We start from the raw sequence: 56450 nt of genomic DNA on the forward strand, positions 1-56450 counted from the left end.
ACTTTTGAGCATCTCCAAAAGCTTCATTCCACTGATCAGCTAATTCATTATTAACTAAATTCCATTCAATTTTTTCCTTTAAAGCAATTGCATCTAAAACTTCTAACTCAGATTCAGCAAGTCTTAAATAAGATATTGCTTGGTTTGCCTTTCTCGTCGCTTGTGTTGGTGTCATTTTTATATTTATTAAATTAGTTCTTTTCAGCTGCTCTATTTAACTCAACCCTGTATTCGTAATATTGTTCTGCATATTCTATAAGTAATAAGCTAAACCAATCGTTAATATCTCCGTTTTCTAATAGTAACTTCAAATCATTAGGATCCATGTCACCAAAAACTTCTTTTTTAAGAGCAAAATGTTTTTCAAAGTTTGCTTTATTCTTATGTGCTTTTTTAATAAAAGCTTCGCGCTTTTCCTGAGACTTAAAATCTTCTTCGGCTTTTGGGTTTTCAATTTCTCTTGGATCCATTATTCCTTTTTGTTATCAGTTGATTAAAATTTCAACCTAAGACCGGTAAACTATTTTTCCGGTTCTGTGCATATATTCATTATTCCAGTTTAAATGCAAGTAAAAAATATTAGCTTCTCGGTAACGCTTTTTAAATTGTATAGGTTTATACCAGTATTTATGCCAAGTAATTCTAATAGACATACCAAATTTGTAAGGTATTCTTTCGGCAATTACGTCACCATTTCTGCAATATCTTTTACAAGTTTCGAAATCACCTTCAAAAGAGAAAGCGTCAAGATCTTTATTCATTACTGCATAACCTCTATGTCTACTATCTAACATAACTCTATCTTTCTTTTAGTTTAACTTAGTCTTAAAATTTACGCTTTTTGAATCCTTAAAATCAAGGTATCTGTATGCGTTACTTCTACCCTTTTCAATTTCTTTTTTAGTAAGAACTTTGGCTTTGATGTTATCTCCACCCCTTTGGCTAATTGTGTGGCTTTCGTTGCTGCTAATCTTGATTACAGATTTTTTATTCTCTGTTTCTATCCTAAAAATTCATAAACTCTACTTAATTCATCGTCAATTTTAAACCGTGCTTCTTCAAACATTCCTAATTCATCCCAAGCGATAATAACCGTGTTTCCAAAAACACCTTCTGTAGTTGTCATTATTCCGTGAGCTTTAAGTATTTTTTCGATAGTTGTCATAATTTCCGTGTTTGTTATAGTACAAATATACAACAAAAAACAATACAAAGTGCAATATATTATACTTTTATTAAACTTTAACATATTTAAACCTTTGTATAATAGCATTTAATACGGTTTAAGCGCCTTTTTTAAACACCCTGTTAACTACTTCTTTGTAACCCGGTAAATTCTTAGATGATTCTATAAACCTAGTTACGTGCTTAATCTCAGTAAATGTGAATTTACCTGCTATCGTTTCTTGATTGTAGATTTTTCCGTTTACTAGAATCTCCCCGTTGTCGTTAATCTTAATTGTTGTACTCATGGCTTAAAAATTTTTGTTGCGTTGTTAACTGTGTGATCTTCGTATTTTCCTAAAAACATTATTACTTTGTTTTGCTCTGGATCAAAGTAACCCAGTCTACCGTCCTTTTTTCTTACTAAGTACTCTTTACCTTCGATCTCTATTTTATCAGAATCGAAAATGTATTTTCCTTTACTGTCTTTCCACTTGCCTTTTATCATGCTATAAATATTAATTTACCGTGAATCCCTTCTCTAATTTTAATTTCTTTATTCTTGTAAAGCTCATTTAAGGCTTTTTTAAGCTCTTTTAGCTCTATACTGGTACTATGTGACAGATTTACTAAATAAGTTCCGCAGTGACCGCCTGAAGTGTCTGATTTAGCTTTTAAGGCTTGTAGTATTAATTTAGTTGAATCAATATCCATTATATCCCCCCAACAGATTCGCTGTAATCTGCTTTGTATGGCAGCCAGTTACTATCTACACCTACGTAGAATGTTTCAAACTTCCTGCTACCTCTTACACTTTTACACACTACCTCTGAAACGTCACCAATGTTTTTAACCATTATAACCTGTTCAGCTTTTTGTTGTAGAATAGTTCCTAAATGCCCCCTTGACTTTTCAGATCCCGGATTTAAGTGAAGGACACCCGATATATGGCATTTAGTAATTGCTGCGTATCTCAAAAGATCAACTACGTATTCTTCACTTGTTTCTAAATCGTTGAAGTTTTTACAGAAGTCTACAAAACCATCCATGTTAACTAAGCCTAAATTGTTTCTGAATTCACTTTCCATGAATAACCAATCCAAATACTGAACACGCTCTTTCTTTTTCATTCCTCTAAGTTGAACGTAATGATAGTTTTGTGGCATCCCCCCGCACATCTTAGGTATTCTATCGTGATTTAAGAAACAATCGTACTCACTCTGTTCACCGTCTAAATCGATTATCCACTTGTCATGTAACCCATACCCCTTTATATCTTCGTTGTATTCATTAGCTTTACCACCAATAGCGCAACCAGTTATCATACTTTTTACAAAAGATTTTCTACTTTTCTCTTCACCGACAATCATGCTTATATCTCCAAAAGAAAACAATTTCAGGGGGTAGTTAGTTCCCTTGTAAGGAACAGGATCTAAACCTACAGAAACTGCTAAAGGGGGCTTTTTGTAAACCTTGTTTGGATCTATTTTATTAGCGTAATGAAACTCGCTAAAATCCCTTTTTACAACTTCTTCAGAAGCTGATAAATCTAATCCATCTAAAATACTAGTGTCTATCCCCATAGTTGTTTATTAAGTCGCTTATAAGATCGTTAAGCCTTGTGTTTGTGTTTTCCTCGTTCCAATGCTCGCTTATTATTTCTTTTTTTAATTCAATCTCGTTGTCTTTTATGCATTTCAAAACTTCTTTTGCGTGGCTTTTTCTTTCATCAACCGTAATTCCTTTCTTGAAGTCTAAATCCGCAGGAACGCCAACCATTTGACAAGCCATATCGAAATTAAACATCATCATTTCGTTTCTAAAAGATTTGTAGTGAGATTCTAAACTAACAGATAATTCACTTTGAATTTTTTCTAGTGCCATTTCATAGCTTGATGTTCTCCATATCTCGAATTCTAGTTTTTTGATAAATATTTTAGCAAACATTCTTTGTTGACTGATTGATTCTTTTTTTTGATCATTCACCCACTTAACAATATTTTTTAAAGCATCTAAATCGTTTTGGTCAACATAGATCGGCTTAACGTTCTTGCGCTTTGTTCCATCATCGTTTTTAATTGCTTTGGAAAATTTATAAATCAAACGGCTTATTGACTGAGATACATTCATCACGATATTTTTTTAAGATTTCCGAAAACTTTTTCTTTGCTAAGCCAACATTCCCGCATTTCTTCAAAATTGCTTAACTCTAAAAGCCAAGTAGGTCTTAATCGAACTTTGGGATATGAGTCTTGGAAAAACAAACCGTTCATAGCTTCCCTGAATTCTTTTTCAGAATACACCCTGACCAGTTGATTAAAATTGTTAGTCTCCTGAGTGTTTAGTTTTGAAATGTTGGTTGGTTTTTTATCCCAATGCATTCTAGCTTCAGCCCAAGTGTCTAAAAAATTTTTCTCAGTGTATTTTTCATCATCTGAAACCTCTTTTTTATATGTTACTTGTTTATTGTTATATTGTTTATCTATACTATCAATGCTTTGTACTGTGCTTTGTACTGTGCTTTGTACTGTGCTTTGTACTGTGCTTTGACTAGTGCTTTGACTAGTGCTTTCGCATTGCTTTGATACGTGCTTTATGAATGCTTTGTCAAGTGCTTTGTCATTTGCTTTGTCAGGTGCTTTGTAATTTTCTTTCAAAGCAATTATGTTTGCGCTGTACTGGTTTTTTGAGTATTCTATCATTTCTATAAATCCAAAATCAACTAATTGATTAAGTGTTTTTTTATAGACTGAGTAGCTTTTTATACCTATAGCGTCCATAACCATTGTGGTAGGAAAACCAAACTTTTTTTTCCATCCTAATCTATTACAATGTTCGATTGCAAATGAATATAAAGCGATATGATTGGGTTTTATTAATTCAGGGTTTTCAAAAGACCAATCCCAAAAAACTCTGTATAATTTAAAGATGTCCATAATGAATGTTATTATACCCTTCTGGGTAGAAGCTTTTAGCTACAGTTATAAATATGTGTTCAATTATTGTTTCTAGCTTTCTATTAAAAAAATTTATACCAATATCTTTGTAGTTAGCTAATAAGTAAAATTTGAATGCTTTAGGATCTTCATTTAAAGATTTATCTATTTTTGTTTTTGAACTAGATTTATATATATGCTGCTTTAATCGAGACATATAATCTTTTGATTTACCTACATAACATTTTCCATTTTTAGTATTTTTTATTAAATAAAACCCCCCTTTTAAATAATTTCTTTGTTGTCTTATCTTATGACTAAGTATGTCTTGCAATGTTATTTCTTCTGGATTTTCAAAACAGAAATCAAACCATCTTCTTGATAATTCATAACTATTAAATAGTTGGTCGCTCATTCTATGCTGATTTAAGTTCTAGTTTAATATTAATTATCTCTTCTTCAAGGGCTATTAATCTATCCATAAGCCCTAACTTTTTGTCCTTTATCTTTTCTTCATTTACCTTTGATTGTATTATTTTTTCTATTTTTAATATTCTCTTTTTTCGTTCTGGATCTGTATCTAAGTAGTTTCTTATAGTCTTAATAGAGTAGTCTACTGTTAATCGGTTTCTATTGATTACTTCGCAAACATCCTTTTTCCTTATTTTACCGTAAAGTGAAAGGAGATAAGCTATAAGCTGCCTAGAAAACACAAGTTCTTCATCTCTTTTACTAGACTTTATTTCATACATTGAAACATTGTGTTCATAGCACACTGTACTTGTTATAAATTCTCTCATAGCTTCTTAATTTTTAAATTCACAATATTCATCTTCATAAATCCCTAGTTCTTTATTTATTAAATTCCTTTGATAAATCCTTTCTTTAAGGTTGTAGTTGTTTCCCTCTTTTTTTAACCTGTTGGCTATCTTGCAAGCTTTTCTATAAAACTCTTCATATTCAACATTTGTAAATTTTAGAGCTTCTGTACGTCTTAAAGAACTAATGAAATCAAAGTACTTTTCTCCGTACTCATTTTTTAAACCCTCCCTTAATAAACCATCCTCATTTTGATAATGATTTGATTGAGCAGATTGTCTATGTATGTTATGAAGATTGAACCTCATTGTTTTGTTAGACCCCCTAGAGAACACGTGTCCTGCGTGCATTTGATTGGCGTGGTAATTTCTAGCTAAACATGGCAAACCTATGTCTAAGAGCCTTACAATTTTGTTTATTGCAGTTTGTAGTTTTGTAGAAAAGTCGGTAATCTTCTTTTTCTCTTCAATCCGCTTTTTCTTTTCCTTTTTTTCTACGTCCTTTTTTGCCTTCAGATTTAACTTAGCGAAGTATATTTTTCCAACCTCCGTTTCAAACCAATCAGATAAACATTTAGGGCATAATCCATGTGTTCTGTAATAGGTTTCAGTTAAGCATCCTTCGAAACCATAAGCCTTTCCGATTCCTTTGCATTTTTTCTTTTTATTATTCATTTAGAAAGGCTGTTTTAGTTTCTAGTCTACGCATTGGCGTCTACGGTTTCAGGGTCAATAACTTCGATATTTTTAAAACTTAGGATGGCATCCAGTTTCCCAATCTGGCGGTTAATTTTTCTCACCTTTCTTGTGATGTCTATTTTTGAATAAACACTAAGATCCAAGGTGATGTCATTGATAAGACTGTCTTTTTTACTGGTTAAGAAATCCCGCTTTTTAATACACAAATCAATTCGTTCAATTTTAGTAGTAGGCCTGTACATAGCATTGTTAAATCCAGTAGTAAGATTTTTTTTGCTTCCATGAACTGTAAGCAAGCATAACTCATTCAATTCAGTTGCGCGTCCTACAATCTGGTTAATTGGAATTCCGTATTTTTCAGATAGCTCACAAGAAGTCGCATTACCTTCTTTAATAAATAGATTGAAAACTTGATTTCTTTTTCTTCCTAGAATCCCTATTAAAGAGTTATAGGAAGCGTTTCTGTTTTGAATTGTTGTGCTCATTTTTTTTATATTTTTTGAAGTTCTGTATCGTAATAATCTAACATCTTATTCCAGTAATTAATGCAGTCTTTGATTATCCCCGGATGTCGTGTTTTGGTTCGTGCAAGTAGCCTTATGTTAGCTTTTATATCATCCTTTCTTTTGTGGATGGAGCTTACTCTGGCTCTCTGTATCTTCGTTAATGAAAAAGGGGTTATTTTCATATCAGAAGGGCAAGTCGTCCGATTCTTCAGCTGTCAAATCCTGAGCAGCTTGATTAGCTTGAACTGGTGTAGGTACAGAAGCTCCACTATCATCGATTCTCCAACCTTGAATAGAGTTGAAATACTTTTCTTCGCCTTGTGGATTAGTCCAGATTCTACCTCTTAAATTTATGCCGACTTTAACCCCGTCACCTACTTTGTAATTATCAAGTAAATCACATTTATCTTGTACGAATTCGGTTAAAATATGCTGAGGATATTGCTCTTCGGTCGTTACTACTAATTCCCTTTTCCTAAAACCATTGTCTCCAAAAGTTTGGGTTTCCCCGATCATTTTAATTGTTCCCTCTAATTCCATTGTTTATACACTTAATGTTTGACTAATTGACTCTTTTAATGACTTGTACCTTCCTAAAAACTCGTTTAAGCTCACTATATCATCATTGCTATTTACTTTTAGTTTTACGATCTTTTCAACAGCAGATTCTATAGATGTAAAATAGCCGTGGTTTTTAGTTAGTTCATTGCCTTTTTTATCTGTGTTGCCTGTAAACTCTTCCACATTATAGCTGTTGTTATTAATGTGTATCTCGTAAGGTTTAATTGCTTTATCTATTATTTTCATTTCTTACTTTTTATTTATAATTATTTTTGTTGTGGTATTTTGGTTTTCTTGGATTGGCTTCACACTCCGTGCAAGTATTACTTAATCCGTTTTGGTTTCTTTTGTCAGGGCTAAAACATTCCCTATCTTTTTTAAGTTTGCATTGATTACATATTTTCATTTAGTAATTATTTATGTCGTCTATAGAATCAACTACGCCCATCTTATTTTTATACCAATATGGAAATGAAACCGTTTTAACTCCGTAGTCTATATCTGGTTGGTAGGATAGAAACACACCTTTATCAATAGCTCTTTTTAATTCACTTAATTTAAAATCAACTGATTCAGTAAAAGCTTTTATATCTGTGCTATCAAATTCGTATACCTCTGTATTGAATGGTGAAGATTTACTGCAAACTATCCAGAAGAATCTAAATGATTCACCTATTAGTTTAGCGTGCTGCAATCCTTTGATTTGAATTACCGATTGTAAAGGGTAGTTAAGATTGACTATTGTTTTAAGATGGCTGCTTGGATCACTATCTTTGTCGGTTTTAAGATCCGAGATAACCGCCCCTCTATCTTTAGTTTCTGGCTTCCAAAAATCAGGACGCGTTTTAAGCTTCATTCCTGTTTCAGGACACGTCCAAAAAATGGAAGTTTGATATTCGCAATTTGTAAGTATTTTAGGCGCAGCACTATGACTGTATAAGCTCTTTTTTAATACCGTTAGAACATCTAAAGAATCGTTTCCAGATTCCTGAATTATTAATTTTTCTGCATTCTTTAAATAAAAAGACTGCTTCCATTTTTGATATTCCTTTGTAGAGGTAATACTCTTAATCTCTGGTCGTTCTTCTCTGATTTGTTCTATTATTTCAGTATCACTATAAATAGCTACACTAGAATCAAATTCTTTATGGTCTGTAATTGATAGTTCAAATGCGTGACCAAAGTCGAAATGTGATTTTCTTTCGTTTTCTCTTTCTAAGTAAGCTTTAAAATGCGCGTTTGATTTATAAGCTTCTTTAATCGATGAAGAACTGTAGTGAGTTCGGTTTTCATGGTACACCTCATTTGGCATATCCGTATAAACTCCATCTTCTATATTTTGAGGATCGTATTTCATTATACAAGGTCTTTTTTGGTGATACTTTCTTTTATAAGATTGTTGTAGTTTATGTTTGTTTTTCTACCGCTATCCTTTCCGAATATTTTACCGAACTTATCTGCTGCATCTTTAATAGCATAAGTCTCCGCTGAAGGCATAGCTTTAGTAACACCGTCGCTTTTAACTTTATTGAAGTCTGTAGCTCCTGCGCCTTTGTCTGTTTGTATAGGCGCGCACCCTATACCGTCGTTATGCCATTCTGTTCCATCTAAAGGGTTAATAACAAATAGCCTTACCGTTACAACCGCGCTGTTAGCAACTATTTTACTATCAAGTATTTCTACCCACCACTTTTTAAATATTCTGCTTAAAAGCCATTCTACGCGTTCTATCGGGATATATCTGTATCCATTAATCATAGGATGAGATACCAACCACTCATTAGGTGGGTTTTGATTTAATAACACCATTAAGTTATTCATCTTAACCGTGCTTTCCGTTTCATTTACCAGATCGGTAATTGTTGGGATAGTTATTTCATTTGCCATAATTTTTGATTTTATTAGGTTTTGTTTTTATGCGTTTTCTATTTCTCTTAAAAATCTTACATGATGATCGAACTTGTTCTTTTCATCGTAATTGCAATCCCACATTTGGGTTTCGTTATAGTGCCACTTTCCGTTAATGATTCTAAAACCTGACAGAAATTCGAAATCCTTTTTACCATTACTTTGAATCTCTTTAATTCCTTCTTTTAATATTTCTAAGAATTGTTTCATGACTTTGTTATTGGTTAATAAAAATACCCTACTATTATTCCGGCTGCTATTGCTATTAAGCAAACGATTACTAAGGCTTTCTCTATTTCTTTATCCCTTGGTGTGTCTGGTTTATTCATGGTTTATGATTTTTAATATGTTCTGTTTTTCCTATCTGTGTTAGGTATAAGCTTATAAAAACTGCTATGCCAGATGCAAGAAATATTGCATAACCGAATAAGAATTTTTGAGTTAGTAAATGATCTTCAATTGCTCCCATATTGTTTAGTTTATCGGCCTCTTCTAACTCCCCCGTGGTGGATTGCGTTACTTGCTGCCTTTGCTTCTAAGATTCCGTTAAGTAGTTCTTTAAGCCCTTTAAAAATTCGTGTGATAGTTTTCATGTTTGTTTATTTAAGTGATTAATTGTTTTCTCTAATTGCCTTTATTTTGCTTAGTATGTAAGTGCCTTGAACACTCCCTCTTACACCTCTTGTCTTGTTTATTATTTTGTAAAAGGTTTTATCACTTTTACATCCTAAAATTTCCATTGCGGTAGACTTTGAACAGGTGTTTGTTTTGTCGTCTTTTCTGGATAATCGGTTAATCTCTAACATCAAAGCTTTTAGATCAGCATTACTAAGAATTGTAAAACCTTCTTTTTCTAACCGTTGTAATTGATCTGATACTTTCATTAGATTGATTGTATTTTTTTATCGTTTCCCTTAACTTCTTCTTTATATTCTTTTGAAGCTTTTTTCACATTAATTAGAAGTCTTTCAAAAAACATATCGTCATGATCCGTTTTCTCTCTTAGAATAAAGTTGACTTGCTGAGTGCTTATTCTTTGTAATTCAGCTACTCGTTTTTTAATTCCTTTAGGTAGCATCGAATAAGCCTTCTTTGTTTTGTTCTTCAATGTCATTTCTATGCTGTTAATTCGATTACTTTATCTTCTCTCCCGATTGCAATAAGAATGTCTTTTATTTCTTCCTGCTCCTCATATTGCCAATATTGTTTAGTTGATTCTATCTCTTGAAACTTGGTTACTAGCAAGTGTGTAATTAGTTCTATTTGGCTGTTTTTTTCTATTGTAATTGTCTGGCTCATGATTATGCGTATATTAAGTTAGTAGCGTTTTGTTTGTCTGATTCATCAAATACAGGTGTAGTGTTGTTTCTGATGTTTAAAGCGTATTCGTAGATAAATAGATCGATAGCCTTTATCACCTCTTCGTCCGTAATCTGAACATCGTCTTTAGTGATTTCTATTTCGTAGTTACCGTCTATATCTGTAGTTTCTAAAAGGATATTAAAACCGTCCTGCGTAGCTTCTACAAAAACAGTATTCATATCGATGTCTACATCTATTCGAGAATTGTTTTTTAAGATTTCTGTTGTTTTGTTCGTTATAGTTTCCATACCTTTGTTCTTTCTTTTTGTTGAAACAAATATAGTGAACAAAATTGAAAAAACGAACACATAATGAAACAAAAGTGAAAACTTTAACTTTTCGTTATGTAAAAAACCTTAATAAAACGAACATTATGACACCTTATGAAAAACTAAAAAAAATTATGGTAGATAATCGGTTGGGAGTCCGTGAATTCATTGAAAAAACAAGCATTCCCACTGGAACATTCTATAAAATAAAGAATGGTGAAACCGATAAAGTAACGCATAGAACCGCACAGAAAATTAATAAAGCTTTTCCAGATTATTCGTATGAATGGTTAATATCTATGAACGCTAATAATACAGAAGTGAAACAAAGTGAAGTGAATTCTACTTTAGATGAAATGGATAGCCTAGCTCAAAAAGTTATGGATAATTGGGAAGAACTCAGTAAAAAGGAAAAGTTTAAAGGCTTCTTTTATTACAAAGTCGCTCAGGTATTGAATATGGATATTGACAAGATTTTTGCCGATGCGGTGAGTAAAGGACAATAAAAAAGCCCATCGAATGACAGGCTTTTAATTGTGTGTGCGATAGTTATTAGAAACTATCAGTGTAATTATTTATGTAATCTTCGTAACTGGCAATGAGTGTATTTATATCGTTCATTGCATCTGCTCTTAAATACGGATTCGGCACGTACATTGACTTTATCTCGCTAAAGTCGTAAGGGTCAATACTAATTCTTGTTTGACCATCTTTTACCTGTAATTTGATTACTGCGTAAACATCAAACGTATCAACCGTTTTCATCATTGTATTATTGACAACCGTAGTATTAAGTAAGTACTTTCCCATAACTACGCCCTGATCCTTGTCAGTGAACTGTACCACTGATTTAGCGTCTTTAAATGTTTGAACCATCCAACTATTCGCTATAACAAATAATTTGTCTTTTTCTTTTTGTGCGTTGATTGTTTTTTCAACTGCATCAATTGCAACCGGGGTTGTTTGTAACGGTGCGCACGATACAAATAATAAACTAAGGGTAAAAAAGGATAATAAGAATTTCATTTTATAAAAGGTTTTGATTAAGTAATTGTGTGTCATATCATCGTTATATTAACGCGTGCATTAATGTGACTAAGCAGCACGTTCTTCACATCTTCCAAATCCAATCCAGATTTTTTAAGTGAATTAATTTTCTCGTGTACTTCGTCTATTTCTTCGTCGGCTAGCCTATCGTAGTCCTTGTCGTAGGTCGCGATATGCTTCTCAGGGAAAAAGTCTGAGTTTTTAAGTTGGTCTAATCTTCTTTGTTTATTGCTCATTCTGATCTAAAATTGAGTTTGTGATTTTAAGCTTGTTTATGTCGAATTCTTTGATTTTAAGAGGGTTTACAAGATCATTGCTTGGCATATCATACACGAATCCAAACATTGATTTAAGGCTTGCTTTTAGGTTCTTGATAGTCTTGTTCACATTGAATACGTAGTTTGAAAAGTATACTAAAGAGATACTTATTAAAACAGAAACTAGAACAAGTGATCTATAATAGACGGAAGGATCAAAATCTTTTACGTTCGGACTAAAAGACCAAACTAGAAATAAAGCTCCCAAGAAAAAGGATTTAACCCCTAACACCTTAAAAACAATAGCCATTATTTTAAACTTCTTTTTTTCAACCGTTGAGAAAAGTGTTGACGCTAGGTTCATGAAAAAACCCATGCAAAGCGAATAAATAGGGAATCCAATAGCGAATAAAAAAGAACTCATCCATGTGAAACCAAAAACCCCTTCTTCATCGTTTTCAAGATAGTAAACATGAGAAAGGGGCGATAAAAATCCAATAACAGCTATAACCGTTATAAATACTAGTAGACCGACGAGATTAGTTTCCACTTCCCGGTGGCTGTACCTTTTCTTTGTCAATTGCTTCTTCAGATTTAACTTCACTTTCAATAATAGTTTCTTGAATGACTGTCTTGTCTCTTCCCCCCGGTGGTTGTACTTTTCCTTTGTCGATTGTAAAGGTTTCGAAGTCTTGTAGTTCTTGTCCTGATTCTTCATTTAAATTAGGTGTTGCGCATGACGCTATAGTCAATGCTAAGATTGATAATACTGCTAAAAATTTCATAATTCCGTATAGTTTAGATTAAAAGTCTAAATTACAAAATTATACCATAAGTATTGTGTTTTTTCTGTTGGGGCAGAAGTTCTACAAACATAATACATTTATACACTAAGTTGTATACGGCTTTTCCGTATATTTTTATAGAACAAAATGGTACAATGTTAAAATTTATATCATTTCTTTGTCAAATATTAAGTTTAGTACCTTTTTATGTTCTTTATCTATAATCTCATTCGGTAGCGTTCTTTGATACACGAATGTAGTCTCTCTTGACTTGTGAGCTAGTATTTGATACGTAACTCCAATGTCTATTAATAACTCCCCTGCGTTAGTCCTAAAAAAGTAACGTGGTGTTTTAGTGCTGATGCTTACAGATAGGTTAAGTGTTTCAGATACTCTTTTTAAACTCCTGCCTACCGTCCTTCTAAAAGCGTCATTCTTATAGGTGTTTTTAGGATTCTCTATCCAAGAAAAAACCCTTTCATCTTCAGGCGTTCCGTATTTCTCAATAACTTCAAGGGCAAATTTTGATAAGAAATTATTAACCGTTCTCCCCCCTTGCGGTTTTCTTCTGTTTTTATGCCTTTTAAACTTGATCCTATCGGTAACACTTTCCCATCTTAACATTCCAATATCTATATAATCATGCCCGCCAATAGCAAACTGAAATAACCATATATCAATATTACGCTGCATCTTAAATTTACTTAAATCCGTAGTGCCTAGCCTTGGTTTAAAATCAAATAACTTTTTTACATCCTCTATAGTAGGCACTTCTAATTCCTTACTATTTTTACGGTTTACCCTGTGTCCTGCAAACGGATTCCCGTTCTTTATATTTAGCGACTCCCTTTTTTGAGATTCTTTAAATATGCTTCGTAGCGTTCTTAGATAATAACTTATCCCCCCGTCATTTGCTCCTGCTGCTCTTTTGTGGACTATATAATTATTAACCCATTCGAAAGTTATTTCGTTAATTCCTATATCGTCTTTCGGATAAACAAAATTTCTAACTTCCCGTATTCCATCCTTTAAATCTCTGGTTGAAAAATTAGAAGCTTCACGTTCCTTGATTAATCTTTCAGAAAATTCTATCATTCCAATACTCGATGATTTTTCCAGTTCCGCTATCTTTTGCTTCAATAAGAATATTTCAAGTTCCTTATTTTTATCAATTCCATGTTTTAAGATCTGTAAAGAGTGCTTAAAATCAAAATTATTCTCGTTACAGTAATTAACTTCATCTTCTAATTGCAAAGCCCTTTTATTTAAAAAAGGTGTGAACTTTAGATTTTTAGTATTTGAATAAACCTTTAAAGAAATATACTTATGACCCTCACCACTTTTAAAAACTCTTATTTTAATCGGATAACCTTGCTTCGTTTTTCTTCTGGTATCAACGATAATTTCTGCACTTACCATAATTTGCAATAAATTTGCAATAAAAGTAACCAAAAACTACCTAAATCTACCTATAAATACCGTTTAAAATTGAAAGATTGTTGTTTAGGAATTAAGCCTTTTGAAGTAAAACCCCTGTGTTTACAGGGGTTGTTAGCTTGTCGGGATGATAGGATTCGAACCTACGACCACACGACCCCCAGCCGTGTACGCTAACCGGACTGCGCCACATCCCGATTTGTGAGGTGCAAATATAACATTCCTGATTAAATTTTAAACTTTTTTTGAAATTTGCTGTTAGTTATGCTATTCTATTTGGAGTGTTTAGTACTTGTACTACTTTTTATTTATGGTAAAATTTAATTGGCATCCTAGAGAATTCCTTAGTTATTCGCAAATTCAAACTGGCCAAAAAAATTAATAAAGTTATAAGATAACAAATATTTTGAAAAAACTATATAAAATTTAGTTTTAAAGAAAACACAATTGTTGTTTAAATCCAATAATCTCACTAAAATCCAAGTGACAAAAGTTTCTTACATTGCAGATTCGATCCAAAATAATGAACTATTATTGTTGATTATTTAAATAAAAATTTGGTAGGATGAGCGTAAACAATTTGAAAAGCTTTGTTATTTATATTATTTTAATAAGTAGTTACACACTTATTATTTCTTGTAGCCAGGAAAGAGACGACATTCAGAATGACATAATAGATCCCACCATTTCAATTATAAGTCCGATTGACGAATCTTCACACACAACCTTATTAAATGTTGATATTGAAGCCAACGATGATCAATTTATTGACAAGGTAGAGCTATATTTAAATAATATTTTAATTGGTTTTGACAGTGACTTTCCCTATAAGTTTTCAGTAGACGTTACATCATATCCTTCTGGAAAATATTCTTTAAAGGGGGTTGCATGGGACTCTTCAAACAATTCTGATGAGACAGAAATTTTAATTACAATTATAACACCAAGCTTCAATCCACCTACAAATCTGATTGCAAGCCAAGGGGACTTTAATAATAAAATATCCCTGAGTTGGGCTTCTGTTCCCGACGCCAAAAAATATCAAGTATATAAAATATCAAACTTAACTGGTGAATACGAAGTAATTGGAGAAACATCAAAAAACACCTTTGAAGATACTAATATAACTAATTCTCTGACACAGTACTTCTACAAAGTAAGGGTGTACAATTCAGAAACTGAATTTAGTGAATTTAGCGAAGAAATATATGGGTATACGCATTCTCAACCCTACAATATTCTGTATTCTTTTGGAGAAGGGGGTAGAGAAGATTATCAATTTGGTTTTGTTGCTTTAATTTCAATCAATAACAACGATGAATTATTTCTAAGTGATGGAGACAATAGAAATATCAAAAAATATAGTGTGAATGGTAATTATCTTGGACTATTTAAATCAAATATAGATTCCCGTGCCCCAAACTTCGTATATAATAAAACTTTATTATCAAACGAGTATAATCTTATAATTGAGGAAAATAATATTGAGGTTTTCAACAACAATACCTCAATGAATTTGGTAGGGCAATTTGCTGTGGATTCAGAGAATAATTTTTATGTACCAGTAAATTATAATCCAACAGAAGGTTTTAATCATCATAAGATATATAAATATGACCTAAATGGAAATTATATGACAAGTTTTGGTAGTAAAGGTGAAGGTCAAGAGGAAATTAACGAACCCTGGGGCTTATCAGTATTTAATAATTTAGTTGTGGTTACCGATCAAATTAATGCAAAAGCTACTTTCTTTGATACCAATGGAAATTTTGTCAAAGCTTGGGATTTTTCACATATAACTAACAGCCTTTATGGCAATTTTGTAAAAGATAATTATATCTATATTGCGGCTGGTGACTTCGTAATTAAAACCGATTTCTCTGGTGCAGTTATTGAAAAAATTGGCGTTAATCAACTGGATTTTGTAACTAGCGTAGTTGTAGATTCGAATAATAATATTATAGTTGCAGAGCCATCTAATCGTAAAATAAAAGTATTAGCAAAACAATAACCTATTATTGATAAAGTCATTGAATATCTTTCATACTATAAAATTTATTTTGACAATATATTACTACAAAAATTTACAAGGATAACGTAGTAATATTTACGTATTTCACTATAAAGCATTTAATTAAATACACACATCAAATTTTAGAATAATTCATAGATAATGCGTTTAATAAAAGTTCATTGTAAATAACTTTTTACATTGACTGTCTTGTTTTTCTATATTTAACCTAAGTATTTCAGAATAGTAGTTATGAACGAGGAAACTATACTCTTTTATGGATGGTGGCAATTTGCTGCCTGTTTGTTTGCGTTTATAGCATTAATGGCAATTTGGTGGCACATAGGTAAAAAACAGAACGATTTTGGGCAGGTATGGCTGGCCTTATCCATTCTATGTTGGTCACTTTCCGGACTTGCTGAAATATATTTTACGCTAAGCAATATACAAAGTAACTTTCTTGTTGAAGGTGTTAGAAGTATTTTGTCATAACTCAACTGCCTATTTATACTCTTAGTACTCCCCCGGTTCCGATACCTTCCCAAATCAATTGCAAATATCATCAAATCATCCTATTGGTACTACCTTATCGGTATTTCATTATTATTCTCTTTGCTACCAACTCCAAATAAAAAATCCAACCACTTTAGAGATTGTATTGTCTTAGTCAGGGTGGTAGGATTTTCTTAGTCGATCCTGACTTTGAGTTTGTTGTTTAATATTTTTTATAGCCAATTATATTTAACGTAGATCCTTGAAACAGTTAGTCTGGATTCATTTTGACCTTACAGAATAAAAAATGAAAATTTACATACTAATTCTTCTAAAACAAACAGAGACGCAAGTTCTGACCTCTCCAAAAGATTGATGAATCAAAAAACCCGAGGAAGAACCATTAAAGAAGTATTTAGTTGAAGTTATGAATTTAGCATTGTCGTTTTAATTTGCTTTACAATCTCCATATGATCCAAACCATAATCTTTCCACGCGAGATTAAGCTCTTTCATGTCAATATGTTTCACAATAGTGCCATAGTCTGTCTTTTTACCATCGATCGTTGGGTATCCTATCACATAAATACTATCTGCCAGCTCCACTGCTAGCTCAATATCATGAGTAGAATAAATGATCGTGTTAAACTCATGCAATGATGTAATGAGATTAAAGGCATTTTTTACGTCTTCTATATTTCCCACATCCAATCCCGAAAAAGGTTCATCCAAAACCATATAATGTCCTGAACAAAATATTTGCTCAATAATAGCTGTTCGTTGTCGCTGCCCTCCAGATAGCTCACAAGGATATTGATCTTTTACTTTTTCAAGACCCCATACTTCTATATAACTCATTATTTTTTCGTGCTTCTCTTCTTGAGTCATTTCTTTCTTTCGTAACGCGAATTCTAATGCCTTATACACTGTTTTATTTCTGAAAAGCGTATACTTTTGATCTACAAAACCTATGTCTCCTTCGTGTACTTCTTTTGCATCATTCTCAGTTTCAGTAGTAGTGTCAGCTATCAAAACTTTCCCTGAGGTAGGTTTTACTAGTCCGGTTAGTGCTTTAAACAGCGTAGATTTTCCACGTCCAGAACGTCCTACAAATGCAATCACCTGCCCGGTTACGCTCCCATTACGAATTACATCTTTTTCTAAAAAATTAATATCTTTTATAACTGTTTTGTCTCCATAAGAAACACTTAGGTTATCGACGTATAATAATGTATTCTCTGTACTATAACTCATACTATTAAATTTTAGAATACCTAAAAAATGCTTTTCTTAAGAAGCTTAAAACGAAATCGATAGATAGTCCTACCACAAGAATCACTATTTGCAACGCGATGATCCTGCCGTGATTCATAAACTTATCTGAATTTTTAATTAAAAAACCCAATCCTCCTGCCGCTACCAGAATTGATTCTACCGTAACTAGCATCATCCAAACGATTGCTAGATTTTGTCTAATTACTTCAATCACGTGATCAATTCTTCCCTTAATTACAACTTCCCATAAAACTTCCCATCGATTACATTGTAGTGATCTTGCGTGGTCAAATTCTTCTTGCGATATTGAACTGATCATACTCAATAAGGATGTGGTGAGATAGGTACTCATAAACACTACTAATACCCACACTTGCATAGTTCTGGCATCGCTTATAATTATAGCCAAATAAAAGGTTATTCCTGTAAGCGGAAGATATCTAAGTTTACTCAGTGCTTTTGCAAATGATAACATCACTGGGATAGTAGAGAGATATGAAAAAAACAGTGAGATCACTACAGCAATAAGTATTGCTTGTAAACAGAGGAGTAAAGAGCTTGCTATATGGACCACCAAGCCTTCGTTGTAAAGCTCTGCAAATCCAGTTGCCACCTGCTGGGGTGAAGGAAATAAATGTCGCTCACCCATACTAGATATAATCCAGAATACAATTACCAATATTATCCACCCAAACATAATGGCATATTGCAATTTGTTACTGATTTTTTCGAAGGGTTTAAGTACGTGCTTCATATACGAACTGGTATGTCATAAAGAAAGCCATCTCAAAAACACTTAGCTATATACTTTTGCTTTATGAGATGGCTCTTCCTTTATTTAATTTTTCACTATTTCAATAATGTAATAACTACACGTCTATTTTTTGCTTTACCACTTGCTGTGGCATTGCTTTCTATCGGCTCGTCTTCTCCCTTTCCGATAACAGATTGAAAACGTGTTTGTGGTATCCCCTTACTTCTTAAAAAGTTCACCACGGCTTGTGCACGTTGTTGGGATAAATTATAATTAGCTGCTGCTGAACCGGTATCATCGGTATGACCCTCTAGTCTAAGCTTAGTATCTTCTGCCTGAATAAGCAGATTGTAGATAGTCTCTAAGGTATTTGCCGATGATGACGAAATATTTGCACTTCCCGTATTGAAGTTAATGTTCCATTCTCCGGACGCCATAACCTCATCCGCCTTTTTTGTATAGTCTGACTTATACGCCGAACCTGCGTCTATGTCGTTAATATTTTTAACAAAATAAAGGTTCACAGCTTCGTCATAAGGCACTATTCTCTTGACTGACTCATTAAACCCAAAAGGATTTAATTCACTTAGATATGATGACACCTGATTATATACTGCCTTGTAACGGTTGGTTCCATCCGAAATTCCATAATATTGCATAACATCTGCGTAATTAAACACTCTGGATCCTCCCATATTATATTCTATACCATTTTTACTTCCTTTTTGCCCCTTGAACATATCATACCAGTATTTTGGTGTTTCCAAATCATAGGTTTCAGCTACAGCTTCGGATGCTCTTACACTCCACGCATCATACTGCTTCATTTGATTAGAGGCTGTTAGTGCTGATTTCAAAATATTGCTTACGATGTCAGGGTGTTTTACAGACCATTCTTTTACAGCAATTACCGTAGTTGCCATCTGATTATTAAACTCTTTGGTAGATATAATATCGGTAAATCCACTTAATTGATCAAAAACCATTTTGTCTCCTGGTGTCCAAGTGGCGCATCCGTCGATTTTTTTGTTAATTGTATTACCAGTAAGCTTTCCGTTCTTTACTTCTTTTAACGGTACGGTCCACCCTGCTTTCTGAGATTTAATCAATTCTTCTGCTGATTTTATATAATCATCATCTTGCGAAGGATAAAAATTCACCGCATCAGGGTCATATGTGGTTACATCTGGGTTAACTTTTAATCCATTCGCAAAAGCGTAGTTAAGAGCTGTTACCCAATCTCCATCTCCTAATACAGTAGAAATTAAAGCTCCTTTCATGCTCTTAGGATCTACTTTCCAACTTGGTGGCCCTATAAGTTTATCTTCTCCATAACTAAGTCCTACTGCTCCTACCACTTGAACGTGATACTTGTCTTTTCCGAATTTATCATCTAATGCCTGCTGCATAGTACTAATATAAAATGGAGCCCCATCTCCCATCATTATAATTGCAAATGCACTTTTATCTGCATCTGGAAATTCTTCTCCTCTATCAAATTCTTCGATGAACTTCATCTGCATATTTCGCAATTCTGAAAGCCAATCCTGACGAACTATTTCTAGATTCACACCATTTTTTTCCATTAGAGACCCTTCTGTGGTCTTTGGCCCTCCATTAGATACTATAATACCAGATTGAGCATTCCACGCGTAGGCTGCAATTCTAACTAAAGGTTTATTCCTTACTTCCCTAGATACTTTCGTAGAAGGTAAAGGTATCTTTTCTGCGGTAGTGACATTATCTACGTCGTCCTTGCTAATATTTAATTGATCTAATTGCTTCGCTTCACTTACACGAAGACCCGGAGCGAAATAATAGACTGCTCCTAAGATAGCCCCTAATAGCACAATTACAATTATCAATTCTGACAAGGTTGTAAGCTTCTTTGTCCTTAAGATTTTACCCATTTTTTTATTTAATTTAAATTTTGGTTAATTAGTCAAACATATTTCCAAATCCGCCACTTTCTTGCTTATCTTCTGCAGTAAGTTTATAATTTGGATTTTTATATTTTTTGGCGTCAGGCACGTAATCCTGTCCGGTTTTAATTTTATCGGCCAAAGTATCCAATTGAGAATATAACTCATCACTATCGATATCATACTTAGATGTTAGCATATCGATATCGGATAAATTTTCTTGTGTTTTTGCTATGTCCATAGCAATGGTTTCTGTCACTACATCTAAAGCATATTCCAACTCCCAGTCTTTAGTAAATAACATAGCGGATTTAGCCCCATCGGTTGCCGCTTTTGCAGATTTAGCAAAATCATACTCTTTTTCTAACATTTGAATGGTTACTTCAAAGTCAGAAATCTTTATATCTATAGCAGTCCCGGCTAAGGTTAATTTTCTGTCCAGTTTCCCCATCACATTGGCTCTACTTCCGTATTTCTGTATGAAACTTTTGCTTTGCTGTAATTGATGTGTTACCCGCTGTGATTCTGATAACTTCTTGGCTAGAGAACTATGTAACTCAACATACTCATCCGTGTCCTTACCTGCATTTCCTTTTTCACTAACAATACGTTCCATCTCCGTTCTCAGCTTTTCTGCTTGTTTTTGTAAGGAAACTACGCGATTCTGAAATTCTTTTGCTTCCTTTTCTGCATTAAAGGACTCTGCTTCCATATTGCTTTTAAGTGCCTTTATTTTAGCTTTTGAATCTTTAAATATTTTTCTGTTTTGAAGCATTTTTGCTTTTTGTTCCTGAAGTTCACCAAAAGGATCATGTTTGATCAATGATTTATGAATTCCTCTGGTAAGTCTGCGCAACCCTTTAAATATCACAGGAAGCATTAGGATAAAAAATATCACAAAAATCGCTACTCCCGCCAATGCTATAATCTGACCTAAAGCGGTAAATAATGGTGGCAGTACGTATACCCAAGCTGCATATCCTAATCCTGCAAATAATGCGATTTTAAGCAATGAATTCAATCCTTTTTCTCCATTTCTCCAATTATTAGGATTTAAGGAGATTTCTCCTTTTTCATCATCGAAATGTTTTAGAATAGGTAAATCTAATACGTGACTTTTTGATTCTTTAAGATCCATCATGGGTAGTGCTTATATATTATTTTTAATGCCATTAATCACCGTAACAATGGCGTCACTAATTTTAGCTCTTGCTTTATCATTAGCTATTATTTTCTGATCAATTTCTACGATTTCAGGAATAGCCGTTTCAATAGTTTGAAGTTCGTTTCGCTTAGTACTGATTTGATTTTGTATTTCGATTAGCTTCTTTTCCAGCTCAAAAATATCTTTATTAAGATTTTCTCTTTTTGATTTTTGAGCATTTAAAATTTTAGCTTTTTTTGAATTCCCTTGTGTTTTATATTGTTTATGAACTTTCTCTATCTCTTGAATATAAAAATCTGCTTGCGACAATAAACTTTCTTTAGTTACTCCCACATCGACTCCCTGCGCCATTGTAAATGCCATTTTATATACTGCTGCATCATTAGATCCAACTGCATTAATAGCTTTAAAAAACTCGTAAAAGTCATACCCGGGCTTGTTGAGAGACTTAAATCCAGATTCGTACATTTCTATTACTGTATTCAAGACATGTTCGCTTACCAAAGTTGTTTTAGGAAGGTCTGTTGGAAACTTAGATACTGTCTTTGCTGTCTCTGGAAATGAATTTGGTGAAGTGGCTCGTGATTTAGGGGTGGTTTTTGTAGGTTCTTCTTTCTGTATGTCTTCATCATTAATAAAAAGACCCTTCCAGTTAAATTTTTCTTTAGCCATTTATACTGTATTTAATATTGCCTTGGCAAATTAGGAACAAATTTAGATAAATTCTTAAAATTGTCCCAATTTTTTTTAATGCTTGTTAAAGCATAATTACCCTATCCATGTTACTTATTACTTTGTGAGTCGGGACCAGGCAAATTTAGTGACAAGAAAAACTATAACAAACACTATAATAAGCTGTGTAAATCCCCCAATAAAAAACACACCAAAAATTGTTTTTTGCAGCACAAAAACGATAGCAAAAACAATACTTATCATAAGCATTAGTCCTGATAGTCTATCGAAGCCTGGTATTTTACTCAAGGTTACTTTTTTATTTAGCAGAATCAGAGTGATAATCATAGAGATAATAGGCACAAAATAAACCAATACACTTACTTCCAACAAATTAATTCTATGCATTAGAAGCGCGTAAAGCACTAAAAAAATCGCCAATATCCCTGGTACAGTTACTGCATAAACAATAATACTCATCATATAACGGGTATACCTGAAATTAGCATCGCTAACTATAAGAATCACCAATAATGTAAGTGCTAATATAGCTCCGAAATACAAAAGAATACTATTAGGGTTATTACTACACCAATCTATTATATGTTGTATGCTCATTTGGTTAAGTTTTTAATTATAAATTTTACTATTACCCCTCAAAAGGAATGATTTCCTTTACTGTTTTTAAAATCTCAGGAATATCATCTTCGACCAGAGTAATAAGAATATCTTCGGTTAGTGGTGCTATTGAAACAATTCTATTTGCTTGTCTTTCTATAATTTTTTCAAACAAATTACGCATTACTCTAGCGTTACCAAATCCTTTAAAACGTTTTTCATGTAATCTTTCGATAATAGCATTTAGTTTTTCTTCAGCATCTTTAGTTAGTACAAAATCTCCTTTGGCTGCAATTAACTTAAAAATTTTTAATAACGCTTCCGCAGAAAAATGGTCAAAGCCAAAATATCTATTAAATCTAGATTGTAGTCCCGGATTGGATTGAATAAATTCTTCCATTTCATCTGGATATCCTGCCACCACAACAACCAAATTATCTCTTTGATCTTCCATCCGTTTAAGTAAGATTTCTATGGCTTCAGAACCATAGTCATTAAGTCCGCCGGAGGTAAGCGCGTATGCTTCGTCTATAAAAAGTACTCCGCCTATAGCTGCTTTAATAATCTCATCCGCCTTTATGGCTGTCTGCCCAACATACCCCGCCACCATTCCTGAGCGATCTGTTTCGACCAAGTGTCCTTTCTCTAGATACCCTAAGTGCTTATAAATTCTACCTAACATCCGCGCAACTGTTGTTTTTCCGGTGCCGGGAGGCCCCATAAATACTGCATGCAACGAATTAGAGCTAGTTTTTAACCCCTTCTCTTCACGGATTTTTTGCACCTTTAGAAAATTAGTCAGGTCTTCTACGCTCTTTTTTACCTCTTCAAGCCCCACCAGCTCGGCTAACTCTGCCATTACGATTTCTAAAGAATCGGTTTCTGCAACTTCTGTATACTTGGCTTCAGCAACTATTACTTTAGGATGGAGCACCTTATCCGATATTTTTTTCAATAATATTTCTTCCTTTTTTGAAACCCTGTCATCTGACTTTATGAGTAAAGAAGCTATTCTAGTAAGGAAAAGGCTAATGGCTATCGTATGCTCACTTTTGATTTTTGTCAAAATAGCCGGAATTATCATCTCCGACTTCATCTCATCAATTTCTTCAAAAAAAGAAGTTTCTCTTATTATATGTATGTTTTTATCAAACTGTGTTGATAGCGGAAGTTCATTAATTTTTTTAAGGTCATATAGCGTACTGATATCTTTTCCTTGCAACTTCTCATAGAGAAAAATTAAAATAAATTTTGCTCTTGTAGGTATTTTAGAATATTCGCCACATACAACAGCAAAATCATTGAAAATAGACACAACATCATTGTAAAGAATATGTGCTGCCTTATATTCGATATTCTGAAATTCTCGCTTGGTCAAAGGAAGTACAGCGCTATTAAATGCTTGTTGGTTGTCTAGCGACGTGCATGCATTCCATACCTTGTCACTTTCCTTTTTTAATAGCATTAAATGTTGTGAAGAAATTTCTAAAGGAATGAACCCTGTTTCTTTTTTCATTTTCTCAATTTTTCGAGTATAAAACTAAGTGTTTTTCATTATTAATCCCGAATAATCTACATATTTCCTAAGGTATTCCAACCATATTTCGAAGAAAGCTTACAACAAAAAAGAAAATCCAACCACTTTAGTGATTGGATTTTCTTAGTCGGGGTGGCAGGATTCGAACCTGCGACCTCCGCGTCCCAAACGCGGCGCGATAACCGGGCTACGCTACACCCCGAGAAGGTTATCCCTTTTTGCGGGTGCAAATATAAATAAACTGTTTTATTAAAACCCAATAAATCGTAAAAACATTTATTTATTTTTTATAAGATCGCATTAAAAACTTTTTCTGCGATTCATGTTTTATAAGTTTCGGATATTTGAATAAAAAAATTGAAAGCTCTCTTATTATTTTTAATCGTACTCTCTTTTACTCTTCACCTCTCTGCGCAGGAAAAAACAAATGAAGTTTCAACAGATCGCAATGCTTCAGATTCTGTTCAGGTAATCGAATCAGAAGTTATTCCGTTGGACCAAGTAACCCTTACGGGACTTAGCCTAACAACTAAGTTAACTGAGATCTCACAAGCAGTTTCTATAATTAATAAAAGTAAACTAGCACAAGAACGACCTATAACATTATCACCAGTAATCAATCAAGTTCCCGGAGTATTCATGCAAAGCGGAACGCTTAACACTAATCGTATAACGATTCGTGGTATCGGTGCCCGCAGTCTTTTTGGTACTGCTAATATTCGAGCATATTTTGGAGAAATTCCGCTAACTGATGGTAATGGAGAATCAGTCATTGAAGATCTTGAACTTGCCTCGGTATCTCAGATCGAAATTTACAAAGGTCCGGCAGCCAGTAGTTTTGGTGTAGGTTTAGGAGGTACCTTGATTCTACAACCTCTGTACCATAACAATGCAACACCCGAGGTGACTTTTACTACACAATTAGGTAGCTACAATTTCAAAAAAGTTGTCGGTACTGCTGGATTTTCAAAAAAAGGACAGTCCATCAACCTAATTTACAGTACCAATCACAGCGATGGCTATCGTGAGAACAACGCCTATAATCGCAACACCTTTACCGGTGTCATGAAGTTTGACCTTAGCAGCAAGGATGAACTTGCTGTATTGGCTAGTTATATACACCTAAACGCACAAATTCCGAGTTCGTTATCTCAAGAAGATTTTGACACTACCCCCAAAAAAGCAGCTTTTACCTGGGGAGCTTCCAAAGCTTTTGAACATGTTAATCAAGGTCTTTTAGGTTTGACCTGGACACATGATTATAGTGATAACCTCTTGCAAAGCACTAGCATATTCACCTCTGCCAAAGACAACAAAGAACCGCGTCCGTTTAATATTCTTGAAGAACAAACGTATGGTCTCGGCTTAAGAAGCAAATTGCAAGGAAATAATCAATTACTAAGCCTACCTATAAAATGGATGGTCGGTGTGGAAGGCTTTACTGACTCCTACAATGCGCAAACCTTTGAAAATACTTACGAAGATAATCCTAAAGGCAGTGGCAGCAGTTACGGAGAGCAATTATCCGATCTTGAAGAGCGGCGAAGTTACGCCAATCTTTTTGCAGAAACTACCTGGGACTTGACTTCGAAATTAAAATTTAATACAGGGATTCATGCCAATTACACCTTTTATACATTAGATAATCGACTCACCAATACTACCATAAATCAACTGGGTGACTATGATTTTGATCTCATTCTTTCGCCAAAATTTGGTCTCATATATACCTTTACAAAGAATCTGAATATTTACGGATCTGTTGCCCATGGCTTCTCCATGCCTAGCACTGCCGAAACCATTTTACCCGATGGCACACGTAACAGGAATTTACAGCCGGAGATTGGCTGGAATTTTGAAATCGGAACGCGTTTTAGCTCATTCAATAATAAATTGAACGGCAGCATAGCGTTGTACACTATGAGTATTGACGATTTATTGGTTTCAAGACGTACACAGGAAGATAATTTTTTTGCTATTAATGCAGGTGAAACAAGACACTCCGGCATTGAAGCCCAACTATCTTACCCGATTTTTACTCACAAAGCGACTCGTATTACAGCCTATGTTAATGCTACAATAAATAACCACCGATTCAGAACCTTTATTGACAAGGAGCAAGATTTTTCGGGCAATGAGCTGACCGGTGTACCTTCTGAAGTATTAAATGCAGGCATCAATCTAATGACAAGAAATTCATTTTACGGTATGGTAAGTATGCAATATGTAGGTGATATTCCGGTGAATGATGGAAACACTGTGTATACTGACAATTATACACTACTCAATGCACAGCTTGGCTATAAAAACAAAATGCTGAAACGACTGCACTATGATCTTTTCCTGAACCTCAATAATATAACAAATTCTAAATATGCCGCTCAGGTTCAAGTGAATGCCATTGGATTTGGAAACAATGCTCCGCGCTATTTTTATCCGGGGGTACCATTCAACTATTCTGCTGGCATTAACATAAAATATAGCCTTTAAAAAATAATTCTTCGTATTTTTCAATCTTTAAAAACTCACTATTTATGAGACAGCATTTTTTTAGAATTTTATTCTTGCTTCCGCTATTTCTTGCTTGTGCGCAAGAAAAAATTAATGATATTGAACTTGAAGAAGATCCAAAAAATTATTCAACAGAGCTTGTCGTTCCCGAATTACAAATTCCGTGGGGAATGACCTGGCTGCCTGATGGAAGTATGCTTATTACAGAAAAAAGCGGCGAACTAATCCATTTTAAAGACGGAAAGAAAACTTCAATTACTAATGTTCCCGAGGTATATAATCGCAATCAAGGAGGTTTGTTAGATATAGAGGTGCATCCAAAGTATAATGAGAATGGTTGGCTCTATATGACTTATTCATCGACAGAGGGTGAACAGAAAGGAGGACACACCGCGCTGATTAGAGCAAAACTGCAAAATAATTCGTTAACTGATATTGAAAAGCTATATAAAGGAAGCCCAAACACCACAAAAGGACATCATTTTGGTTCCAGAATTGAATTTGATAATGATGGCTTTGTATATTTCAGTATTGGAGATCGTGGAGATCGCGATCACAACCCACAGGACATCACCCGTGACGGAGGTAAAATTTATAGATTACATGATGATGGACGTATCCCTACCGACAACCCGTTTGTAGATAAAAAAGATGCCAAAAAAGCAATTTTCTCTTACGGTCATCGCAATCCGCAAGGAATGGCTATACATCCCGAAACCGGAATGATTTGGGTGCATGAGCATGGTCCTCGTGGTGGTGATGAGATAAACCCTGTTAAAAAAGGGGGTAATTATGGATGGCCTGTAATTACTTACGGCATCAATTATAGCGGCACCTCTATAACAGATCAGACTCAAAAAGAAGGTATGGAACAACCACTCTATTATTGGGTTCCCTCAATTGCTCCCAGCGGAATGGATTTTGTTACCAGTCCAATCTATCCGGACTGGAAAAACGGAATTATTGCGGGTTCTTTAAAATTTCAATACTTGGAGTTATTAATCCTTGAAGAAAATAATATAGTCAAAAGACAAAAATTGCTAGCCGATATTGGCAGAGTACGTAATGTACGTCAAGGACCTGATGGTTATCTGTATGTAGCTGTTGAGTCAAAAGGTATTTTTAAAATTATTCCTAATTAATATGAGTTATTTAGTAACACTACCCGGTATCATGCTGAGCACCGTACTCTTTTTGAACCTGCAAGATTATTCTAAATCACATGAGCTATCGGAGTACCAGCCTATAAAAGAAAACATGTTCCAAGTAAAAACACTTGAAGAAAGCATGGTAGCCGGTGAAGAAATATATCTTGATTTTTGCATGCAGTGTCACTTGGCAGATGGTAAAGGTGTTCCCAACGCGTTTCCACCCCTTGCAGGCTCTGATTGGCTCTCGAGTAAACGAAAGGAAAGCATTCATGCTATTAAATTTGGGCTGAATGGCGAAATTAAAGTGAATGATGTGATCTACAACAGCGCTATGACACCCCTTGGACTGGAAGATGAAGAAATTGCAGATGTCATGAATTATATTATGAATAGTTGGGGAAACACACAAGAAACTATGGTAACCCCTGAAGAAGTCGCAGCAATTAAAAAATAAATTTTTAAGAGCTATGACAGTTATTAAAGAATATCGTGTAATTGGACTAATGTCGGGTACCTCTCTTGATGGTTTGGATATCGCCTACTGCAATTTTAAATTAGAAAATGGTCGATGGTCCTATCAAATTTTAGAAACGGATAGTATTAACTACACTCCCGATTTTAAAGCACAGTTAAAAAATGCAATTTACTTGCAAAGTCATGCTTTGATAGCGTTACACAATACTTTTGGCTCTTGGATGGGAACTCAGGTTGCTGATTTTATTAAAAAGCACGAACTCGTAGTTGATTTTATAGCAAGTCACGGACATACTGTACTACATCAGCCGGATATAGGAATTACATATCAGATCGGATCCGGACAACATTTAGCAAATAGCTCAGGACAAAAAGTGATCTGTGATTTTAGAACGAATGATGTCTATTATGGAGGACAAGGTGCTCCGTTAGTGCCTATTGGTGACGAGTTATTATTTTCAGAATACGATTATTGTTTAAATCTTGGCGGTATAAGCAATATTTCCCTGAAACAAAATAATATACGAATTGCCTATGACATCGCTCCGGTAAATATGTTACTAAATCATATCTGTAATAGCATCAACCTCGACTATGATGACGAAGGTAAACTAGGAAGAAGCGGACAGCTAAACACTGCTTTGCTGCAGCACTTAAATTCTCTGGACTATTATTCGCAATCCATACCCAAATCATTAGGATATGAGTGGTTTGCATCACAGATACTACCTGTACTGGATCATCATCCTGATACTACAGAAAATTTATTATACACTTCTGTTCATCATATCGCACAACAACTAGCCAAAGCTATCCATTCACACAAACTTTCTAATGCAACAATACTTGCGACCGGAGGTGGCGCAAAAAACATCTATTTTATAGAAGTGCTTCGACAAAAATTAGGGGATCAATTTACCATCGTATGTCCTGAAGAAGAACTGATTGATCATAAAGAATCTCTTATTTTTGCATTCATGGGAGTACTCAAAGAACGAAATGAGATAAACTGCTTAAGCGCAGTAACCGGTGCCAGAAAAGACAGCTCTTCAGGAGTAATTTTTAATCCAGCGTAAAACTTTATCAAAAAGATTACATAGCTTTCCTTAAATTTGCCGAAAAATCAAGAAATGCTAATTATTGGGATCGCAGGAGGTACAGGTTGTGGAAAAACCACAGTGGTGAATCAAATTATCAACGAACTATCTGATAATGAGGTGTGTGTGATATCACAAGATTCATATTATAAAGACACAAGCCACCTAAGTTATGAAGAACGTACAAAGATTAATTTTGACCACCCTAAATCCATCGATTTTGAACTGCTGGTAGAACATTTGAGAGAATTAAGAAAAGGTAACACTATTGAGCAACCCAATTACTCATTTGTAGAACACAATCGCACCGGCGAAACTATCACCACACGTCCTAGTAAAGTTATAATTGTAGAAGGTATTCTGATATTAACGAATCCGCAAATTCGGGAAATGTTCGATATTAAAATATTTGTTCATGCTGATAGTGACGAACGTTTAATACGTCGTTTAAAAAGGGACATTGCAGAACGTGGTCGTGATATGCAGGAAGTTTTAGATCGTTATCAAACCACGTTAAAGCCCATGCATCAGCAATTTATAGATCCCACAAAAGAATTTGCCGATTTGATTATTCCTAATAATCATTATAATACGGTGGCCGTTGATGTAGTTCGTTCAATTATTAAGGAACGCTTGGATTAACTTTTTGTACCTTTACACAGCAACAAATCCTATTACTGATTGAAGTTTAAAAAGTATCTTAACGATTTAAAAAGTAAGCCAGCACTGATTCCTGTCTTTGCTATTCTATTTAATAAATACGTTCTTATTATTCTCGTATTTGTAATTTGGATGCTTTTTTTGGATACAAACTCTTGGCTTATCCATCGAGAATTAGATGGTGAAATACAAGAACTTAAAAATAACAAAGAGTATTACATAAAAGAAATTATAAAAGATCAAAAAGATATAAAAGTTCTGAAAGACAGTAGTGAACTTGAAAAATTTGCAAGAGAGACCTACTTTATGAAACGGGATGATGAAGAAATTTACATTATCGAGTATCAGGACAGCATTTTAAATTTTAAAGACAATGACTAAATCTTTATTTGAAGGTTTTGACGAAGTTTCAGCAAAACAGTGGAAGCAAAAAATTCAGGTGGACTTGAAAGGTGCGGATTATAATGAAGCATTGATATACAAATCACTTGAAGGAATTGACATTAAACCTTTCTACAATCAAGAAGATCTTGAAGGTTTACATATTCAAAATCACCATCCCTCCCATTGGAAGGTTACTCAAAAAATTGAAGTTAAAGATAGTATTCAAGGCAATGAGGCAGCTCTGGATAGTATTTCTAAGGGCGCTGAATCATTATTCTTTGTCATTGAGAATGACACCGTCGACATAAGCATACTCCTAAATAATGTTCCTGAAGAGACACCCATATATCTTGCGCCACAATTTTTATCTATTTCCTTTTGTGAGACAGTGAACACTTTTGCAGCACATAATAAAAATGCCATTTATCTCCTTACAGATAGCATAGGAAATTTGGCAAAATCAGGTAACTGGTATGAGACATTAGAGAAGGATAAGAGTAATGTAGATACAGTTTCAAAAACCGGAACACATTTACAAAGCACCCTTTCTGTTGATATAAGTTTATATCAAAATGCAGGAGCAACCATGGTACAGCAACTAGCATACGGTCTTGCTCAGGCTAATGAATATTTAAATCAATTTGAACAATCTGGTTCCGAAGGGTTGAAAAAAAATGAGATCGTTTTTACGGTTGCTGTTGGTGGAAATTATTTTTTTGAAATTGCAAAATTAAAAGCGTTGCGATTACTATGGAAAAGCTTAAGTAACGAATATAATGATTTTACCTCTTCTTGTCATATAGTAGCCTTTCCTTCTACGCGTAATAAGACGGTATTAGATTATAACGTTAATATGTTGCGAACAACAATGGAAAGCATGAGTGCCATATTAGGAGGTGCTGATGCAGTTTACAATATGCCCTATGATGCGGTTTATCACAATGAAAATGAATTTGGAAATCGCATTGCCATCAATCAGTTACTCGTGCTCAAACATGAAAGTAATTTTGATATGGTTAGCAATCCGGCATCCGGCTCGTATTATATAGAAACCTTAACTGATCAATTAGCAAAGGAAGCATTGGATATTTTTAAAAGTATCGAAAAAGGTGGTGGTTTTTTAACTCAATTAAAATCTGGACAAATTCAGAAGAAAATTAAAGAAAGCGCCACGAGTGAGCAAATTTTATTTGATAAGGCGAAGATTAAATTAACCGGCGCAAATACTTATAGAAATAATGACGAAGTGCTCCCGGAATTCGAGAAATCTCCCTTTTTAGAAAAAAAATCACGTAAAACGTTAATTGAACCTGTAATAATGCGAAGATTGGCCGAAAAAATCGAGAAAAACTTATAAATTCAGGTATTTTTCAGAATATATTCTTACATTTAACATCTATTTAACTTAACCCTTTTATTAAAGCTACTAAATCTGAATCACCCCCCTATGATTAGATCTAGATTACTTTTGATGTTGTTCATCATTGTGACAACTCAATCCATCTATGCGCAAGAATCTTTTGATTGTTCGAGCATCGACGATACCGGTTTAATTACTAAAGCCTTTCAATCGTTTGAGAAGGACATTTTCAGTCATTATAATTTTGGCAATGATTCTATAAAAACATACCGAACCTTTTTGGCAGAGGTAGCTAGTTTATCTATAGATCTAAAGAAATTACCTTCTAAAAATTCCATAACTCATACACGCCTTTTTAAAAAAGGTGTCAAAAACAAAGGATCCATATGGATACCTTTGAGCGAGTATGAAAATCAACGTGCTGAAAATAAGACAGCAACAACAGTAGCAAAAAAGAAAAACGAAGAAGCGATCATGATTTTTAACTATAGAGGTGGCTTTATTCAATGCTTAAAAAATACCAGTAAAGGCGATAATTTAAGAGAAATCATAGACATCCTTGAAGAAGACGGTAATGTAAGCACCTCGCTTATTGCGCAACGAATTTATTACATTCCGGATTCAGAATTTAACTCTATTTCAGTAAAAAAGTTCATTGCATTCGATATTTATTATTCTATCCTAATGGTTATCGAAAAAGCCTTTGGGTAATCCCTATAAAACATTAAATTTGGTCATTCGTATTGTTACACCAATATATCGTACATGACCCGAAAAGACATTCAACATATTACTCTTGAGTCGAACTCATTAAATTCACCTCAGAAAGAAATAGTTAGCAACAAGATGCCAGAAGGCATCGAAGTAAAATCTGGCTATACGAAGCAGGATATCGACTCCCTTACGCATCTTAATTTTGCTGCAGGACTTCCTCCTTTTTTACGAGGTCCTTATTCTACAATGTATGTCAGGCGTCCGTGGACTGTTAGACAATACGCAGGATTTTCTACAGCAGAAGAAAGTAATGCCTTTTACCGACGTAATTTGGCTGCGGGTCAAAAAGGATTATCGGTAGCTTTTGATTTGGCAACGCACCGAGGTTACGACAGTGACCATGAACGCGTTTATGGAGATGTGGGTATGGCTGGTGTTGCTATTGATACCGTAGAAGACATGAAGGTGCTGTTTGATCAGATACCACTCGATAAAATGTCCGTTTCTATGACAATGAACGGCGCTGTACTACCCATTATGGCTTTTTACATAGTTGCAGCCGAGGAACAGGGTGTAGACAAAAAGCTACTCGCCGGTACCATTCAAAATGATATTCTTAAAGAATTCATGGTACGCAACACCTATATCTATCCTCCTACGCCTTCAATGCGAATTATCAGTGATATTTTTAGCTATTGTTCTCAAAATATGCCTAAGTTTAATCCTATCAGCATTTCGGGCTATCATATGCAAGAGGCAGGAGCTACCTGTGATATTGAATTAGCATACACCTTGGCTGACGGACTCGAGTATATTCGTAAAGGTATTGAAGCCGGCATGGATGTGGATTCTTTTGCCCCTCGCCTTTCATTTTTCTGGGCTATCGGCATGAATCATTTTATGGAAATTGCAAAAATGAGAGCTGCCCGCATGTTGTGGGCAAAACTTATTAAACAATTTAATCCTACAAACCCAAAATCGCTAATGTTGCGTACACATTGTCAGACTAGCGGATGGAGTCTTACAGCACAGGATCCCTTTAACAATGTTGCAAGAACGTGTATAGAGGCTAGTGCCGCAGCTTTTGGAGGCACACAAAGCTTACATACCAATGCGTTGGATGAAGCTATAGCTTTACCAACTGACTTCTCAGCAAGAATTGCACGTAATACCCAGATTTTTTTGCAGGATGAAACACAAATTACTCGTACGGTAGATCCATGGGCCGGGAGTTACTATGTAGAATCTCTTACACAAGAGATTGCTGACAAAGCTTGGCAATTGATTGAAGAAGTTGAAGCTTTGGGCGGAATGACAAAAGCAATTGAAGCAGGAATTCCCAAAATGAGAATCGAAGAAGCTGCTGCAAGAAAACAGGCGCGGATTGATAGTGAACAAGATGTGATAATTGGCGTCAATAAATATCAACTTGAAGAAGAAGATGCCATAAGCACTTTAAAAGTTGATAACAACGCAGTACGAAAACAACAAATTGACGGTCTTAATCGCGTAAAAGCAACCCGAGATAATCATGCAGTTTCCCTTTCCTTAGCAGCTCTTGAAAAAGCAGCCGAAAGCAAACAGGAAAACTTATTAGAACTTGCGGTTGAAGCTGCTAGAAAAAGAGCTACCTTAGGAGAAATAAGTGATGCTTTAGAAAAGAAATTCGGACGCTACAAAGCAGAAATAAAATCATTTACAGGAGTGTACTCAAAAGAGATAAAGAATGACGCCGCTTTTGAAGAAGCCAGAAAATTAGCAAATCGTTTCGCTGAGCTTGATGGACGACGACCAAGAATCATGATTGCCAAAATGGGGCAAGATGGACATGATCGCGGTGCAAAAGTGGTAGCTACAAGCTATGCTGATGTAGGATTTGATGTGGATATAGGCCCCTTGTTTCAAACCCCAAAAGAAGCTGCCAAACAAGCGGTCGAAAATGATGTGCATGTTGTAGGGGTATCCTCATTAGCAGGAGGACACACAACATTAGTCCCACAAATTATTGATGAACTTAAAAAGTATAACCGAGAGGATATTATGGTTATCGTTGGAGGCGTTATTCCTCCGGATGATTATGACTATCTTTTTGATGCTGGAGCTGTAGCAATTTTTGGACCTGGAACCAAAATAAGCAAAGCTGCAATTACTATCCTGGATATCTTGATTGATGTTCGCAGTTAATTTACTATGCATGCATAGTTTTTAACGTATTAATTGTATCTTTCACACAAATATGATACATATACGCTCATGAATTATACAAATAAAATGCTTCGTGATGGAGCGCTCAAAGGAAAAAACATCGTAGTTACAGGTGGTGGAAGTGGATTAGGAAAATCAATGACCAAATACTTCCTGGAACTTGGGGCTAAAGTGGCAATCACTTCCCGTAATCTTGAAAAATTAAAGACCACAGCAAAAGAATTAGAGGATGAAACCGGTAGCGTTTGTTTACCATTGCAATGTGATGTGCGTCATTATGACCAGGTCGAAGCGATGCGAGATCAGGTTTTAGATGCATTTGGTACAGTTGATATTTTGCTGAATAATGCTGCTGGAAATTTCATTTCTCCTACAGAACGTTTGTCTGCTAATGCTTTTGATACCATTATTGACATTGTTCTAAAAGGTACAAAAAACTGCACCTTAGCTTTTGGTAAGCATTGGATTGACACCAAATATGAAAATACGGTGGTATTAAATATTGTTACCACCTATGCATGGACTGGTTCTGCGTATGTAGTACCAAGCGCTACGGCAAAGGCAGGTGTTTTGGCATTAACCAGATCACTCGCGGTAGAATGGGCAAAATACGGAATGCGTTTTAATGCAATTGCTCCGGGACCTTTTCCTACTAAAGGAGCATGGGATCGTTTACTTCCCGGTGAATTAAAAGAAAAATTTGATCTGGCCAAACGTGTGCCTTTAAAACGCGTTGGGGATCATCAGGAACTTGCAAATTTAGCCGCATATCTAGTATCAGATTTTGCTGCCTATGTCAATGGAGAAGTTGTCACGCTGGATGGAGGAGAATGGCTCAAAGGTGCAGGGCAATTTAATCTTTTAGAAGAAGTTCCTTCAGAAATGTGGGACATGCTAGAGGCTATGATTCGATCAAAGAAGAATAAATAAAATAAGTTATCATACTATTTTTTTTTCAAAAGAGTCGCTTATTCAGTGGCTCTTTTCCTTGTTTGTCTCATTTTAAAACTTCTTTGTAGAGCGTTATAAAGTACTGTTAATATTTTTCATTTTTATAATGTATAATAAATTGTATTTTTACCTCTTAAATCCAAATCGTCCCCTATGGGTAAAATTATCGCTATTGCCAATCAAAAAGGAGGTGTAGGTAAAACTACAACCTCAGTTAACCTAGCTGCTTCTTTAGGTGTACTTGAAAAAAAAGTATTACTTATAGATGCTGATCCTCAAGCCAATGCAACCTCAGGGCTTGGATTGGATGTTGAGAGCATTGAGAAGGGAACCTACCAAATTCTGGAGCATACCATAACTCCCGAAGAGGCAATTATTCCGACCAATTCTCCAAATGTTGATATTATACCGGCTCATATTGATCTGGTTGCTATTGAGATCGAGCTGGTTGATAAAGAACAACGCGAGTATATGCTCAAAAAAGCTATTGGTCACCTCAAAGAACAATATGATTATGTGTTGATCGATTGCGCTCCTTCATTAGGGCTATTAACGCTTAATGCATTAACCGCTTCAGATTCTGTGATTATACCGATACAGTGTGAATATTTCGCTCTAGAAGGATTAGGTAAGCTTTTGAACACAATTAAAAGTGTACAAAAAATTCATAATAAGAATCTGGATATCGAAGGATTACTGCTTACCATGTATGATTCGAGGCTTCGTTTATCTAACCAGGTAGTAGAAGAGGTGCAAAAACATTTTAACGAGATGGTGTTTAAAACCATCATCCAAAGAAACATTCGATTAAGTGAAGCCCCAAGTTATGGAGAGAGCATAATTAATTATGACGCTGCTAGTAAAGGAGCAAGTAATTACTTAAGTTTGGCGCACGAAATTATCAAGAAAAACAGTTAAGGATACATGGCGAAGGCAACAAAAAAACAAGCATTAGGCCGAGGATTATCGGCATTACTTAAGGATCCCGAAAATGATATAAAATCCGCAGAGGATAAGAATGCTGACAAGGTAGTTGGAAATATCATAGAACTAGAACTTGAAAGCATCGATGTCAACCCTTTTCAACCAAGAACCAGTTTCAACGACGAGACATTGCAAGAACTCGCAACTTCGATCAGAGAAGTAGGTGTGATACAACCTATCACCGTTCGTAAATTGGATTTTAACACGTACCAGCTGGTAAGTGGAGAACGTCGATTTAGAGCTTCAAAATTAGCAGGTCTAGAAACGATTCCAGCATATATTCGCATAGCCAATGATCAGGAATCTCTGACAATGGCCTTGGTAGAAAACATTCAGCGTCAGGATCTCGATCCTATCGAGATCGCACTCTCCTATCAACGTTTGATTGATGAGATTGATTTAACACAGGAACAATTAAGCGACCGTGTAGGTAAAAAACGATCTACCATTGCAAACTACCTGCGTTTATTAAAACTGGATCCAATTGTACAGACGGGAATCCGAGATGGATTTATTTCTATGGGACATGGTCGCGCAATGATTAATATCGACGATCAGCAAAAGCAACTTGATATTTATGAAAAAATCATAGCCAACACCCTTTCGGTAAGAGAAACGGAAAAGTTAGTTAAAACTATTGATCAGGATGAAACTTCCGTTACAAAACCTGCACCTTCTTCAAAGGTTCCAAAATATGTGGAAAGTAGCATGAATGAGTTTTCTGATTTTTTCGGAGCAAAAATTGATGTCAAGGTTTCGGGTCGCGGTCGCGGAAAATTAATTATACCCTTCTCCTCTGAAGAAGATTTTAACCGCATAAAGAAATTAATAAGTAGTGAAAAATAAACATGCTTATATATTCTTAATTCTTTGTCTCCTGTCAAGCACTATGTTGTTTGCACAGGACGTAGATTCATTGAAAATTGATACCGAAATTCAGGAGGTTAAAGTAAAAAAGAAAAGAAAAATTCGACCTTATGAACCGTTGGCACCGGCCAAAGCCGCTTTTTATTCGGCAGTACTCCCGGGTTTAGGACAAGCATACACAGGTAAATATTGGAAAATGCCGATTGTATATGCTGCCTTAGGTACCGGTATATATTTTTACGTTGACAATACAGACAAGTATAATACAGTACGAGATATTTACAAAAGGAGATTAGCTGGTTTTACAGATGATGAGTTCGCTAACATTAGCGATGATCAGTTGATTCAACTACAACGTCGTTTTAGACGAGAACAAGAACTATCGCTTCTTGTGACGGTAGGAATTTATATTTTAAACATTATTGATGCAAATGTCACGGCACATTTACAGCAATATAATATTTCTGATGACCTATCTTTTAAACCAAAAGTAAATATGAACGATTTTAATGCCAAGCCAAGTTATGGCGTGTCTTTAAACTACAGCTTTTAACCAATCACTATGAAAATCGCACTATTAGGCTATGGTAAGATGGGAAAAACCATCGAACAAATTGCGTTAGAACGTGGTCACTCTATCGTTCTTAAAGTTGGTAAAAATGATACGAACTACGATTTAACAAGCGCAGATGTGGCCATTGATTTTAGCATTCCGGACGCGGCGGTTGAGAATATTACTAGATGTTTTGAAGCTTCTGTTCCTATTATTTGTGGAACGACTGGTTGGCTTGATCATTTTGAGGAAACGGTAAGCTTATGTCATCAAAAAAAGGGTGCTTTTATATATGCTTCAAATTTTAGTTTGGGTGTAAACCTTTATTTTGAACTAAACAAAAAACTAGCGCAAATGATGAAGCCTCTGGACACCTATGCCGTTGCTATCGAAGAAATTCATCATTTACAGAAACTTGACGCTCCCAGCGGTACCGCAATTACCTTGGCTGAGGATATTATAGCTACTAGTGACACTACCAATTGGTTTTTAAAAGATACAACTGATACAATTGCCACCAATGGTATCCCAATTACTGCAAAACGCGAACCCGAAGTGCCGGGAACGCATACTGTGCAGTATACATCACAAATAGATACCATCGAAATTAAACATACTGCCCATAATCGCAATGGTTTTGCATTAGGTGCAATAGTCGCCGCAGAGTGGCTTCAAAATAAAACCGGCGTCTATACGATGAAGGATGTGTTGGGATTATAAAATAATATATTATACAAACTACGTAACGTTGCCGTGACTTGAGCGACGTATACTAAAACATATTTTGAGATGACAATTTACGAATGGTTTATATTTTTTCTAATAGTACAGCTGATTCACTTTGCAGGTACATGGAAGCTCTATCAGAAAGCAGGCAGAAAAGCATGGGAGGCTGCAGTACCAGTTTATAATGCTGTGATTCTAATGAAAATTATAAACCGTCCTTGGTGGTGGGTTATTCTCTTATTTGTTCCTATGATCAATGTGATCATGTTACCCGTTATTTGGGTAGAAACTATCAGAAGTTTTGGTAAATACGAGACTAAAGACACTGTTTTGGTTGTACTTACATTAGGTTTTTATATTTATTATGTGAATTATGCCTTGGATGTAAAGCATATTGCCGATCGTAGTTTAAAGCCACGTACTGCTGCAGGAGAATGGACAAGCTCTATACTTTTTGCAGTCGTTGCAGCAACTATTGTTCATACCTATTTCATTCAGCCCTTTACCATTCCAACCGGATCGCTCGAACGTACGTTACTCGTTGGAGACTTTCTGTTTGTAAGTAAGTTTCATTACGGTGCCCGAACGCCAATGACTGCTGTTTCTTTTCCTATGGTTCATGATACAATTCCTGTGATTAAAACAAAATCCTACTTATCTGAACCACAATACCCGTATTTTAGATTGCCGGGATTTCAAGATATAGAAAGAAACGATATTGTTGTTTTTAGTTGGCCCATCGATACGGTACGTTATTTTAGAGATCGCTCAGGCATGAGCTTTTATAAACCAATTGATAAAAAATCTAATTACGTAAAGCGTAGTGTAGGAATTCCGGGAGATACTTTGTCTGTCGTTGATGGTTATGTTCATATCAATGGTAAGCGTACAGAATTACCGGACCGTGCCCAACTACAGTTTTCATACAGAGGCACTACAAAAGGATCCGGATTCAACCGTCAAAATCTATACGATCGTTATAAAATAAAGCCTAACGAATTTGGTTTAACCTCAGCTACAGAATTTGGTGCTCAGGGACTCACTGAAGAGGCTGCTAATAAATTTGCAAATCATCCAAATGTTGCGAGTTTAGAGCGTGCCATTTTACCTAAAGGGGTAAAAGATCCCAGAATTTTTCCGAATAATGGTAAGGTAGACTGGAATATTGATAATTTTGGTCCGATTTATATTCCTAAAGCGGGTGCGACTATACCAATGAACTTAGAGAACTTTTCATTGTATCGTCGTGTTATAGAGGTATACGAAGGATCCGAAATGGGCATCGATAACACCTTAGAAGCTAGAGGGAATCAAATATTACTGAACGATCAACCTATAACCAGCTACACCTTCAAACAAAATTATTACTGGATGATGGGTGATAACCGTCACAACAGTGAAGACAGTCGCGCCTGGGGATATGTTCCTGAAAATCATATTGTAGGTAAACCAGTGTTTATTTTCTTCAGCTATGATACGTATGGAAAAGGGTTATTTAATAAAATAAGGTGGGAGCGCCTGTTTACAACCGTAGGTGGTGATGGCGAACCTGTATCCTATTTCTATTACTTTTTAGCTGCATTGATTTTATGGTTGGGCTATAGTCGCTATAAAAAGAGTAAGAAAAAATCTTAAGTAACAAACGTTGAATTGACAAACCTGAGTTTGATCAGGTTGCTTATGAGTACTGGTATAATGACATCAACTAAAAAGGCTACATTACTTCATCCGGCATACTTTGGATCTATTGCGCAGTTTGTGGCAATTGCAAATGCTGATCAAATACTTTTTGAAGATCAGGACAATTATCAAAAACAAACCTATCGCAACCGCACCTATATCTATGGAGCCAATGGTAGACTACTTTTGACCATTCCGATTAAGCATTCGCAAGATAATCGACGTCAATTATACAGAGATATTCGAATAGAGAATGATTTTGAATGGCAGAAGTTACATTGGAGATCCTTGGAGACCGCCTATCGCACCTCCCCTTTTTTTGAATTTTATGAAGATGAATTACTTCCACTTTTTGAGAAAAAGAAAGAATTTCTTCTGGATTTTAATTATGAAACGTTAGAAGTTGTCGCAGATTGTTTACAATTAGATCTGTCCTATCAAAAAACTGATCACTATAAAAAAGAAGTAACTGAGCATAGAGATTTACGGTCTTTAATTATAGCCAAGAACGAAAAGCACGAACTTGCTTCCTACAATCAGGTTTTTCAGGATAAGCATGGCTCTCTTAAAAATTTGTCCATACTCGACCTTATTTTTAATGAAGGAACCAATGCATTAACGTATCTAGAAGAGCAAAGTATCGCTTTGTAACAAGCGCTAAGGCTAAGCGATTAATTTATCATCGATCCATATATGACCAGGACGCTTATCCACTATGGTTTTCATTTTATACTACCTCTGATGGTAAGTCTCTATTGGTATCGAAAAGAATGGAAACAGGTATATATTTTCTTCCTACTAGCAATGTTAATTGACATCGACCATCTCTGGGCACAGCCTATTTTTGATCCTGATCGCTGTAGTGTTGGCTATCATACATTTCATAGCACTATCGCAATAGCAATATATTTTTTGCTACTACTCCCAAAAAAAAGTAGAATCCTGGCAATCGCATTGTTATGGCATATAACCACAGATACTATTGATTGCTGGCTTATGAGTTATTATAATTGAATTTTGGTAACTACAGGATAATGATCTGAGAGTTTGGTGTCAAAACTTTTGAACGTCAGCACCTCAAATTCTTCTTCTACCAGAATAAAATCAATTCGCACAGGAAACAACTTAAATTCATAGGTTTTTCCAAAGCCCTTACCAGCTTCTTTAAATGCATCTTTAAGCCCTTGGGCTAACACTGTATTATACACATAGGAATATGCAGAGTTATTAAAGTCCCCCATGACCATGACCTTATAGGGCGATGTTTTGATATGATCGGTAAGCAAATCCACCTGCTGCTGTTGCTTAATAAATGACATTTGCATTCTGGAGAGCAATTTTTGAGAACCTTCTTTAGCAATGGCATCTGTACTGGGTGTAATACGATGCGATTGTAAGTGAACATTGTAGACACGTAGCGTATCCTTTTTGACAACAATATCAGAAAAAATAATATTGTTTGCTGTGCCTTCAAATTGCAGAGAACCCTTGTTTATAATTGGATATTTGGATAGAATAACTAGTGCTAATTCTCCATTATCATTATTAAAATCCTGATACGAATAGGGATACTGAGAAAAGTCAATATCGGGATTATTATAAAATTCCTGTCCGCAAAAAATATCAGGGTTTTGCTCTTTCACCAACGCTGAAATCTCTTGAGGAATAAGTTCGTTATCAATCCATTCGAATCGATTAAAACTATGAACATTATAACTCAGTAAAGAAAGGGTATTCTCTTTATCTGCTTTAGCAGACTTGCCACGAAATTTATATAAAGAAAACACATGAGAGATTCCCAATAACAACACTATGAACGAAAGCAAAAAACGTCTGTTCACCAAGAGGATCCAATACACCATAAAGAGCGCATTTATCAGAATCAAGATGGGTACTGTTAAACTTAGTACTGAGAGTAAAGGAAATGTTTTTGGCGAAATATAGGGTAGCAAATAAGATAGTAATAGCGCAAAGGCAACTATCGAATTCAATAAGAAAACAAATCGATTAACTAACTTTCTCATGCTTACTCCTTACCGGCTTTGAACAAAAAGTCCTTTTCTTTTTTTGTAAGACTCTCATAACCACTCTTACTTATTTTGTCCAGTATAGCATCAATTTGAGCTTGATCCTTATTTTTTTGAACTGTTTTGGCATTAGAGCTTTGCTTTTTAGGCTGTTTTTTAGCACTGGCTTTGTAAACCGTTTTTAAAGGACTTTTCTTTTTGAAGCTAAAAAAAGTTGCCAACGTATCCATAAAACGTTCGAAGCCTGCTCCAATATCATTACCTTTTTGAAGCTGAAGTGCATAAACATATCCCAATAATGCGCCACCCATATGTGCAATAAGTCCGCCGGCATTGCCAGAATTGGGCAATTGTATTAAGTCAGATAATACTACAAATACACCTATATGCCAGAGTTTAACATTAAAAAATATAATACGAACCTCGGTGTTCGGCGTATATGCTGCGATAAAAATCATAATAGCACGCACTGCAGCAGAAGCTCCGATTAAATACGCCATCGAGCCTTGAAGCACAGGAAACAAATTATAAGCAGCAACAAACAATACTCCTCCACTAATTGCCCCCAACAAATAGATGGTCAAAAACCGTTTCTCATTAAACAGATTCAGTACAATCTTTCCAAACCAATACAATACAAGCATATTCCAGAAAATATGCCAAAAATCAAAATGAAGAAAGCTATAAGTTAACAGACTCCAGGGTTGTATCACTAATTCCTCTAATTGAATAGGTAGCACGAACCATTGCATCAAAGCGCCCGGGTTACTTTTTATCACCCAAGAAACTAAAGTAGCTATCAAAAAAAGCAACACATTAATGACAATAAGCTTTATTAATATGGAAGCCGTCTGATATTGATATTTTAATGAATTTGATGTCATGCTAATACCATCTATTTTGATTAAACGAGTTACGTTTCCAATACCACATGGTTATAAATCCTATAACCGCCCCACCAATATGTGCCCAGTGAGCTACGTTTGATGGTCCTAAAATAGCCTGTCCGGTAATCCCTCCGTATAAATCCATCAAAAAGTATCCTCCAATTAAGTATTTTGCTTTGATGGGAATAGGTATAAAAATAATATATAGTGGCAGGTTGGGAAACAATACAGCAAACGCAGCCAAAACTCCAAATATTGCACCAGATGCACCAACCATAGGGGTGACAAATGCTTTTATCATTCGCTCTGTTACTTCTTTAGGAATAGTATCATATACCCGATACTGGCCCGTAGAAATTACATCATTAATAAAGGTTTGTATTTGATCCGGAGTAAATCCTGCCTCAATGTATGCCTGATATCCTGGCTGAAACTGAAAATAGGTAAACAGAATCTGAAAGGCAACAGCACCCAATCCCGCTGAAAAATATATAAAAAGAAATTTCCTTTGACCGATAGCGCTCTCTAAATGGCTACCAAACATATAGAGCGCAAACATATTGAAAAATATATGCCCGGCATCACCGTGCATAAACATATGCGTAATTATTTGCCAAATCTGAAAATTATCGTTTTTAGGAAACCATAAGGCAAAAAAGTTATACGCTTGTTCTCCAAGGCTTAATGTACCCAAAAAGAAAATTACGTTAATTATCAGTATGGCTTTTACCGTATCAGTAAGTCTACCCATATTTTTTTAAAATTTTTTATCAATTTCATCTACGGTAATGGTCGTAAATGTTGGTTTATGATCTGGTGTTATCGTCGGTTCTGTACAGGCAAATAAACTATTCACTATATGCTGTTGCTGTTCTTGCTCTAAAACAATACCTGTGCGCACCGCAATACTTTTTGCCATAGATTTAGCCAGAAAATCTGTTTGAGAAAATCCGCTATCCGGCACTTCATTTTGTAAATCCCCCAATAGCTGCTCTAATAACATACTCACTTCACTCTCAGTAATTGCCGTAGGTATACCACTAATACTTACTTCCTCCTCAACAATAGCATCAAAAACAAATCCTGTATGTTCTAATTGTTCTCTTACCATTTGCAAAAGTTCAATTTCTTGCGTTGTAAAAGAAATTTTTAACGGAAAAATAAGTTGTTGGCTTACGGCATTAGCCATTGTAATGTTGCGCAGTAACTCTTCATATAAAATACGCTGATGTGCCCGATGTTGATTGATAATAACCATACCGCTCTTGATAGTCGTTATTATATATTTTCGCTTTAGCTGATAGGTAGGGTTATGACTAAGATCAGACTCTTTTTTCTCATCAAACAGAGATCCCGTAATTGCCGTACTTTCAAACTGTACAGAAGAAAAATCATTTGATTTTTTGTGTTGATCAATAGCCGAGGTATCCGCTTGTAACCCCACGTAGAGATTCTCCCAGTCGGAGGATTTCTTTTCTTTATACGAAGTTCTGCCCATACTACTATTTGCATCGGCTCGGGTTTTTTCGTCTTTAAAGGGGTTAAAGTTACGATCTACCTCTATAGTGGGTACACGTGCTTCTTTATTTTTGAAATCATAAGGTGTCTCCATCGATGCATCCTTATTAAAGTCTAATACAGGCGCGACACTAAATTGTCCCAAGCTGTGTTTAATTGTAGAACGCAGCATAGCATAAAGGGAATGCTCGTCATCAAATTTAATTTCAGTTTTGGTAGGATGTATATTAATATCGATGGATTTTGGATCAACATCCAAATACACGAAATACGTAGGAAACGTTTTTTCTTTGCATAAACCCTCAAATGCCGAAGTTACGGCATGATTAAGATAGGCACTTTTTATAAACCGATTATTCACAAAAAAGAATTGCTCTCCTCTACTACGTTTTGCAAACTCAGGCTTGCCGACAAAACCACTAATTTTAACAAGATCTGTTTCTTCCTGAATCGGAACTAGTTTTTCGTTTGTTTTACCGCCGAGAATATGCACTATTCGTTGTCTGTGGTTTGCTACCGGTAGACTAAAAACCTCACTGTCATTATGGTACATATCAAACTTTATTGACGGATGCACCATCGCTACTCTATGAAATTCATCTATGATATGACGTAGTTCGACTGTATTTGACTTAAGGAAATTACGGCGGGCAGGAATGTTATAAAAAAGATTTTTTACACAGATAGAGGTTCCTGTAGGAGTAACGCACACCTCTTGCGAACTCACTTCGCTCCCCTCAATTTTGATTTCGGTTCCTACCTCATCGTCAGCTTGCTTTGTTTTAAGTTCTACATGAGCAATGGCAGCAATAGAAGCCAATGCTTCTCCTCTAAAACCTTTGGTATCTAATTGAAATAAATCTTCGGCTTTTTTAATTTTTGAAGTTGCATGCCGTTCAAAACTAAGTCGGGCATCTGTGACACTCATACCGATCCCATCATCGATCACTTGGATACGAGTTTTACCTGCTTCTTTTACCAAAAGCTTGATATGAGATGCTTGTGCATCAATAGCATTCTCTAATAGTTCTTTAACTACAGATGCGGGACGTTGAACAACCTCTCCTGCAGCAATTTGATTTGCTACATGATCGGGTAATAATTGAATAATATCAGACATTTATTGTCGTGAAGTAAAAATTGATAAATCAAAATCTATGATATACAAAAAGATAAAGATTAAAACCATCGCAATATAAATAACTCGCTTGTTAATCTCACGATTTCCGCGCGTTCGACTTGCTTTTCGCATTTCGGCCCAATGCGCTCCAAAATCTATGTCGTTAGTAGTCTCTCGATACTTAGTAATTCTATTTTCAAAACTATAGATATTACCACTACTTTTACCCTTGTAATATCGGGGAGTGTAGTTAAATCTTCTATTAACCTTCTTCTTTAAAATATTTACTTTCACGATCAGCTCCTCTCTTTTTGTAAGTTTCAAATATACTCAAAATGGATTGTAATGTAAAGCCTTTACGCATACAATCCAGAATAATACTCATAGCAAGAAACGTTCCAGAGGCGTCCTGATAAAGCTACATATGTTAGAAATGCGCCTCTTTTTTAAGTTGTGCCATTTTTATGGCTGCGATTGCGGCTTCAGTCCCTTTATTACCATGTTTGCCACCAGAACGATCAATCGATTGTTGCATGGTATTATCGGTAAGCACACAAAAAATAACGGGAATATCACTTGTTACATTAAGATCTTTAATCCCTTGAGTTACCCCTTGACATACAAAGTCAAAATGCTGCGTTTCGCCTTTGATAACAGATCCAATGGCAATAACTGCATCAAGCATATCATAACTTTTTTGCATTTTTTTGCATCCATAGATAAGCTCAAAGCTTCCGGGAACGTTCCATCGTACGATATTATCCTTTAAAGCTCCGCAGTCTACTAAAGCATCGAATGCTCCTTGAAATAGACCTTCGGTAATAGTGTCATTCCACTCAGAAACAACAATCCCAAACCGAAAATCTTTCGCGTTTGGGATTGTAGCTTTATTATATTGAGATAAATTTTTATTCTCTGTAGCCATAATAAAATTATATGTTAGTTATTCATGCTATTTGTGTAGCACTTATAACCGTGATCAAAGGATCAAGTAAAAGCGATTAATTAGTTGCCGCTTTTGCTCTACCTAAGTGTACTTCAACTTGATTAGCTTCAACACTTGAAGGAAACTCTTCTTTAATTCTTTCCAAATAAGTAATTGCAACATCTGCTTTATCCAGTGATAGTGCGGTTATAGCTGCTTTCAATAAAAACTTCGGAGTTGTTAAAGAATTCGTCTTCGTCTCTGCCGCTTTCTCATAATACGATAATGCTTGTTCTGGTTGATCAAGTTGTGCAAATGCATCCCCTATACCTCCTAAGGCTAACGGACCTAGCATTTGATCATCACTTTTAAACTCATCCAAATAGGCAATCGCCTCTTCGTACTTACTCATATTAAGATACGAGAATCCTGCATAATAGTTAGCCAGATTTGCAGCTTTAGTTCCACCGTAATTTTCAATGATTTCAATAAAACCATATTTTCCTTCTCCCCCGTTAAGCGCTAAGCCATATAAAGAATCACTGATTTTTTCATTACCGGTCACAGCATCGTTAAAATACTGTTGTGCTCTAAACATTTCGTTAGATGCCTCTTGCTCTTTTGGCTCCTGAACCAATTTTTGATATCCAAGATATCCTAAAACTATAAAGGCTACAACGCCTATAAAAATAAAGATATACTTTTGATTAGCTGCTACCCACTCTTCAGTTTTTGAAGCACCTTCATCTAAGGTATTGAATACTTCGGCAGTAGTTGATTGATCTTCTACTTGCTCAACTTCTTCTTCTTTACTTTTAGGTTTGTATCCTCGTTTCTTGTAAGTTGCCATAAATTTTCTTTAATGAAGGGCAAAAATAAAATTTTTATTCATATTTAAAAGCGAAAATATTTGTTATTTTTCGATAATTTGCAGTACTTTTCTATGAATAACACAATCCACAGTACACCTTGACTACCAGTAGTTTATGATTTTAAAATCGCTTTCTCTTTTAAATTACAAGAATTTTGACTCCATATCTTTTGAATTTGATAACCATATTAATTGCTTAGTCGGGAATAATGGGGTTGGTAAAACGAATGTTCTGGATGCTATCTATCACCTGTCGTTTGCAAAGAGTTACTTCAATCCTATTACCAGTCAAAATATAAGACATTCGAGCGATTTTTTTGTAGTGGAAGGCATTTATGAAAAAGAATCTCGAACAGAACATGTACTGGTAAGTGCGAAAAAAGGACAGAAAAAAGTAGTAAAACGAAATAATAAGGTATACCCTACAATTAGTAAGCATATTGGTTTTTTGCCGTTAGTAATCATTTCTCCTGCCGATCGGGATCTAATTACAGAAGGAAGCGAAACTCGTAGAAAATTTATAGATGGAGTCATTGCGCAAAGTGATGCTCAATTTTTGAAAACATTACTTAATTATTCCAAAGTTGTTTCTCAACGTAATTCGCTTTTAAAATACTTTTCGGCTAATGCTACATTCGACAAAACTACTTTGGACGTTTATAACCAACAATTACATGACCTGGGTACTGTTATCTATAATAAAAGAAAAGATTTTTTAGAGACTTTTTTACCTATTTTTACCGAACGGTATAAAGCCATCAGTTCTGGAAATGAAGTGGTTTCTGTTACCTACCAAAGTAGGGTGTCAGAGCAGCCTTTGATTAACCTATTAGAAGAAAACCTTTCTAAAGATCGGATGTTACAGTATACCAGTGTAGGTACACACAAGGATGATTTATCTTTTGAAATCGATCAACATCCCATCAAAAAGTTCGGAAGTCAAGGGCAACAAAAATCTTTTCTGATTGCTCTAAAATTAGCTCAATTTGATTTTATTAAACAAAAAAGTAAAGTCAATCCAATTTTACTTTTGGATGATATCTTTGATAAATTAGATGAAACCAGAGTCGAACACATTATTAAGCTGGTAAATGAGCAAAATTTTGGTCAATTGTTCATAAGCGACACACATGCTGACCGAACTGAAGCTGTCGTGAAAAAAATATCTCAGTCTTATAAAATATTTAAATTGTGAGCATATGAAATGTTATAAAGGAATTATTATACTCATTATAGTATTCGGAACTCTTTCTTGTAATAAGGTGAGCCCTAAAGATCAGATAGCTTACTTGAACGGGTATTGGGAAATCAGTAAAGTTCAAACCGCTGATGGTAAAGAAAAAGTATATAATTTTAATCAGTCCATAGATTTCATCGAATTAGCAGGCGATTCTTTAGGTGTGAGAAAGAAATTACAACCTCAATTGGATGGCACCTTTATCACCTTTAAAAATAGTGAAAAATTTAGGGTTATGATCCAAAATGACAGTTTGTATTTAGAATATAATACGCCTTATGACTCTTGGAAAGAGACTTTAATTTCTGCCAAAGAAGATGAGTTAATTCTGCGCAACCCGGATGGAAATTTGTACTTTTACCGACCATACACAAAACTTAATTTAGAATGAAAAAAAGAGGCGAAGATTCTTTTAGTATAGGAGATGTTCTAAAAGATTTTGTTGACTCAAACAAACTGCAAACAGGACTGGACAAGGTAGCTGTGCAAGATGTTTGGGCTGATGTTATGGGTCCGGCCATTGTAAATTATACCCGATCCATAAAATTAGATAGAGACACATTGTATATTGAGCTCACCTCATCTGTATTGCGAGAAGAATTAAGTTATGGCCGCGAAAAAATTATTAATAATCTCAACGAAGCTTTAAAAAAAGATTTAGTTAAAAAACTAATCCTTAGATAGTTCTTCCAGTCGGTCTCTTACGTATTCGATTTTGGTCTTATTATGAGGTACAGGAATCCCGTCTTCATTCAAATTTACTAAGGTGATATTCTCAACTTTAAGAATAGTTTTTCTACTTAGTTTATTACGAACTTCACAGCGCAAGGTTAAGGAGGTTGAACCAAACTTAACAACATCCATTCCTATTTCTACGATATCTCCTTGAACTGCTGAGCTGATAAAATTAATTTCAGAAATAAACTTGGTGACTACCCGTTTATTTTCTAATTGTATGACCCCGTATAAAGCAGCTTCTTCATCTATCCATTCCAGCAGTCGACCGCCAAACAAAGTCTCATTAGGGTTTAAATCTTCGGGTTTCACCATTTTTCTTGTATGGTATCTCATAGTAAAAGTATCATTAGGTTAACATTTTAAAGTTACGAAAAACCTAACCAAACAAGTTAAGAGCGAAAGGGAATCTTATCAGATTTATCAGCTTTCAAAAAGCATGAAGTTTTTTTTGAACAATCCATAAAATGTAATGATACTTTTTACAGTTTTAGTAATCACAAAACTGTTACTGTCTCACAAAATTCAATTCCGTCGGGACATTCCGGTGATTGATACCGTATGCAGACTTCATAGACTCCCACAAGTAAATTATATTGCATGACATTATCACCTCCTACACCTCCACCATCTTCTTCTATAAACACATTATCAATATACCAGGAATAGGTCACGTCATTCTTTTCAGGGAAATCTGCAGTAAAGCTGTAAAGCGGCAGCAGTAATAGTTTTTCATAAGTAAATTCTAATTGTGGACAGATTGGTGCGACCTCTATCTGCATACAATATTGCATTCCCTGAGGGCAAGAAACTGATACTGCTTCAATACACACATTGTAAGACCCTGGAGCAAAAGTAAAGTTAAATACGTTATCACCTAGAAGACCACCGTCATTTGCCTCAATCAACACCCCGTCAATAAACCAACTATACTGTAAAGCATCACGGTCTGTAAAATCTGCTGTAAAATTGAATTCCAAACTATTAGTCACTTGTGACGATATGAATGAGAGTGGTGCACAATATTCTGGTACCACAATTTCTTTACAAAATTGGGTTGCACCTAGACACGCTTCTTGAGACTCTATACAAACCGTATAAAATCCGGGTTGAGAAAAAGAATACTCCAACAAATTATTTCCTGAGGCACCACCGTCTGATTTGACAGCTACACCATCAACCGACCAAGTATAAGGTGAAAACTCAATGGAAGTAGGATTACTTCGCTCAAAGGTGTAGGTAAGCTCCAGTGAAGAAGTTGATTCTATAGAAAAATCATATGCAGGACATAGCTCAAAAATATCAGGACATGAATTTATCGTCTGATAAATTTCATAATAGGTAGCTACGGTTCTCTTTACTTGTGTTTCTTTATCTATTACTGTGATAGGAAAATCGAAAACAGGCTGAAAACCGGTTTGTTGGTTTTGTAAAAAAGCATTAAACTCCTGCGATGTATTGATTACAGTAGGCTGGTCATTTGATTGAAGTATAGAGAAAGGGAAATCTAAATCAAAACAACGATTATAAAATTCATCAAATTCAGTTCTAAACGAACGAATACGACAATTATTAAGAATCTCCAAAAACTCATTTTCAGAAGTAATTTTTAACGTTGTTGAAGTTTCGGGAAATGAAATTTCTATCGGAAATACAAGTCCTACTATATTAAAGTTATCGCTTTGATTCGTGATTGCTGTACGAAGACCTGCATACGAGTTTAACTCAACTGTAGCGTCAGTGTTATAAGAAAGTTTAATAGGATACTTAAAACTAAAACATTGATCGGTCTCTGGCTGTTGCGCGATATTCTTGGAAAAATCGTTCAAAACTGATACCAAGTTGATACTTTGATCATATAACGTCGGCTCATTAGTAGTACTTATAGTAGTATCATCATTGACACAACTAACAATGACTCCCAAGCTTAGCATCAGAAAACTTCTCAAAAAATAGTTTAAAAATCTCAAAATTAGTGTTTTATACTAATGTAACGTACTACTTACCTACTACCCTACCTCGTTATATTCAATTTAAAGATACAAATTCAATATTAATATACGTAGTTGAACACTTTGACTAGAGACTTCATTAAAAAAATCCCCCGAAAGCTACTACAGCCTCCGAGGGAATAACCTAATCACTCTAACCAATCTTTAATTACTTTATATATATTTCTGTACAGAAAATAATTTCTTCACACGATTCAGAACTTGTAACCATACACACTTCATGTGTTCCTGAGATGAATTGGTATTTTAGGTAATCATCCTTCCCAATTCTATGGTTTACCATTTCTTTGTCCACAACTACTCCATTTATCGTCCACCAATACGAAGTTTTGGATACGTTTCTAAACATGGAGTGAAAATTGAATATTTTGTCATTTGACTTATCCTTTTGTACCTCAAAAAATAGCTTAGGACATTCAGTTCTTTTATTTGTGTTATCAACTTCAACACATTCTTCAATAAAACGACCATCTTTTGATGCCATAAAACAAACGATATTTAATCCATCATCTAATTGAGAAATAAAAGTGTCTTTTGATATTTTGTTAATAGTTTCATTTGCTATTTTTCTTCCATTAACAGTCCACATACTATCGTATTTTCCAGACGACTGATATGCTGCTGCATAAGTAAACAGAGAATTAAATGAACTATTCTCAGAACCTATACTAAACTCTGAAATTTCATCAATCTCATTTTTTTCGCAAGAGTGCAATCCAATTGTTAGCAATTGTAGCATCAAAAACAGTCTACCTCGTACGCACATCGTTGAAGTGTTAAAAGTTATTGGATGTAAAACAAATGTATTATCATTGCCTACGGATATTAAACGTATCAAATAGGAGACACCCCACCCTCTCTATTGAAAAATAATTTTTGTATCTTTTAATATCTATGAAAGAAACTGCATCTAAAACCTACTATAATGCAAAATGAGGAAGAAACGATCTGTAACGAACGTATTTTTAATGATTTTTTTGAAAGCAATGCTAAACTTTTAAGAAATTATCTTTATTACAAGTTTGGCGATCTAGATCAGGCCGAAGATTTAGTTCAAGAATCCTTTATAAAGTTATGGAATAATTGCTCTAAGGTGTCTACTGGTAAAGCTAAAAGCTATGTCTATACTGTTGCTACAAATTTAGGAATTAGCATTACGCGTCATCAAAAAGTTAAATTCAAATATCAGGATTACGTAAAACATGTAAAGTCTGATGTAGATAATCAGTCTCCTGAGTTTTTAGCTTTAGAAGATGAATTTAAAGTAAAGCTCGATAACGCCCTCGCTAAACTTTCTGACCGACAACGTGAAGTCTTCCTACTTAGCCGAATTGATAAAAAAACATATAAAGAAATTGCGCAATTATCCGATGTTTCTGTAAAGGCAGTTGAAAAGCTGATGCACAAAGCTTTACTATCTTTGAGAGAAAGTATCGGAAATATTTAAAAAAGGTAGGGTGTATTCATTTTTACGCGTTTACCTTATATATACAGTATTATGATTGATTTAAAAAAAGATGAGACTTTTCTTGCTCGTTGGTTAAACGGCGAATTGACAGAAATTGATTTAAAGGAGTTTGAGAAACATCCTGATTACAATTTTTATGTCAAATTAAAGCAGTCAACAGAACACCTGCCTTCACCCGCCTATGATGTAGATACGCATTTACAACGTATCCACGACAACAAGGAACGAAAAGAAACAAAAGATTCTAAAAAAGTGTTTAGACTGTTTCCTGTTCTTGCAATTGCTGCGTCGATACTAATTATCTTTGGTTTGTTTTTTTACAATCCCGACACCACAATTAGCACCGGACATGGGGAAATGCTAACCGTTGATCTACCTGATGGTTCACAAGTTATGCTTAATGCCATGTCACAAGTTGTTTTTAACAAAAAAGATTGGAACGCGCAAAGATCACTTGATCTGACTGGGGAGGCATTCTTTAAAGTTACTAATGGTAATACTTTTACCGTACACACAAAACATGGAGATATAACTGTACTTGGCACACAATTCAATGTTAATGCTGAAGAATCATTTTTTGAGGTTAGCTGTTATGAGGGAAAGGTCAAAGTTAAAAGTGTAACGCAAGAAAAAATACTTGTAAAAAATCAAATATTTCGTTCTACAAAGAATACCCCGCAAGATTTCTCTTCACAACTTCAAGAGAAGCCTACATGGATAGATAATACAAGTAGTTTTGTTAGTGTACCTTTAATTACTGTGATCCAGGAACTTGAAGATCAATATAACGTTAAAATTGACAATAGTAATCTCAAACTAGATATACTCTATACCGGAACGTTCCCTAACGATAATTTAGATGTGGCACTTAGAAGTGTTTTTAGTACCTTAGGGATGAATTACAGATTATCGGATAACAAAAAAGATGTGATGATCGAAAAGTAATCACATGCCTAAAAAAATTTGCGTAATTTTATTCCTTTGGAACGTATTGGTTTTCTCTCAAGAGGAAACCAATATTGATACGTTTAAAGATACGTATTTAATAGAAGCCTTACCTCAAATTGAGCAGTATTACAGTATTACGTTTTCTTACCTCGATCAAATTCTAGCTGACAAAACCATTTCTATCCGTCTAGCGCCTGAATTGAAATTGACTGATGTATTAACCCAGATTGAGCAACAAGCTTTATTAAAGATTGAAAATATAGGAACCACTATTTATTCTTTGAGACCTTATCAGTCACAAGACCTTATAACACTCTGTGCAACTTTACTAGACGAACAGCAAATCGCCATCCCAAATGCACAAATCACTACGCTACCAGAAAACAGCGTGGTTGTTACAGATGACAGAGGATATTTTATTATTGAAGAAATCCCTTACGGTTCAATTCTGGAAATCGATCTGCCAGGCTATGCTAAGAAACAGGTTTTAGCTTCAGAAATTTTTAATTCTACTTGCACCTATTTAGAGGTATTTAGCTCTGCGCTATCGTTGGATCAGGTGTTGATCAAGGACTTTATAGCTAAGGGGATTTCATTAAACCGTAAAACCATACAGATTAAAATCAAGGATCTTCAAGCCCTACCAGGGCTAACAGAACCTGATATTCTCTACAGCATTCAATTAATCCCCGGTGTAAATAGTCCCTATGAGACTGCTTCTGGATTATATGTACGAGGTAGCACTCCCCACCAAAATCTAGTATTATGGAACGGAATCAAGACATACCATCACGCGCATTTATACGGTATGTTATCAGCCTTTAATCCCTATGCGGTCGATGAAGTTTTGTTTTATAAAAGTGGTACTCCAGAACATTATGGTGACCGCTTAGCAAGTATTATCGATATTCGAACCAGCTCGGAAATTTCAGATACCTTCAAGGGAAGTTTTGGGATCAATATGATCAATGCTGATGCCATCGTTGATATCCCAATTATAAAAGACCAGATGTCAATTAAACTCTCCGGAAGACGCTCCTATACAGATCAATTAGAAACCTTTACTTACAAAAAATTAGCGGATAGAGCGTACCAAAACACTAAATTAAGAGATACACAACAATCAGAGTTAGGAGACAATACATTTTACTTTTTAGATTATAATGCCAGTATAAATTACAAAATAACTAAAAATGATACGCTTCAACTAAACACCTTATATAGTAAAAACACCTTGCGATTTGATCAAAATACTGACCAAAAATTCTTTACCGATAATTTATTTACCGAAAATGAAGGATATAACGTAAAATGGAATCATACATACGGTTCAAACCTAAAGCAAGAAATTTCACTTTACTATACAAAATATGCATTGAATTATGCCTTTAAAACAGATTCTATTACCAGAACTGTTGAAGTACGCGCTAAGGAAAATAGCATACGCGACCTTGGTGGAGCAGTTAGTCTAAACTACGCTTTTGACAAAAAAAATACTATTTCTACAGGATATCAATATTCAAAAAAACGCTTTAAACATGGTTTTGCTACTTCTACCCCTGAATATTTTTTAATGTTGGATCAAGATGATCGAAAATTAGAAACTCATGCAGGGCATTTTGGCTATCAGTATGATGATGCAAAAAATTGGTTTTTCTCCACGGGTGTGCGACTTAGTCATTATGCAGGATTACAAAAGACTTTTATAGAACCAAGAATAGTCATTCAAAAACATCTAACTCCTAATTTTGAAATTAATGCAACAGCAGAGTTTCGTTCACAAAGTGATAGTAACATCCGAGAATCTGTATTAAGTGATCTTGCCTTAGAGAACGAGATATGGAAACTTGCAGACACCATCAATTATCCTATTGCTACCAGCTCACAATATTCAATGGGAGCGAGCTTTAAAAAAAGAGGATGGAATTTTGATGCTGATTTTTATCACAAACATATAAAAGGAATTACAACACTTACTGCCGGCTTTATAAACCCTATTGATAACCAATATCATGAAGGAAAAAGCGAAATCTATGGAATGGACGTTTTTGTTAAGAAAAAAATTAAACGCTTTAACTCTTGGTTAAGTTATTCGTACATTAATACTCAAAATTTTTTTTCTGGTGTTAATGATAATAAATATTTTCCTGGTAATTGGAATATTAGACACTCCGTTCGATGGACCAGTTTT

69 protein-coding genes and 2 tRNA genes (2 of these 71 cut by a window edge) are annotated in these 56450 nt (G+C 34.9%); 26 read left to right on the plus strand and 45 right to left on the minus strand.

The window, feature by feature from the left end:
- The 22 genes from ACJRPK_RS14030 to ACJRPK_RS14135 form a co-directional block, all read right to left on the minus strand.
- On the minus strand, positions 1 to 175 hold the 5' portion of the coding sequence (locus tag ACJRPK_RS14030; protein ID WP_407140853.1) for a hypothetical protein. Its footprint begins 11 nt before the window's first position; 175 of the gene's 186 nt are visible here — the first part of the coding sequence; its start codon is at positions 173 to 175; the stop codon falls past the left edge of the window.
- Between the two features lie 16 nt (positions 176 to 191).
- The gene (locus ACJRPK_RS14035) at positions 192 to 470 is read right to left on the minus strand and encodes a hypothetical protein (protein ID WP_407140855.1); all 279 of its coding nucleotides are present in this window, start codon (positions 468 to 470) and stop codon (positions 192 to 194) included.
- Between the two features lie 530 nt (positions 471 to 1000).
- The gene (locus tag ACJRPK_RS14040; protein WP_407140857.1) at positions 1001 to 1165 is read right to left on the minus strand and encodes a hypothetical protein; all 165 of its coding nucleotides are present in this window, start codon (positions 1163 to 1165) and stop codon (positions 1001 to 1003) included.
- A gap of 118 nt (positions 1166 to 1283) precedes the next feature.
- On the minus strand, positions 1284 to 1472 hold the full coding sequence (locus tag ACJRPK_RS14045) for a hypothetical protein (RefSeq protein WP_407140859.1): 189 nt from the start codon (positions 1470 to 1472) through the stop codon (positions 1284 to 1286).
- Positions 1469 to 1672: a hypothetical protein gene (locus ACJRPK_RS14050; RefSeq protein ID WP_407140861.1), complete on the minus strand. Its 204-nt coding sequence runs from the start codon at positions 1670 to 1672 to the stop codon at positions 1469 to 1471. Before ACJRPK_RS14050 ends, ACJRPK_RS14045 begins: the two co-directional genes overlap by 4 nt.
- Positions 1669 to 1878, minus strand: coding sequence for a hypothetical protein (locus ACJRPK_RS14055; RefSeq protein ID WP_407140862.1), 210 nt, complete (start codon positions 1876 to 1878; stop codon positions 1669 to 1671). Before ACJRPK_RS14055 ends, ACJRPK_RS14050 begins: the two co-directional genes overlap by 4 nt.
- On the minus strand, positions 1878 to 2747 hold the full coding sequence (locus ACJRPK_RS14060; RefSeq protein ID WP_407140864.1) for a hypothetical protein: 870 nt from the start codon (positions 2745 to 2747) through the stop codon (positions 1878 to 1880). Before ACJRPK_RS14060 ends, ACJRPK_RS14055 begins: the two co-directional genes overlap by 1 nt.
- Entirely contained in the window at positions 2731 to 3297 is a 567-nt protein-coding gene (locus ACJRPK_RS14065) for a hypothetical protein (RefSeq protein ID WP_407140866.1), read from the minus strand. Before ACJRPK_RS14065 ends, ACJRPK_RS14060 begins: the two co-directional genes overlap by 17 nt.
- Positions 3294 to 3944 carry a hypothetical protein gene (locus tag ACJRPK_RS14070; protein WP_407140867.1) on the minus strand — a complete coding sequence of 217 codons (651 nt, stop codon included), beginning with the start codon at positions 3942 to 3944 and terminating at the stop codon, positions 3294 to 3296. Before ACJRPK_RS14070 ends, ACJRPK_RS14065 begins: the two co-directional genes overlap by 4 nt.
- 142 nt (positions 3945 to 4086) lie before the next feature.
- A complete protein-coding gene (locus tag ACJRPK_RS14075; protein WP_407140868.1) occupies positions 4087 to 4515 on the minus strand; it encodes a GIY-YIG nuclease family protein in 429 nt (142 codons plus the stop codon).
- Position 4516: 1 nt separating this feature from the next.
- A complete protein-coding gene (locus ACJRPK_RS14080; RefSeq protein ID WP_407140870.1) occupies positions 4517 to 4900 on the minus strand; it encodes a helix-turn-helix domain-containing protein in 384 nt (127 codons plus the stop codon).
- Positions 4901 to 4906: 6 nt separating this feature from the next.
- Positions 4907 to 5593 (minus strand): recombination protein NinG, encoded by a 687-nt coding sequence (locus ACJRPK_RS14085; RefSeq protein WP_407140872.1) that lies wholly within the window; start codon positions 5591 to 5593, stop codon positions 4907 to 4909.
- Positions 5594 to 5619: 26 nt separating this feature from the next.
- Positions 5620 to 6102, minus strand: coding sequence for a hypothetical protein (locus tag ACJRPK_RS14090; RefSeq protein ID WP_407140874.1), 483 nt, complete (start codon positions 6100 to 6102; stop codon positions 5620 to 5622).
- Between the two features lie 204 nt (positions 6103 to 6306).
- Positions 6307 to 6663: a DUF3127 domain-containing protein gene (locus tag ACJRPK_RS14095; RefSeq protein ID WP_407140876.1), complete on the minus strand. Its 357-nt coding sequence runs from the start codon at positions 6661 to 6663 to the stop codon at positions 6307 to 6309.
- A gap of 3 nt (positions 6664 to 6666) precedes the next feature.
- Positions 6667 to 6930 carry a hypothetical protein gene (locus ACJRPK_RS14100; protein ID WP_407140878.1) on the minus strand — a complete coding sequence of 88 codons (264 nt, stop codon included), beginning with the start codon at positions 6928 to 6930 and terminating at the stop codon, positions 6667 to 6669.
- A gap of 160 nt (positions 6931 to 7090) precedes the next feature.
- A complete protein-coding gene (locus ACJRPK_RS14105; protein WP_407140879.1) occupies positions 7091 to 8041 on the minus strand; it encodes a PD-(D/E)XK nuclease-like domain-containing protein in 951 nt (316 codons plus the stop codon).
- Positions 8041 to 8571, minus strand: coding sequence for a hypothetical protein (locus ACJRPK_RS14110; protein ID WP_407140881.1), 531 nt, complete (start codon positions 8569 to 8571; stop codon positions 8041 to 8043). The genes ACJRPK_RS14105 and ACJRPK_RS14110 overlap by 1 nt, the downstream gene beginning before the upstream one ends.
- A 27-nt stretch (positions 8572 to 8598) precedes the next feature.
- Complete coding sequence (locus ACJRPK_RS14115) at positions 8599 to 8802, minus strand: hypothetical protein (protein ID WP_407140883.1); 204 nt, start codon at positions 8800 to 8802, stop codon at positions 8599 to 8601.
- A 401-nt stretch (positions 8803 to 9203) separates the two neighbouring features.
- Complete coding sequence (locus ACJRPK_RS14120) at positions 9204 to 9476, minus strand: hypothetical protein (RefSeq protein WP_407140885.1); 273 nt, start codon at positions 9474 to 9476, stop codon at positions 9204 to 9206.
- Positions 9476 to 9706 (minus strand): hypothetical protein, encoded by a 231-nt coding sequence (locus ACJRPK_RS14125; protein WP_407140887.1) that lies wholly within the window; start codon positions 9704 to 9706, stop codon positions 9476 to 9478. Before ACJRPK_RS14125 ends, ACJRPK_RS14120 begins: the two co-directional genes overlap by 1 nt.
- A 2-nt stretch (positions 9707 to 9708) precedes the next feature.
- The gene (locus ACJRPK_RS14130) at positions 9709 to 9891 is read right to left on the minus strand and encodes a hypothetical protein (RefSeq protein ID WP_407140889.1); all 183 of its coding nucleotides are present in this window, start codon (positions 9889 to 9891) and stop codon (positions 9709 to 9711) included.
- A 2-nt stretch (positions 9892 to 9893) separates the two neighbouring features.
- Positions 9894 to 10202 carry a hypothetical protein gene (locus ACJRPK_RS14135; protein ID WP_407140891.1) on the minus strand — a complete coding sequence of 103 codons (309 nt, stop codon included), beginning with the start codon at positions 10200 to 10202 and terminating at the stop codon, positions 9894 to 9896.
- Between the two features lie 125 nt (positions 10203 to 10327).
- Between ACJRPK_RS14135 and ACJRPK_RS14140 the strand changes: the two genes are divergently transcribed.
- The gene (locus tag ACJRPK_RS14140; protein ID WP_407140893.1) at positions 10328 to 10729 is read left to right on the plus strand and encodes a helix-turn-helix domain-containing protein; all 402 of its coding nucleotides are present in this window, start codon (positions 10328 to 10330) and stop codon (positions 10727 to 10729) included.
- A 46-nt stretch (positions 10730 to 10775) separates the two neighbouring features.
- Here the strand turns inward: ACJRPK_RS14140 and ACJRPK_RS14145 are convergent, their stop codons facing one another.
- The 5 genes from ACJRPK_RS14145 to ACJRPK_RS14165 all read right to left on the minus strand — a co-directional run bounded on the left by ACJRPK_RS14145 (position 10776) and on the right by ACJRPK_RS14165 (position 13946).
- A complete protein-coding gene (locus ACJRPK_RS14145; RefSeq protein WP_407140895.1) occupies positions 10776 to 11249 on the minus strand; it encodes a DUF4468 domain-containing protein in 474 nt (157 codons plus the stop codon).
- 246 nt (positions 11250 to 11495) lie between these two features.
- Positions 11496 to 12077, minus strand: coding sequence for a hypothetical protein (locus ACJRPK_RS14150; RefSeq protein ID WP_407140897.1), 582 nt, complete (start codon positions 12075 to 12077; stop codon positions 11496 to 11498).
- Positions 12067 to 12312: a hypothetical protein gene (locus ACJRPK_RS14155; RefSeq protein WP_407140899.1), complete on the minus strand. Its 246-nt coding sequence runs from the start codon at positions 12310 to 12312 to the stop codon at positions 12067 to 12069. The genes ACJRPK_RS14150 and ACJRPK_RS14155 overlap by 11 nt, the downstream gene beginning before the upstream one ends.
- A gap of 165 nt (positions 12313 to 12477) precedes the next feature.
- On the minus strand, positions 12478 to 13731 hold the full coding sequence (locus tag ACJRPK_RS14160; RefSeq protein ID WP_407140901.1) for a tyrosine-type recombinase/integrase: 1254 nt from the start codon (positions 13729 to 13731) through the stop codon (positions 12478 to 12480).
- A gap of 140 nt (positions 13732 to 13871) precedes the next feature.
- A tRNA-Pro gene (locus ACJRPK_RS14165) sits at positions 13872 to 13946 on the minus strand.
- Positions 13947 to 14314: 368 nt separating this feature from the next.
- Here ACJRPK_RS14165 and ACJRPK_RS14170 point away from each other — a divergent pair.
- Both ACJRPK_RS14170 and ACJRPK_RS14175 read left to right on the plus strand, forming a co-directional pair.
- The gene (locus ACJRPK_RS14170) at positions 14315 to 15760 is read left to right on the plus strand and encodes an Ig-like domain-containing protein (RefSeq protein ID WP_407140903.1); all 1446 of its coding nucleotides are present in this window, start codon (positions 14315 to 14317) and stop codon (positions 15758 to 15760) included.
- Positions 15761 to 16012: 252 nt separating this feature from the next.
- Positions 16013 to 16252, plus strand: coding sequence for a hypothetical protein (locus ACJRPK_RS14175; protein ID WP_407140905.1), 240 nt, complete (start codon positions 16013 to 16015; stop codon positions 16250 to 16252).
- 425 nt (positions 16253 to 16677) lie between these two features.
- On the opposite strand, the gene ACJRPK_RS14180 is transcribed toward ACJRPK_RS14175, so the two are convergent.
- The 8 genes from ACJRPK_RS14180 to ACJRPK_RS14215 form a co-directional block, all read right to left on the minus strand.
- Positions 16678 to 17505 carry an energy-coupling factor ABC transporter ATP-binding protein gene (locus ACJRPK_RS14180; RefSeq protein ID WP_407140907.1) on the minus strand — a complete coding sequence of 276 codons (828 nt, stop codon included), beginning with the start codon at positions 17503 to 17505 and terminating at the stop codon, positions 16678 to 16680.
- Between the two features lie 4 nt (positions 17506 to 17509).
- Entirely contained in the window at positions 17510 to 18280 is a 771-nt protein-coding gene (locus ACJRPK_RS14185; protein ID WP_407140909.1) for an ABC transporter permease, read from the minus strand.
- Between the two features lie 95 nt (positions 18281 to 18375).
- Positions 18376 to 20190: an OmpA family protein gene (locus ACJRPK_RS14190; RefSeq protein ID WP_407140911.1), complete on the minus strand. Its 1815-nt coding sequence runs from the start codon at positions 20188 to 20190 to the stop codon at positions 18376 to 18378.
- Between the two features lie 28 nt (positions 20191 to 20218).
- Positions 20219 to 21343 carry a hypothetical protein gene (locus ACJRPK_RS14195; RefSeq protein WP_407140913.1) on the minus strand — a complete coding sequence of 375 codons (1125 nt, stop codon included), beginning with the start codon at positions 21341 to 21343 and terminating at the stop codon, positions 20219 to 20221.
- Positions 21344 to 21352: 9 nt separating this feature from the next.
- A complete protein-coding gene (locus tag ACJRPK_RS14200; RefSeq protein ID WP_407140914.1) occupies positions 21353 to 22039 on the minus strand; it encodes a hypothetical protein in 687 nt (228 codons plus the stop codon).
- 117 nt (positions 22040 to 22156) lie between these two features.
- Positions 22157 to 22657, minus strand: a complete 501-nt coding sequence (locus ACJRPK_RS14205) for a hypothetical protein (RefSeq protein ID WP_407140916.1) — start codon at positions 22655 to 22657, stop codon at positions 22157 to 22159.
- 31 nt (positions 22658 to 22688) lie between these two features.
- Positions 22689 to 24173: an AAA family ATPase gene (locus ACJRPK_RS14210; RefSeq protein WP_407140918.1), complete on the minus strand. Its 1485-nt coding sequence runs from the start codon at positions 24171 to 24173 to the stop codon at positions 22689 to 22691.
- Positions 24174 to 24321: 148 nt separating this feature from the next.
- Positions 24322 to 24396, minus strand: a tRNA-Pro gene (locus ACJRPK_RS14215).
- A 155-nt stretch (positions 24397 to 24551) separates the two neighbouring features.
- Here ACJRPK_RS14215 and ACJRPK_RS14220 point away from each other — a divergent pair.
- The 17 genes from ACJRPK_RS14220 (at position 24552) to ACJRPK_RS14300 (ending at position 41525) form a co-directional block, all read left to right on the plus strand.
- Positions 24552 to 26684, plus strand: coding sequence for a TonB-dependent receptor family protein (locus ACJRPK_RS14220; RefSeq protein ID WP_407140920.1), 2133 nt, complete (start codon positions 24552 to 24554; stop codon positions 26682 to 26684).
- Positions 26685 to 26728: 44 nt separating this feature from the next.
- On the plus strand, positions 26729 to 27847 hold the full coding sequence (locus tag ACJRPK_RS14225) for a PQQ-dependent sugar dehydrogenase (RefSeq protein WP_407140922.1): 1119 nt from the start codon (positions 26729 to 26731) through the stop codon (positions 27845 to 27847).
- 1 nt (position 27848) lies between these two features.
- The gene (locus tag ACJRPK_RS14230; RefSeq protein WP_407140924.1) at positions 27849 to 28310 is read left to right on the plus strand and encodes a c-type cytochrome; all 462 of its coding nucleotides are present in this window, start codon (positions 27849 to 27851) and stop codon (positions 28308 to 28310) included.
- Positions 28311 to 28323: 13 nt separating this feature from the next.
- The gene (locus ACJRPK_RS14235) at positions 28324 to 29406 is read left to right on the plus strand and encodes an anhydro-N-acetylmuramic acid kinase (RefSeq protein WP_407140926.1); all 1083 of its coding nucleotides are present in this window, start codon (positions 28324 to 28326) and stop codon (positions 29404 to 29406) included.
- A gap of 54 nt (positions 29407 to 29460) precedes the next feature.
- Complete coding sequence (udk, locus tag ACJRPK_RS14240) at positions 29461 to 30069, plus strand: uridine kinase (RefSeq protein WP_148782869.1); 609 nt, start codon at positions 29461 to 29463, stop codon at positions 30067 to 30069.
- A gap of 39 nt (positions 30070 to 30108) precedes the next feature.
- Positions 30109 to 30468, plus strand: coding sequence for an FtsB family cell division protein (locus ACJRPK_RS14245; RefSeq protein WP_407140928.1), 360 nt, complete (start codon positions 30109 to 30111; stop codon positions 30466 to 30468).
- Complete coding sequence (locus ACJRPK_RS14250) at positions 30461 to 31828, plus strand: methylmalonyl-CoA mutase subunit beta (RefSeq protein ID WP_407140930.1); 1368 nt, start codon at positions 30461 to 30463, stop codon at positions 31826 to 31828. The genes ACJRPK_RS14245 and ACJRPK_RS14250 overlap by 8 nt, the downstream gene beginning before the upstream one ends.
- Before the next feature lie 90 nt (positions 31829 to 31918).
- Positions 31919 to 32542, plus strand: coding sequence for a hypothetical protein (locus tag ACJRPK_RS14255; protein WP_148782871.1), 624 nt, complete (start codon positions 31919 to 31921; stop codon positions 32540 to 32542).
- 54 nt (positions 32543 to 32596) lie between these two features.
- Positions 32597 to 34729 (plus strand): methylmalonyl-CoA mutase, encoded by a 2133-nt coding sequence (gene scpA / locus ACJRPK_RS14260; protein WP_407140932.1) that lies wholly within the window; start codon positions 32597 to 32599, stop codon positions 34727 to 34729.
- A gap of 69 nt (positions 34730 to 34798) precedes the next feature.
- A complete protein-coding gene (locus ACJRPK_RS14265; protein ID WP_407140934.1) occupies positions 34799 to 35680 on the plus strand; it encodes an SDR family oxidoreductase in 882 nt (293 codons plus the stop codon).
- Between the two features lie 174 nt (positions 35681 to 35854).
- Positions 35855 to 36619: a ParA family protein gene (locus ACJRPK_RS14270; RefSeq protein ID WP_148782874.1), complete on the plus strand. Its 765-nt coding sequence runs from the start codon at positions 35855 to 35857 to the stop codon at positions 36617 to 36619.
- Positions 36620 to 36625: 6 nt separating this feature from the next.
- Positions 36626 to 37531 (plus strand): ParB/RepB/Spo0J family partition protein, encoded by a 906-nt coding sequence (locus ACJRPK_RS14275; RefSeq protein WP_407140936.1) that lies wholly within the window; start codon positions 36626 to 36628, stop codon positions 37529 to 37531.
- A complete protein-coding gene (locus ACJRPK_RS14280) occupies positions 37521 to 38105 on the plus strand; it encodes a DUF5683 domain-containing protein (RefSeq protein ID WP_407140938.1) in 585 nt (194 codons plus the stop codon). Before ACJRPK_RS14275 ends, ACJRPK_RS14280 begins: the two co-directional genes overlap by 11 nt.
- Positions 38106 to 38114: 9 nt before the next feature.
- On the plus strand, positions 38115 to 38825 hold the full coding sequence (gene dapB / locus ACJRPK_RS14285; RefSeq protein ID WP_407140940.1) for a 4-hydroxy-tetrahydrodipicolinate reductase: 711 nt from the start codon (positions 38115 to 38117) through the stop codon (positions 38823 to 38825).
- 69 nt (positions 38826 to 38894) lie between these two features.
- Positions 38895 to 40466 carry a signal peptidase I gene (gene lepB, locus ACJRPK_RS14290; RefSeq protein WP_407140942.1) on the plus strand — a complete coding sequence of 524 codons (1572 nt, stop codon included), beginning with the start codon at positions 38895 to 38897 and terminating at the stop codon, positions 40464 to 40466.
- A gap of 45 nt (positions 40467 to 40511) precedes the next feature.
- Complete coding sequence (locus ACJRPK_RS14295) at positions 40512 to 41162, plus strand: WbqC family protein (protein ID WP_407140943.1); 651 nt, start codon at positions 40512 to 40514, stop codon at positions 41160 to 41162.
- A 42-nt stretch (positions 41163 to 41204) separates the two neighbouring features.
- Positions 41205 to 41525: a DUF6122 family protein gene (locus tag ACJRPK_RS14300; RefSeq protein ID WP_407140945.1), complete on the plus strand. Its 321-nt coding sequence runs from the start codon at positions 41205 to 41207 to the stop codon at positions 41523 to 41525.
- Here the strand turns inward: ACJRPK_RS14300 and ACJRPK_RS14305 are convergent.
- From ACJRPK_RS14305 to ACJRPK_RS14335, 7 genes are all read right to left on the minus strand, one after another.
- Positions 41516 to 42535 (minus strand): endonuclease/exonuclease/phosphatase family protein, encoded by a 1020-nt coding sequence (locus ACJRPK_RS14305; protein WP_407140946.1) that lies wholly within the window; start codon positions 42533 to 42535, stop codon positions 41516 to 41518. The genes ACJRPK_RS14300 and ACJRPK_RS14305 overlap by 10 nt on opposite strands.
- Positions 42536 to 42537: 2 nt before the next feature.
- The gene (locus ACJRPK_RS14310) at positions 42538 to 43422 is read right to left on the minus strand and encodes a rhomboid family intramembrane serine protease (RefSeq protein WP_407140948.1); all 885 of its coding nucleotides are present in this window, start codon (positions 43420 to 43422) and stop codon (positions 42538 to 42540) included.
- Between the two features lies 1 nt (position 43423).
- Positions 43424 to 44176 carry a rhomboid family intramembrane serine protease gene (locus ACJRPK_RS14315; RefSeq protein ID WP_407140949.1) on the minus strand — a complete coding sequence of 251 codons (753 nt, stop codon included), beginning with the start codon at positions 44174 to 44176 and terminating at the stop codon, positions 43424 to 43426.
- 6 nt (positions 44177 to 44182) lie between these two features.
- Complete coding sequence (gene mutL, locus ACJRPK_RS14320) at positions 44183 to 46063, minus strand: DNA mismatch repair endonuclease MutL (protein ID WP_407140951.1); 1881 nt, start codon at positions 46061 to 46063, stop codon at positions 44183 to 44185.
- On the minus strand, positions 46064 to 46387 hold the full coding sequence (locus ACJRPK_RS14325; protein WP_407140953.1) for a hypothetical protein: 324 nt from the start codon (positions 46385 to 46387) through the stop codon (positions 46064 to 46066).
- A gap of 103 nt (positions 46388 to 46490) precedes the next feature.
- Positions 46491 to 46988, minus strand: a complete 498-nt coding sequence (gene ribH / locus ACJRPK_RS14330; RefSeq protein ID WP_407140955.1) for a 6,7-dimethyl-8-ribityllumazine synthase — start codon at positions 46986 to 46988, stop codon at positions 46491 to 46493.
- A 76-nt stretch (positions 46989 to 47064) separates the two neighbouring features.
- Positions 47065 to 47838, minus strand: a complete 774-nt coding sequence (locus tag ACJRPK_RS14335; protein WP_407140956.1) for a tetratricopeptide repeat protein — start codon at positions 47836 to 47838, stop codon at positions 47065 to 47067.
- 136 nt (positions 47839 to 47974) lie between these two features.
- On the opposite strand from ACJRPK_RS14335, the gene recF reads away from it, so the two are divergent.
- The 3 genes from recF to ACJRPK_RS14350 are packed head-to-tail and all read left to right on the plus strand — an operon-like array spanning position 47975 to position 49780.
- Entirely contained in the window at positions 47975 to 49054 is a 1080-nt protein-coding gene (gene recF / locus ACJRPK_RS14340) for a DNA replication/repair protein RecF (protein ID WP_407140958.1), read from the plus strand.
- A gap of 4 nt (positions 49055 to 49058) precedes the next feature.
- Positions 49059 to 49487, plus strand: coding sequence for a lipocalin family protein (locus ACJRPK_RS14345; protein ID WP_407140960.1), 429 nt, complete (start codon positions 49059 to 49061; stop codon positions 49485 to 49487).
- A complete protein-coding gene (locus ACJRPK_RS14350; RefSeq protein WP_407140962.1) occupies positions 49484 to 49780 on the plus strand; it encodes a DUF721 domain-containing protein in 297 nt (98 codons plus the stop codon). Before ACJRPK_RS14345 ends, ACJRPK_RS14350 begins: the two co-directional genes overlap by 4 nt.
- Here the strand turns inward: ACJRPK_RS14350 and ACJRPK_RS14355 are convergent.
- From ACJRPK_RS14355 to ACJRPK_RS14365, 3 genes are all read right to left on the minus strand, one after another.
- Positions 49766 to 50167, minus strand: coding sequence for an acyl-CoA thioesterase (locus ACJRPK_RS14355; protein WP_407140963.1), 402 nt, complete (start codon positions 50165 to 50167; stop codon positions 49766 to 49768). The genes ACJRPK_RS14350 and ACJRPK_RS14355 overlap by 15 nt on opposite strands.
- A gap of 161 nt (positions 50168 to 50328) precedes the next feature.
- Positions 50329 to 51801 (minus strand): hypothetical protein, encoded by a 1473-nt coding sequence (locus ACJRPK_RS14360; protein ID WP_407140965.1) that lies wholly within the window; start codon positions 51799 to 51801, stop codon positions 50329 to 50331.
- Positions 51802 to 51991: 190 nt separating this feature from the next.
- A complete protein-coding gene (locus ACJRPK_RS14365) occupies positions 51992 to 52582 on the minus strand; it encodes a hypothetical protein (protein ID WP_407140967.1) in 591 nt (196 codons plus the stop codon).
- 186 nt (positions 52583 to 52768) lie between these two features.
- On the opposite strand from ACJRPK_RS14365, the gene ACJRPK_RS14370 reads away from it, so the two are divergent.
- The 3 genes in view from ACJRPK_RS14370 to ACJRPK_RS14380 are tightly spaced (at most 51 nt apart) and all read left to right on the plus strand, a layout consistent with a single transcriptional unit that may run on beyond the window.
- Positions 52769 to 53290 (plus strand): RNA polymerase sigma factor, encoded by a 522-nt coding sequence (locus ACJRPK_RS14370; RefSeq protein ID WP_407140968.1) that lies wholly within the window; start codon positions 52769 to 52771, stop codon positions 53288 to 53290.
- A gap of 51 nt (positions 53291 to 53341) precedes the next feature.
- Complete coding sequence (locus tag ACJRPK_RS14375) at positions 53342 to 54256, plus strand: FecR family protein (RefSeq protein ID WP_407140970.1); 915 nt, start codon at positions 53342 to 53344, stop codon at positions 54254 to 54256.
- A gap of 4 nt (positions 54257 to 54260) precedes the next feature.
- Positions 54261 to 56450, plus strand: the 5' portion of a protein-coding gene (locus ACJRPK_RS14380) for a FecR domain-containing protein (protein ID WP_407140972.1). 360 nt of this gene lie beyond the right edge of the window; the window shows 2190 of its 2550 coding nt (coding positions 1-2190); its start codon is at positions 54261 to 54263; the stop codon falls past the right edge of the window.

This window comes from Aquimarina sp. 2-A2, from assembly GCF_045505135.1.
In the GTDB taxonomy this organism is placed as follows: Bacteria; Bacteroidota; Bacteroidia; order Flavobacteriales; family Flavobacteriaceae; genus Aquimarina; species Aquimarina intermedia.

Coding starts and splice junctions, on each gene's coding strand:
- ACJRPK_RS14275 (WP_407140936.1), top strand. CDS start 36,626: ATGGCGAAGGCAACAAAAAAACAAGCATTAGGCCGAGGATTATCGGCA.
- ACJRPK_RS14160 (WP_407140901.1), bottom strand. CDS start 13,731: ATGGTAAGTGCAGAAATTATCGTTGATACCAGAAGAAAAACGAAGCAA.
- ACJRPK_RS14265 (WP_407140934.1), top strand. CDS start 34,799: ATGAATTATACAAATAAAATGCTTCGTGATGGAGCGCTCAAAGGAAAA.
- ribH (WP_407140955.1), bottom strand. CDS start 46,988: ATGGCTACAGAGAATAAAAATTTATCTCAATATAATAAAGCTACAATC.
- ACJRPK_RS14250 (WP_407140930.1), top strand. CDS start 30,461: ATGACTAAATCTTTATTTGAAGGTTTTGACGAAGTTTCAGCAAAACAG.
- ACJRPK_RS14375 (WP_407140970.1), top strand. CDS start 53,342: ATGATTGATTTAAAAAAAGATGAGACTTTTCTTGCTCGTTGGTTAAAC.
- ACJRPK_RS14315 (WP_407140949.1), bottom strand. CDS start 44,176: ATGGGTAGACTTACTGATACGGTAAAAGCCATACTGATAATTAACGTA.
- ACJRPK_RS14070 (WP_407140867.1), bottom strand. CDS start 3,944: ATGGACGCTATAGGTATAAAAAGCTACTCAGTCTATAAAAAAACACTT.
- ACJRPK_RS14120 (WP_407140885.1), bottom strand. CDS start 9,476: ATGAAAGTATCAGATCAATTACAACGGTTAGAAAAAGAAGGTTTTACA.
- ACJRPK_RS14270 (WP_148782874.1), top strand. CDS start 35,855: ATGGGTAAAATTATCGCTATTGCCAATCAAAAAGGAGGTGTAGGTAAA.
- ACJRPK_RS14355 (WP_407140963.1), bottom strand. CDS start 50,167: ATGAGATACCATACAAGAAAAATGGTGAAACCCGAAGATTTAAACCCT.
- ACJRPK_RS14305 (WP_407140946.1), bottom strand. CDS start 42,535: ATGAGAAAGTTAGTTAATCGATTTGTTTTCTTATTGAATTCGATAGTT.
- dapB (WP_407140940.1), top strand. CDS start 38,115: ATGAAAATCGCACTATTAGGCTATGGTAAGATGGGAAAAACCATCGAA.
- ACJRPK_RS14055 (WP_407140862.1), bottom strand. CDS start 1,878: ATGGATATTGATTCAACTAAATTAATACTACAAGCCTTAAAAGCTAAA.
- ACJRPK_RS14190 (WP_407140911.1), bottom strand. CDS start 20,190: ATGGGTAAAATCTTAAGGACAAAGAAGCTTACAACCTTGTCAGAATTG.
- ACJRPK_RS14040 (WP_407140857.1), bottom strand. CDS start 1,165: ATGACAACTATCGAAAAAATACTTAAAGCTCACGGAATAATGACAACT.
- ACJRPK_RS14125 (WP_407140887.1), bottom strand. CDS start 9,706: ATGACATTGAAGAACAAAACAAAGAAGGCTTATTCGATGCTACCTAAA.
- ACJRPK_RS14200 (WP_407140914.1), bottom strand. CDS start 22,039: ATGGCTAAAGAAAAATTTAACTGGAAGGGTCTTTTTATTAATGATGAA.
- recF (WP_407140958.1), top strand. CDS start 47,975: ATGATTTTAAAATCGCTTTCTCTTTTAAATTACAAGAATTTTGACTCC.
- ACJRPK_RS14255 (WP_148782871.1), top strand. CDS start 31,919: ATGATTAGATCTAGATTACTTTTGATGTTGTTCATCATTGTGACAACT.
- ACJRPK_RS14130 (WP_407140889.1), bottom strand. CDS start 9,891: ATGAGCCAGACAATTACAATAGAAAAAAACAGCCAAATAGAACTAATT.
- ACJRPK_RS14090 (WP_407140874.1), bottom strand. CDS start 6,102: ATGAGCACAACAATTCAAAACAGAAACGCTTCCTATAACTCTTTAATA.
- ACJRPK_RS14110 (WP_407140881.1), bottom strand. CDS start 8,571: ATGGCAAATGAAATAACTATCCCAACAATTACCGATCTGGTAAATGAA.
- scpA (WP_407140932.1), top strand. CDS start 32,597: ATGACCCGAAAAGACATTCAACATATTACTCTTGAGTCGAACTCATTA.
- ACJRPK_RS14310 (WP_407140948.1), bottom strand. CDS start 43,422: ATGACATCAAATTCATTAAAATATCAATATCAGACGGCTTCCATATTA.
- ACJRPK_RS14095 (WP_407140876.1), bottom strand. CDS start 6,663: ATGGAATTAGAGGGAACAATTAAAATGATCGGGGAAACCCAAACTTTT.
- ACJRPK_RS14235 (WP_407140926.1), top strand. CDS start 28,324: ATGACAGTTATTAAAGAATATCGTGTAATTGGACTAATGTCGGGTACC.
- ACJRPK_RS14210 (WP_407140918.1), bottom strand. CDS start 24,173: ATGAAAAAAGAAACAGGGTTCATTCCTTTAGAAATTTCTTCACAACAT.
- ACJRPK_RS14050 (WP_407140861.1), bottom strand. CDS start 1,672: ATGATAAAAGGCAAGTGGAAAGACAGTAAAGGAAAATACATTTTCGAT.
- ACJRPK_RS14345 (WP_407140960.1), top strand. CDS start 49,059: ATGAAATGTTATAAAGGAATTATTATACTCATTATAGTATTCGGAACT.
- ACJRPK_RS14085 (WP_407140872.1), bottom strand. CDS start 5,593: ATGAATAATAAAAAGAAAAAATGCAAAGGAATCGGAAAGGCTTATGGT.
- udk (WP_148782869.1), top strand. CDS start 29,461: ATGCTAATTATTGGGATCGCAGGAGGTACAGGTTGTGGAAAAACCACA.
- ACJRPK_RS14140 (WP_407140893.1), top strand. CDS start 10,328: ATGACACCTTATGAAAAACTAAAAAAAATTATGGTAGATAATCGGTTG.
- ACJRPK_RS14100 (WP_407140878.1), bottom strand. CDS start 6,930: ATGAAAATAATAGATAAAGCAATTAAACCTTACGAGATACACATTAAT.
- ACJRPK_RS14365 (WP_407140967.1), bottom strand. CDS start 52,582: ATGCTACAATTGCTAACAATTGGATTGCACTCTTGCGAAAAAAATGAG.
- ACJRPK_RS14195 (WP_407140913.1), bottom strand. CDS start 21,343: ATGATGGATCTTAAAGAATCAAAAAGTCACGTATTAGATTTACCTATT.
- ACJRPK_RS14295 (WP_407140943.1), top strand. CDS start 40,512: ATGAGTACTGGTATAATGACATCAACTAAAAAGGCTACATTACTTCAT.
- ACJRPK_RS14350 (WP_407140962.1), top strand. CDS start 49,484: ATGAAAAAAAGAGGCGAAGATTCTTTTAGTATAGGAGATGTTCTAAAA.
- ACJRPK_RS14080 (WP_407140870.1), bottom strand. CDS start 4,900: ATGAGAGAATTTATAACAAGTACAGTGTGCTATGAACACAATGTTTCA.
- ACJRPK_RS14135 (WP_407140891.1), bottom strand. CDS start 10,202: ATGGAAACTATAACGAACAAAACAACAGAAATCTTAAAAAACAATTCT.
- ACJRPK_RS14300 (WP_407140945.1), top strand. CDS start 41,205: ATGACCAGGACGCTTATCCACTATGGTTTTCATTTTATACTACCTCTG.
- ACJRPK_RS14230 (WP_407140924.1), top strand. CDS start 27,849: ATGAGTTATTTAGTAACACTACCCGGTATCATGCTGAGCACCGTACTC.
- ACJRPK_RS14335 (WP_407140956.1), bottom strand. CDS start 47,838: ATGGCAACTTACAAGAAACGAGGATACAAACCTAAAAGTAAAGAAGAA.
- ACJRPK_RS14155 (WP_407140899.1), bottom strand. CDS start 12,312: ATGAAATTTTTAGCAGTATTATCAATCTTAGCATTGACTATAGCGTCA.
- ACJRPK_RS14075 (WP_407140868.1), bottom strand. CDS start 4,515: ATGAGCGACCAACTATTTAATAGTTATGAATTATCAAGAAGATGGTTT.
- lepB (WP_407140942.1), top strand. CDS start 38,895: ATGACAATTTACGAATGGTTTATATTTTTTCTAATAGTACAGCTGATT.
- ACJRPK_RS14170 (WP_407140903.1), top strand. CDS start 14,315: ATGAGCGTAAACAATTTGAAAAGCTTTGTTATTTATATTATTTTAATA.
- mutL (WP_407140951.1), bottom strand. CDS start 46,063: ATGTCTGATATTATTCAATTATTACCCGATCATGTAGCAAATCAAATT.
- ACJRPK_RS14145 (WP_407140895.1), bottom strand. CDS start 11,249: ATGAAATTCTTATTATCCTTTTTTACCCTTAGTTTATTATTTGTATCG.
- ACJRPK_RS14045 (WP_407140859.1), bottom strand. CDS start 1,472: ATGAGTACAACAATTAAGATTAACGACAACGGGGAGATTCTAGTAAAC.
- ACJRPK_RS14370 (WP_407140968.1), top strand. CDS start 52,769: ATGCAAAATGAGGAAGAAACGATCTGTAACGAACGTATTTTTAATGAT.
- ACJRPK_RS14185 (WP_407140909.1), bottom strand. CDS start 18,280: ATGAAGCACGTACTTAAACCCTTCGAAAAAATCAGTAACAAATTGCAA.
- ACJRPK_RS14035 (WP_407140855.1), bottom strand. CDS start 470: ATGGATCCAAGAGAAATTGAAAACCCAAAAGCCGAAGAAGATTTTAAG.
- ACJRPK_RS14175 (WP_407140905.1), top strand. CDS start 16,013: ATGAACGAGGAAACTATACTCTTTTATGGATGGTGGCAATTTGCTGCC.
- ACJRPK_RS14205 (WP_407140916.1), bottom strand. CDS start 22,657: ATGAGCATACAACATATAATAGATTGGTGTAGTAATAACCCTAATAGT.
- ACJRPK_RS14180 (WP_407140907.1), bottom strand. CDS start 17,505: ATGAGTTATAGTACAGAGAATACATTATTATACGTCGATAACCTAAGT.
- ACJRPK_RS14225 (WP_407140922.1), top strand. CDS start 26,729: ATGAGACAGCATTTTTTTAGAATTTTATTCTTGCTTCCGCTATTTCTT.
- ACJRPK_RS14060 (WP_407140864.1), bottom strand. CDS start 2,747: ATGGGGATAGACACTAGTATTTTAGATGGATTAGATTTATCAGCTTCT.
- ACJRPK_RS14115 (WP_407140883.1), bottom strand. CDS start 8,802: ATGAAACAATTCTTAGAAATATTAAAAGAAGGAATTAAAGAGATTCAA.
- ACJRPK_RS14105 (WP_407140879.1), bottom strand. CDS start 8,041: ATGAAATACGATCCTCAAAATATAGAAGATGGAGTTTATACGGATATG.